This is a genomic window from Sphingorhabdus sp., assembly GCF_029865925.1.
In the GTDB taxonomy this organism is placed as follows: Bacteria; Pseudomonadota; Alphaproteobacteria; order Sphingomonadales; family Sphingomonadaceae; genus Sphingorhabdus_B.
Window position 1 is genome coordinate 1 of record NZ_JARXAI010000061.1, and the last position, 55,454, is coordinate 55,454.

The window sequence follows — 55,454 nt, forward strand, 5'->3', positions numbered from 1 at the left end:
GAGAAGCAATGGCACGGTCAGCAACCAATCGACATAACGATAGGCGTCGTTAAATGCATAGCCGCTTGCGGTCACGATGCCGCCTTCAACGGAATATGCACCTTCCCAGCTTTCGAAAATGCGGAAATAGTGATATGCGGCAATGGCTGTAACCAAGCCGGAAATGGTAAGCGCGGTCTTGTAGGCTGGACCTACTTGCGACCGGCCAAGCCACAAAAACAGCGTAGCCGCTGCCATGGTGGCAAATGTAAATGAAAATGCGTTATAGACCAATGAATATTGGCCAAATGTTAAATTTTCCATGTTTCTCTCCCTTTTTGCGACCCATTACAAATGTAAGAATCCGCAACGGTAAGCTAAGGATTCGAGGTGTCAACCCATCCTATATACCGTGTTTTCACTATACTTGAGCTTGGCCAAATGCCGACCGATATTTCGACGCGCATCATATGGATGCGCAAATATTTGCGTTCCAGGCTACAGTCGCGGCGTATCACTCAAAACAGTGCGCAATATGCCCGCCGCGAACTAACCGCGATTGAGGCCCAGAACCGCCAGTTCAACCGCGATGGTCGCTTTACGCAGCGTGAAGCGCAGATGATTGAAAAACGGCGGGACCGGTTGACAAAGCGGCTTGACAAAAACTGGTGCCAAGCCCTCAATTACTGAGCTGCCTAATAAAAGGTCCGCATAGCAGTTGTAAAAAGATAAGGCCCGGCAGTCCCCCAACTGCCGGGCCTTTAGCTAGCGATCCGATGCGTCGGGATCAGTAGCTATAGTACATGTCGAACTCGACGGGGCTTGGCGTCATTTCCCAACGGGCGACGTCTTCCATCTTCAATTCGATATAGCTTTCAATCTGGTCCTTAGAGAACACGTCACCCTTCAACAGGAAGTCGTGATCTGCGGCCAGACAATCCAATGCTTCACGAAGCGAACCAGCGACAGTTGGAACCTGCGCAAGCTCTGCAGGTGGCAGGTCATAAAGGTTTTTGTCCATCGCCTCGCCGGGGTGGATCTTGTTCTGGATGCCGTCAAGGCCGGCCATAAACAAAGCGGCATAGCATAGATACGGGTTTGCCATTGCGTCGGGGAAGCGCACTTCCACGCGCTTAGCCTTGGACCCTGCGCCATAGGGAATACGGCATGAGGCCGAACGGTTACGTGCCGAATAGGCAAGCAACACAGGCGCTTCATAGCCTGGAACCAAACGCTTGTAGCTGTTCGTAGTCGGGTTTGAAAAAGCGTTGATCGCCTTGGCATGCTTGATGATGCCGCCGATGAAATACAGGCACATGTCGGAGAGACCGGCGTAACCGTCGCCAGCAAAGAGAGGTGTTTTGCCTTCCCAGATCGACAAATGGGTGTGCATGCCCGAGCCATTATCTTCCTTGATTGGCTTCGGCATAAACGTTGCGGTCTTGCCATATGCATGCGCCACCTGATGCACGACATATTTGTAGATTTGCATGCGGTCAGCGGTCTCTGTCAGCGTGCCAAAGGTCAAACCAAGCTCATGCTGAGCTGCGGCAACCTCATGATGGTGCTTGTCGCAAGGCAGACCCATTTCCAACATGGTCGAAACCATCTCGCCACGGATATCCATCGCGCTATCAACAGGTGCTACCGGGAAATAGCCGCCCTTGGCACGTGGGCGATGCCCCATGTTGCCGCCTTCATATTTCGTGCCGCTGTTGGTGGGCAGTTCGATATCGTCAATCTTGTAATAGGATGTGCTGTAGCTATTTTCGAAACGCACATCGTCAAACATGAAGAATTCAGCCTCTGGGCCTACATAGACCGTGTCGCCAATGCCAGTTGTTTTCAGATAGGCTTCGGCGCGCTTGGCAGTCGAACGTGGGTCGCGGCTGTACAGTTCGCCAGTCGATGGTTCTACGATGTCGCAGAAAATGATCATCATCGGCGTGGCCGAGAACGGATCGATGTACACCGCTTCAAGATCTGGCTTAAGGATCATGTCGGATTCGTTGATTGCCTTCCAGCCCTCGATCGACGAACCGTCAAACATCAGGCCGTCTTCCAGCTCATCTTCACCAATGACGCCAGCGCACATCGTTAGATGCTGCCACTTGCCCTTGGGATCGGTGAAACGGACATCGACCCACTCGATTTCCTCGTCCTTAATACGCTTGACAATGTCCTTGGCTGAAGTGCCCATAGTGCGTTCCTTCTTTTGCTTGTCTTTTTTGACTGATTTGGATTTTTTAGACGGCATCGTTATCGCGTTCGCCCGTACGAATGCGCAACGCAGTCTCAACGGGGATAACGAAAATCTTGCCATCGCCGATGCGTCCGGTTTGCGCTGCGGCGGCGATTGCTTCGACCACACGGTCTGCAAGGCCGTCTTCGACAACAACCTCAAGCTTCACCTTAGGCAGGAAGTCGACCACATATTCTGCGCCGCGATACAATTCTGTATGGCCCTTCTGGCGGCCAAATCCCTTGGCTTCGGTCACTGTGATGCCCGATACGCCTACTTCATGCAGCGCCTCTTTTACCTCATCCAGTTTGAACGGCTTGATGATCGCTTCGATCTTTTTCATGACTTTCTCCTGTATGCCGCGTGAGACAGATACTCCGCGCGCGCGGGTTATGAATTGGCCTTATCAAGCATCGTGCCAGATCACGTTGCACACAAACACTGGATTTAAAGGCTATCCAAACGCTGGCATCTGCCTAAATTTTAGGCAGATGCCAGATTCATGGGCAGCAGTTTTACTTGGCCGCCTTTTTGCTGCCCCCGCCCAAAGCGGCGTCGTTTGCCTTGGCGTAATGCGCGCGGCTCACAACATAAGCGCGCATTTGCTCTGCCTCTTTCGGGGTAAGCACGGAGCTAAAGCTGACCATGCCGTTGCCCTTCAATATTCCGTCGATGACAACAGATTTCCAGACCGCGGCATCTGCAATGGTTCCAGATTTGCGCAGATCGGGCAGGACGCCGTTTCCAACCGCACCTGGGCCGTGGCAGACAAGGCAATAGCGCTGATAGTTTGATCCACCTGCTGCGATATCGGCTGGTGTGCCGAACTGCTTGGGCGGTGCCCAGACATAAGGCGGCGTTTCGGGCACGGCGGGTAGCGCAATCTTGCCACCCAGCTTAAGCACGATCAAACGGGGCAGATTGGGCACCGCGGCGCTGGTTGCACCAGCATAACCCGACACAAGCGGGAATGCGCCTCCCTTGCTGGTCAGGAACGCGACATATTGTTCGCCATCAACGGTATAGGTAGAGGCGCCTGATAGCACACCTGACTGCACATTAAGGTTTAGCAATTGCTTGCCTGTGTCTGCAGCATACGCGCGGAATTCACCCATCGCCGTGCCTTGAAATACCAAATTGCCCGCAGTGGTCATCGTGCCACCATTCCAGGATGCAGGATGATCAACAGTCCATTTCGCTTTGCCAGTTTTGGGATCGAACGCCACCAGCTTGCCCGTTGTTGCTGCTTTCACGGCCTTCACAAAATTGGTGTCATCGGGAAGGTCGGCCGTGGCCATTGCCCCGCCGACATTAAAACCAATCGGTTTGCGCTCCTGTTCATTCGGCGCAACCGGTGGGAGATACGCGCCGCCGATGTACATAGCAGGAATATAAACAAGTCCAGTGGCCGGGTTATAGCTCATCGGGTGCCAGTTATGTGCGCCCAGTGCCGACGGGTTGGCCAAAAAGAGCTTGCCGGTTTTTTCATAACGCGCTGCGGGATTTTCAATCGGCCGTCCGGTCTTCAGGTCGTAACCCGTTGCCCAGGTGATGCCGTCAATAAACGGGTTTGCCGACAACAACTTGCCATTCAAACGGTCGATCGTGAAGAAAAAGCCGTTTTTGGGCGCGTGATAGAGAACCTTCCGGTCCTTGCCGTCCCGCTTTTCGGTGGCCAATATGATGGGCTGGGTTGCCGTATAATCCCAACTTTCGGCTGGTGTTTCCTGATAATGCCAGACATATTTGCCCGTATCTGGCTTTAGCGCGACAATGGAGGACAGGAATAAATTGTCGCCTTCGCCATTTGAACGAATGCCGTGGTTCCATGGGTTGCCGTTGCCAACGCCAAGATAGAGTTGATCAAGTTCCGCATCATATACAATCGCGTCCCAAACCGTCCCGCCGCCGCCGCTTTCACGCCAGTCGCCCTTTTTGGGCTTGCTGCTCCAAGTACTGGTTGCTGCCGTTTTCAGGATGTCGTCGCTCGCGGCATTGTCGGGTTTGCCCGCAGGGTTTGGCGTCGTGTAGAAGCGCCAAGCTTGCGCGCCAGTGGCGGCATCGTACGCCGTGACATAGCCTCGTGCGCCAAATTCCGCGCCGCCGAATCCGATGACAACCTTGTCCTTCACCACGCGGGGAACGCCCGTAATCGTGCCATTGGATTTGAGATCAAGCGTCTGGACGCTCCAGTTCTGCTTTCCGGTGCTGGCATCAAGTGAAATCAGGCGGCCATCAATTGTGCCAACGAAAACACTGCCCTTCCAAAACGCAACTCCGCGATTGACCACGTCGCAGCAGGCTTTGACGCCGCGCGCTTTGTCGACTTTGGGGTCGAAGCTCCACAATGGCTTGCCGGTTTTGGCATCATAGGAAAAGACTTTCGACCATGCCGTTGATACAAACATCTTGCCGTCAACTACGACCGGTGTGGCCTCTTGCCCGCGCGCATCGGGCAGGTCGGCAAACCAAGCGATGCCCAAATCTTTTACGTTGCTGTCATTGATCTGCGTGAGCGGACTGTGCCGTTGTTCGTCATAATTGAAACCGGTCATTGCCCAGTTGGACCCGTCGCCGCCGGTTTTCAGATAACCACCATCAATCGCTGCAAACGCTGGATTATCAGACTCTAGCGTCGTTTTTTGGCAAGATCCCAATAACAATGCCGCGCCTGCAAATGCTGTTGCGACCAAAAGCTTCTTTATCATTTTTTCTCTCCCGAAGAGAGAAACTATGCCGATGCTTGGCCTGCGTCCAGTCGAAATCTAATCAACGGATTAAATTATGTTTTTAATCACGATTTCCATTTCTGCCGCAGCCTTGTCGTAGACGCTTGCGCGCAGATGACGAACAGTTTCATGGTTAGAGCGCGCGAGTGAACCACCACCAAAAGGCGGGGCGGGATCATATTCCAATGCAAGCTGAATAGTTCGGGCTAAGGCCTCGCCCGAGATCGCCGCAATAAGCTCAAGCGCGAAATCAATGCCTGAGGTCACGCCACCTGCCGTGATCACATTACCATCACGCACGACCCGCGCTGGCTGGTGCATGGCGCCGAATAGGGGAAGAAACTGCGTGTAAGCCCAATGGCACGTTGCCTTTTTGCCTTGAAGTAAGCCAGCGGCGCCAAGGATGAACGCGCCTGTACACACGCTGGTGATGTAATCGGCACCCTTGGCTTGCTGGCGCACAAAATCGACGAGGGCTGTATCTGCAATCGCGTCACGTACGCCATGGCCGCCGGGTACGCATAAAACATCCGCTTGCAGGCATTGCCCAAATCCAGATCGCGGCAGGATTGAAAAACCGCAATCAGTCTTAACCGCTGCGCCGTCTTTGCTAACAACATGTACCTTTGCGCCGGGCAGGCGCGACAGAAACTGCACTGGCCCGGTAAAATCGAGTTGGGTGACATTGTCGAACAAGACGAAAACGATATTCATATTGCCGGGCGTTGTAGACGTTTAGATAAGCTCAATTGCGAGCGCAGTCGCTTCGCCGCCACCAATACAGAGCGAGGCAAGCCCGCGTGTCTTGCCATGGCGTTGCATTGCGGCGACCAAGGTCGTGATGATCCGGGCACCCGATGCGCCAATGGGATGACCAAGCGCAGTGGCACCGCCATGGACGTTGATCTTGTCATGCGGAATGCCAAGGTCGTGCATCGCAAACATCGCGACGCAGGCAAAGGCCTCGTTCACTTCGAATAGATCAACATCGTCAATGGTCCAGCCTGCCTTTTCGAGGCATTTGTTTATCGCACCAATAGGGGCCGTAGTGAATGCCGAAGGCTCCTGCGCATGCGCGGCGTGCGCCACGATACGAGCAATAGGGGACTGTCCGTTGGCAGCCGCCACCGACTGACGGGTCAGGACAAGCGCAGCAGCACCGTCGGAGATCGACGAACTCGTTGCCGCAGTAATCGTGCCGTCTTTGGCAAAGGCAGGCTTCAGCGTTGGAATCTTGTCGGGCATGCCCTTGCCGGGTTGCTCGTCCGTGTCGACAATGACATCGCCTTTGCGGGTGGCGACGGTCACGGCGACGATTTCTTGCTTAAACGCGCCATCGGCAATCGCGCTTTGGGCGCGGCGCAGCGATTCAATCGCATATGCGTCTTGCGCCTCGCGGGTCAGTTTATAATCGTTGGCGGTGTCCTGCGCGAACGTGCCCATAGCGCGGCCGGCTTCATATGCATCTTCAAGGCCATCAAGGAACATGTGGTCATAAGCCGTATCATGACCAATGCGCGCGCCGCCGCGATGTTTTTTCAGCAAATAGGGGGCGTTTGTCATGCTTTCCATACCGCCGGCGATGACATAATCAACGGAACCAGCGGCCAACGCTTCGCTGCCCATGATGACGGTCTGCATGCCTGAACCGCATACCTTGTTTACCGTCGTTGCCTGCACGGACTTGGGTAAGCCAGCCTTAATCGCGGCCTGACGGGCAGGGGCTTGCCCCAAGCCTGCGGGTAAGACGCAGCCCATGTAGATCCGCTCAATCATTGCGCCATCAACGCCAGAGCGCTCAACCGCAGCCTTAACAGCAGTCGCGCCAAGGTCGGTCGCTGAAACGTCAGCCAATGCTCCTTGCATCGCACCCATTGGCGTTCGGGCGTAGGACAGGATTACGACGGGATCGGCATGGCTCATGGGAGATTTCCTTTAATTCTGATTTAGCGCCCTATAGTGCGCCGCAGCATCAAAAACAAATCGGAATACGCCAGTTGCGCCGCGTCAGAACAGTGCCTTTAATTCGCGTTTCAGGATTTTGCCGTTCGCGTTGCGTGGCAAAGTATCCTGCGTAAAAATGATTTTCACCGGAACCTTAAACTTGGCCAGCCGTTCGCTGACCCAGCTGCGAAGTTCGTCCTCTGTGGCGCTGGCGCCCGGTGCCAAATGCACGACAGCAGCTGGTTCTTCACCTAATGTCTGGTGCGGAATACCCACCAAGGCAGCGTCCGTGACCGCCGGATGTTCATAGAGAATATTCTCGACTTCCGACGAATAGATATTCTCGCCGCCGCGGATAATCATGTCTTTGGCGCGGTCAACGATGAAGCAAAAACCTTCGTCGTCTACCCGCGCAAGATCGCCCGTGCGAACCCAGCCATCTACAAAAGTCTCTGCGGTGGCATCTGGCCGGTTCCAATAACCTTTAACAATTTGTGGACCGCGCGCCCATAATTCGCCGACCTCGCCGATGGGTAGTTCGGTGGCACCGTCCTCCGACATGATTTTCAGGTCTGACACGGCGACAGCAGGGCCGCAGCTGTCGGGACGGTTTAGATAATCTTCGGCAACATGTGACGTAACTGTCGCCATGGTTTCCGTCATGCCCCAGCCATTTCCCGGGAATGCGCCAAAGATTTCGTAAATCTTGCTAACCAGTTCAGGCGCCGACGGCGCGCCGCCATAGCTTATCGCGTCTATGGAGCTGAGATCATATTTTGCGCGGTCGGGATGTTCGATCAACTGCCAGGCAATGAAAGGCACGCCGCCCGTGGCATTTATCTTCTCGCGCTCGATAATCTCAAACGCCTTCACGGCATCCCATTTGTGCAAGAGTACGATTTTGTGACCCGCTTGGATCGTAGGCATCATCGATGCGGAGCAAGCCGTGACGTGGAACATCGGGATAACAAGCAATGAAGCCCGAATGCTTGGCTCAGGCAAAGCATCACCTCGACGCAGCACTGTCGCGGCGCCTGAATAGGCGCTGGAAAGGCCATTGGTGAGCAAATTGCGATGCGACCCTAATGCGCCTTTGGGTTTGCCAGTTGTGCCGCTGGTGTAAAAAATAGTGACTGCATCGTCGGGCGCAATTGCGACGTCGGGCAACGCCAGGTCAGGCAAATCGGCATAGCTTTTTGGTCCGCCAATCACGCTTTCGAGAGTTATTGCGGGTGCGGCCATCGCAGTGTCGTTTGTGCGGGCCACCAACACATGTTGAAGCGCAGGCATCTCTGCTTTGTGAGGCGCGATGCGGTCCCAGCGTTCGGCATCGCAGATTAGAACCGCCGCGCCCGAATCGGCTAAGCCGAAGGCAAGCTCTTCGCCCGTCCACCACGCGTTTAATGGCACGACAATCGCGCCTATTACCGCGCCGGCAAAAAAGGCGACGGGCCATTCGGGTAAGTTGCGCATGGCAAGCGCAACGCGGTCGCCCTTTTTGACGCCGCGGTCTTGCAGCGCTTGTGCCAGCGTCGCAACCGCACGGTGCCACGCCGCATAGGTCACGCGTTCATCGTCATAGACCACGAATTCACGTTCACCGAAAGATGTCTTGGCATGTTCGGCAAGTACCGCGAGATTGGGCAAAGCGTTCTTCCAAACGCGCGTTGGCACGCCTTCGATCTCGGCAGTTTCCATCTCGAATGGCATACCCGGCGCGCACAAAGCGGCCTTGACCTGATCGCGCGTGATCACTGGCCAACCCGCAGGTGGCGTCCATTTTTTCCCTGCCTCGATCATGTTCTCTCCAATTAATTGTCACGCTTTTCGCGTGTTCGCGACTTCGATACGCCAAAATGGTTTCAATGTGCAACGCTTCGCGCTAGCAATTCACCAACTGATTAAACGGAGAGAGAAAATGACAGCAAAAATGCAGACTGTATTAGAAAAGCAGCGCGCTGCGTTCACCGCCGCGATGCCAGAATCAATGGCGATGCGCCGCGACCGAATCGACCGCGCCATTGCGATGTTGATTGACCATGCCGAGGATTTTGCAAAGGCCGTTTCCGCAGATTTCGGTCATCGCAGCCGTGAACAAACACTGCTGACGGACATCATGCCATCGGTCAGCGCGATGAAGCATGCCAAGAAGCATTTTGAGAGCTGGGCTAAGGGTGAAAAGCGCAAACCTACCTTTCCGCTTGGCCTGCTCGGGTCAAAAGCTGAGATTGTATATCAACCAAAGGGCGTTGTCGGCGTTGTTGCGCCTTGGAACTTCCCTGTTGGTATGGTGATGGTGCCTATGGCTGGTATTCTTGCCGCTGGTAACCGGGCCATGATTAAGCCGTCGGAATTTACTGAGCGCGTATCGGCCTTGTTTGAAGAGGTCGTCCCGAAATATTTTACTGAAGAGGAAATGGCGGTTTTTACCGGCGATGCTGAAGTGGGCATGGCGTTTTCGAAATTGGCCTTTGACCATATGATCTTTACCGGCGCGACGGGCGTTGGACGGCATATCATGCGCGCAGCCGCGGATAATCTGGTGCCTGTAACGCTCGAACTTGGCGGCAAGTCGCCGACTATCGTTGGTCGTAGCGCAGACAAGAAAAAGGCAGGCGAACGAATCGCGTTGGGCAAGATGATGAACGCCGGACAGATTTGCCTCGCGCCGGATTACCTGCTGGTTGCTAGCGATCAGGAGGATGATATCATTGAAGCCGTGAAGGCTGGCGTCACCGCGCAATATCCGACATTGCTGCATAACGACGATTACACGTCGGTTGTGAATGGCCGCAATTATGAGCGGCTTCAGAGCTATCTTGATGATGCGCGGGAAAAGGGCGCGGAGTTGATTGAGGTCAATCCCGCTGGCGAAGATTTTGAATCGTCTAATGGTAACAAGATGCCATTGACCATTGTCCGCAACGTCACCGATGATATGAAGGTGATGCAGGAGGAAATCTTCGGTCCAATCCTGCCAGTGATGACCTATTCATCGATGGACGAAGCGATTGATTATGTGAACGCCCATGACAGACCTCTAGGGCTATATTATTTCGGTTCCGACAAAGCCGAGGAAGAGCGCGTACTAACGCGCACGGTCTCCGGTGGCGTTACTATTAACGATGTTGTTTTCCATAATGCCATGGAAGACCTGCCCTTTGGCGGAGTCGGGCCATCCGGCATGGGCAATTATCATGGCGCCGACGGTTTCAAAACCTTTAGCCATATGCGCGCGGTATACCGCCAAACCGGGGTTGATGTCGCCGGCATTGGCGGGTTCAAGGCCCCTTATGGCAAAGCAACGCTCAAGACGTTGGCAAAAGAGCTGAAGAAATAGGGGGCTGAGGAAATAAGGATGCACTTGCATCACAGCGGAGGCTCGGTTAGAGGATCCTCCGCTTCGACGGGTTCACCTGTCAAAGATGTGCCCCAGTGGTGGAATGGTAGACGCGCTGGATTCAAAATCCTGTTCTGAAAGGAGTGCCCGTTCGAGTCGGGCCTGGGGCACCACCACAATTTTCTTACATTGATGGCTCTCGGCACTTGCGAGCAATAAGGCATTAGCGGTCACGCCGCTAATGCTGCTCAATGCGCACCTTTAAAATTTGATCATGATCCGCCGGGTCAGCGCTGGCGATATCGAATAAACCAGCCGAAGCAGCTTCACCATGCCGACATTGGCCTCCTTGGAATTGGCCGCAATGGCGTCAACGATCTCCGCCGCGCACCCTTGTGCAGACATCTTTTTACCGTTCACGCGGCCACGCGTCATTGCGGTGTCTACCACTGGTGGAAGCGCCTCAATCACATGGACATTCGTGTCCCGCAAATTGTGGCGGAGTGACTGCGTAAAGCTACGCAGGCCAGCTTTTGTGGCGCAATAGACCGGCCCACCGGAGCGCGGGGCGATGGCAAGGCCCGACGTGACGTTAACGACCACTGCTTCAGGGCGTTGCAACAAGCCCGGCAGGAAATGTCCGATCAGATGCAACGGCGCATTAAGATTAAGAAATATGGCCTGATCAGTCAGCGCCAGATCCAGCGGTTCACCGGGACCAAAGTTACCGCTCATCCCCGCATTGTTGATGAGCATATCGATCGGCCGGCCTGATAATGCAGCGGCGAGCGCAGAACAACCATCGGCGGTCGATAGGTCGGCTTGTATCGCCTCGAGGCCCTCCAGACGTGCAGACTCCAGCAGGTCTTCGCGGCGACTACAAACAATTACCTTAGCGCCTTTGGCCAGCAATTGGCGCGCGATTTCGAGACCAATGCCTTCTGTGCCGCCCGTGACCAATGCAGTCTTGCCGTTGATATCCATGAACTTCCCTTCTTATAAAGGCTAGATATCTAGCGGTTACGCAGGGACATACCAGACCGAATCGTCACTTTATACCGGATGGAATCAGCACCGATGAACCAATGGTCTTGCGTGCTTCCAAATCGCGGTGCGCCTGCGCAGCACCTTCGAGTGCATAACGTTGCCCGATGGTCATCTCAATGACTCCCTGCCGGAACATGTCGAACACATATTCGGCGCCTGCCGCGCGTTCGGCTGGGTTATGGTAATAATCAAATAAGGTGGGGCGCGAGACATAAAGCGATCCCTTTTGGGCAAGCGTGGCGAGATTAACACCGCTTACGGGACCGCTGGCATTGCCATAACTGACGATCAAGCCGCGCCGCGCTGTTGCGATAAGCGACGTTTCCCAAGTCTCCAGTCCAACACCGTCGAAGGAAACCTCAACGCCCTTGCCACCGGTCAATTCGCGCACCTGCCGTGCGACATCTTCCTTGCCGTAAAGGATCACATGGTCTGCGCCCGCCGCGCGCGCCAGTGCCGCTTTTTCGTCCGTGCTGACCGTACCAATTACGCGCGCGCCAACATGCTTAAGCCATTGGACAAGCAATAATCCGACGCCGCCAGCGGCGGCATGGACCAAGACGTCCCATTGCGGTTGCACTTTGGCACAGCGTTCGACCAAAAATTCTGTAGTGCATCCCTTCAGCAAACCCGCCGCTGCCACCTCGTGGCTGATATCGTCGGGTACCCCGAACAGGCTATTGGCCGCGATGTTTCGCGCCGTACAATAAGCGCCAATCGTCGGTCCAAAAGTAGCGACTCGGTCGCCTACTTGCCAGTCGCTGACCCCGTCACCAACAGCTTCTATAATACCCGCAGCCTCCATGCCCAATCCGCACGGCTTCGCCATCGGATAAAGCCCGCTGCGATGATAGGTATCGATAAAGTTGAGGCCTACCGCAAGATTGCGCATCCGGACCTCGCCAGGCGCAGGTTCGGTAAGCTGCACATCGGCCCACTCAATAACCTCTGGTCCGCCGGTGCGTTGAATTTGAGCAAATCTTTCCATCATCCGACAACTCCTGATTTAAACCACGCAACTTAACAGACACATAACCTAACCGCCACCTTCAGTCGGTTTGGGGCGCACGGCGCCGCAATGGAAGTCTTTGCAGAAAAGGGAAAAGCCTAACTGTTAATGCTCATCCTCGGGACTTTTTTGGGGCGCTCACGCGTTTTATTGCGTGACCTGAAGCTCAGCGATAACGCAGGCTTTGTGAAGGCGCCAAGCAATCCATGCAGACACCAAACAGGCCGCGGCGATCATGAACAAAGTATCGGCGATGCTGACGCCGGCGCTTACCAGTAGGCCGTAAACAATCGCGCCGATCACCATCGCGCCCGAATTCACGATGTTATTGGCGGCAATCGTGCGCGCGGTCTGCGACTTTGCTACCGTGGTGGTCAAAAATGCATAGAGTGGAACCACAAACATCCCGCCGGCGATAGAGATGCCCAAGAGGTCGACTATTAAACGTTCTCCAGCGCCGAGCTTCAGGAATGTCAGCCAATTCATGAGCTCGGCACCGACCGGTCCCCAATGGCTTACGGTCCACCATAGATCGAGGACAAACAACCCCATCACGATCACCGATGCCGGAGCATATTTTGCCGATACTGCACCCTTTAGAAGGCGGTTGACGGCGATTGAGCCAATCGCGATTCCGATAGAGAAAAACGCCGTGAACAAGGTTGCAACCGTGTTATCGCCACCAAGTGCGTTCTTGACCATGGGTGGAAAAATAGATCCGAATACTGCGCCGATACCCCAGAAAAAGCTGATCGCTATAATTGCCAGGAACAGATGTGGGACATGCATGGTGTCACGCACAAGCTGCCAGCTGCTGCGGACGATGTTCCAATCCATTTTGGCGGTCGGCGCGTCGTTTTCCGGTGGAGCGGCTGGAACGGATTGGGCCGTAACTCGCCCTATGACTGCGACAAGTACGATGCAGACGCCCGCAATCTTTCCCGGGATGATCCCGCCTGCAATCGAGCCAGCCAATATGGCAAGATAGGTTCCAGCCTCCACAAGACCCGTTCCGCCGAGCACTTCGTCTTTTTCCAGATGCTGCGGCAAGATTGCGTATTTGATAGGCCCGAAAAAGGTCGAGTGCACACCCATCGCAAACAAAGCGACAAGCATCAGCGGGATATTGTGCAGATAGATACCGGCGGCACCAAAAAGCATGATGAAAATCTCCGCCGTTTTCACCATGCGGATGACCTTTGTCTTTTCAATGGTGTCTGCCAATTGTCCGGCCAGCGCAGAAAAAAGGAAAAACGGCAGGATGAACAATGCCCCTGCAATCGCGTTAAAACTAGCCTCTTGCGTTGGATCTGAGTAGATCTCGTACGTGACCAATATCACCATGGCCATTTTGTAAAAATTATCGTTGAAGGCGTTTAGAAACTGGGTGACGAAAAGCGGCAAAAACCTGCGCTTATTCATCAAAGACATTACGGTGGCCATATCTGTATCAGATCCCTGTGCGAACGTTGCACGTGCCTTAGCCGCCCCACTGAAACATGGCAAAGCGCATTTAGGCAGATGGTTAAATAGCTGCGTGATTTTGCTATGATATGGCGCTATCACATAAATCATGTTTAGCCTGCCCAACATCTTGACGATGTCACGTATCTTCGCCGTGCCGATATTGGTTTTCCTGTTGTGGCCAGGAACAAAGCCATTCGGCGTGCAGCCAGTCCCCCTCGATTATGCGTTTGCCTTCATCTTATACTGCCTGATGGGCATTACCGATTATTTCGACGGCTACCTTGCCCGGGCGCAGGGAACGGTATCCAAGCTGGGGGTCTTTCTTGATCCAATTGCCGACAAAATCATGGTGGCCGCTGTTATATTGATGCTCGTTTTTACCCGCGATGTTGATGGCTGGCATGTGATTGCGGCGTTAGTCATATTGCTGCGTGAAATGATAGTATCGGGCCTACGCGAATTCCTTGCTGGATTGCAGATTTCAGTTCCCGTGTCGAAGCTCGCGAAATGGAAGACAACATTTCAACTCGTGTCGCTTGGGGGCATCATATTGGCCGGATCGCTGCCCGATTGGATATTGCTTAAGCAAGCGGCGCTGGCGTTGTTGTGGATTGCAGCGGTGCTGACGATGATTACCGGTTGGGATTATTTGCGCGTCGGCATCAAGCATATGGATTGACCGCGTGAAACTTGTTTACTTTGCCAGCGTACGCGAAGCTATCGGGCTATCTTCGGAAGACCGTGATATTCCTTATGGTGCGCGCACGGTGGGCGATTTTGTGGTTTGGTTGCGTGGGCAATCCCAAGGACACGCCGTTGCTTTGGATGACTTATCACGTCTGCGTTTTGCCTTGGACCAGAATATGGTCACAGCCGATGCGTTGCTGGTCGATGGGGAAGAGCTTGCGATTTTCCCACCGGTAACCGGCGGATGAAAAAGGTGCGCATCAGTAATACACCGATTACGACTGAGGCGGAGCTCTCGACGCTTGCAGGTATAGGTGGCGGTGCGCTGTCCAGTTTCACTGGCATTGTGCGGGATGATGGCGGGGTAACTGCCATTGAGTTGGAACATTATCCCAGTATGACCGAGGCGTGCCTCTCGCGGGTCATAGAGGCTGCTACAGCGCGATGGTCGCTGCTCGGCGCTGTCGTCACCCATCGCGTCGGTATTGTTCCTGTGGGGGATCCTGTGGTCGTCGTGGGGGCGGCGTCGTTGCACCGGGCAGAGGCACTTGAGGCCACGGCTTTTCTCATTGATCGCCTAAAGACTGACGCGCCATTTTGGAAGCGTGAACATTACGCCGATGGCACCGCCAAATGGGTGGAAGCCAAATTGAGTGATGACACACGTTCCGAACGCTGGGCCTAGCTTTCAGTTTCCGTGCAAGCCCCGAAGCGCATCTGCCAGCAACTCAAATTCTTCGCGGCGCGGGCTGTTGGTTCGCCACACCAAAGCAATTTCGCGTGACGCATGTTCGGCGTTTAATGGACGGGCTTGGACGTCAGTTCCATTGAGTAAGCCGGCTTTCACAGCCATTTCCGGGATGATCGTCAGGCCAAGGCCATTGTCGACCATCTGCACCAACGTGTGCAATGAAGTGCCCAGCATCGTCGCAAAGGCCCGCATTTCGGGCCTGTTACAGGCTGCAAGCGCATGGTCCTTAAGACAATGGCCATCAACCAACAGCAGCATCCGGCTTTCATCGATCAATTCGGGCGTAATGCTCTCGGGCGGATCGCGCGGGTCGTCCTTAGGAAATGCAACATAAAGACGGTCCTCAAAAAGCGTAGCCTTTTCAACATCGCCGGACGCAAAAGGAAGCGCTAAGAGGACGCAATCGACCTGCCCGTGATGGAGTGCCTCAATCGCGGCGGCGCTGGCTTCTTCGCGCAAGTATAGCTTGAGATCAGGATATTGCTTGCGGAGCGCGGGTAATAATTTGGGTAGCAGAAATGGTGCGATTGTTGGAATGACGCTCATGCGCAGGTCATCAGCCAAGGGCTTACCCACCGAGCGCGCCATTTCGGCTAGCTCTTCTGCTTCACGCAATATGCGGTGCGCCTTTGCGGCCATTTTGTTACCAAGCGGGGTAAAGCGCACAACGCGGCGTGTACGTTCGACCAGCATTAAACCAAGCAGAGATTCAAGCTCGCGGATCCCTGCCGAAAGCGTAGACTGGGTCACGAAACACGCCTCTGCGGCTTTGCCGAAATGGCCATGCTCTTGCAGCGAGACCAAATATTGCAGTTGCTTCAACGTCGGCAAGTAGGTGCTCATAAATCGACCTTGTTAATTAATATCAGTCATATAATCGCTTTTGCCGATTTTTACATAGTTATTTATAGCAAAGATACATCCTTCGCTGGAAAAGCTCCCACGAAAGTCTTAACTTGGAACCAATCATCAGGTCCTTCAAAGGACAGCAGGGTCATTTATGTTTATTTCTAATCTCATCGATTATCTGGACTCGATCAAAGAGCGAGACCCAGCGCCGCGTTCGCGGTGGGAAATATTGTTGTATCCTGGCGTCTGGGCGGTGGGCTATCATCGCCTGGCGCACTGGCTGTTTCTAGGCCAAATGTTTTTCCTGGCGCGACTGGTAAACCATTTCGCCCGTTTTATAACCGGAATTGATATTCACCCCGGCGCGAAAATCGGAAGCAATTTTTTCCTCGACCATGGTTTTAGCGTCATTGGCGAAACCGCGGAAATTGGTGACAACGTAACCATGTATCAAAATGTCACGCTTGGCGGCACGAACCCGACAACGGGGATGGGCGGCAAGCGGCACCCAACGATATTAGATAATGTCATCATTGGTTCGGGCGCGCAGATACTTGGACCAATCACAGTGGGCGAACGGGCGCGGATCGGGGCTGCTGCCGTTGTAACCGACGACGTGCCAGCTGGCGCAACAATGATTGGGCAAAAAGCACGTTCGACATTGGTGCAGGCAGAAACCTATGCGCGTGACTTTATGCCCTATGGCACGCCCTGCCGCGAGATGTTTGACCCCGCGACCCAAAGCCTTGAGATCATGCAATGCGAGATTGAGACTTTACGCAAAAAGGTTGCGGAGATGATGGAAGAACGCGATGCCACGGCCCTTGACGCGCCAGCCAAGCCGCGCCGATCCAAAGGAAGTACGGCCAGTTGAGCGCGGTCATCACGCCCTTTCCCGGGCTCAGCCGACATAATCAGGTCGGCTTCGAAAAGAGCGAACTGACACAGATCCTGAACCTTTATGGGCGGATGGTTGCGGCGGGCAACTGGCGGGATTACGCCATTGACCTGGGCCGAGACGCCGCTGTGTTCAGCATGTTCCGGCGCGCTACCGAACGGCCCGAATATCGCATCGAAAAACGACCCGCTTTGCGCAACCGTCAGGGCATGTGGGCTTTGGTTGGCGAGGGTGGCGCAATACTCAAGCGTGGCCATGATCTTGGACCAGTGCTGGCGCCTGTCGAACGCAAGCTCATGAAATTGGTCGACGCATAAAAAAGCCCGGCCAATGACCGGGCTTGTTCGATTTGCTATTGGCGGATCTTAACCGAGCGCTTGCAACGCCTTCATCACGGCGATCGATTGTTCGCCACCCGACTGGGGAACGGTCTCACCAGTGCGATCGATGATTTTGTCCCATGCTCGTGCGAAACCTTCTACATTACGGTCTTCTTGACGCAGTGCGACGCCGGGGGTCATGGTGACATAGGCTGCGTGGTATCCGCCGCCGCCAGCTCCAATGATCATGTTGGTCGGCGCGTCTTCGCTCACCAAGTAAAGCGCGGCTGGCACGACATTTTCAGGTGTAAACTGTTCGAAAAGACCTTCTGGGAAGATGTCTTCGGTCATCCGTGTGCCAGCAACCGGCGCGAGTGAATTGACGCGAACATTATACTTCGCACCTTCAAGATGCAGCGTCTTGGTAAAGCCAGCAAGGCCAAGCTTGGCAGCGCCATAATTGGCTTGTCCAAAGTTTCCGTAGAGCCCAGTCGACGACGTGGTCATCAAGATGCGGCCATAAGCCTGGTCACGCATGGTATCCCAAACCGCCTTTGTGCAGTTGGCGGAACCCATGACATGCACCTGAAGCACGAGGTTGAAGTCAGGCATATCCATCTTGGCAAAGCTCTTGTCACGCAAGATACCAGCGTTGTTAATCAGTATGTGCACGCCGCCAAAGGCCTCTTTCGCCTTGGCTACCATTTCGACCATCTGTTCATATTCGGTTACGCTGCCGCCATTGGCCATCGCTTCGCCACCAGCGGATTTGATCTGCTCAACGACTTGCGCCGCTGCATCAGATGTACCGGTACCATCGCGTGCGCCGCCCAGATCATTGACCACCACTTTGGCACCACGCTTGGCGAGTTCAAGGGCATAAGCCTTGCCCAAACCGCCGCCTGCACCCGTTACAATTGCAACCTTGTCTTTAAAACTGATGGTCATAGTCTATCTCCAATATGCACAACGGACAAAACCGCCATATTTGCCCGCGTCTTGGCATGGCCAGTCACTTGACGCAAGCGTAAAGCAGGGTCGGAAAGGCTGGTACGAAAAGAGAATTTAATCCTAAAGACACAATCACCAAATTGCCTTCCACGCGTCATCAATGGATGATCTATTTTGTAGGAAGTCGCAATGAATCCCCACTGTCTTGCCACCGCACCTGCAACGCTGATTGGGTTTGGCGTTGGCGTGTTCGACCAGATTTCCTATTAGACGGCGTCTTGGTCCAATGAATAGCCCGCCGAACGGACCGTCCGGATGATGTCGCTGTCAAAGCCTTCGTTCAAGGCCTTGCGCAGACGGCGGATATGTACATCAACGGTGCGGATTTCGATGTCGCTATCATGGCCCCAGACGCTATCGAGCAAGCGCTCACGCGAAAAGACATGGCCTGGATATTCGAGGAAATGCTTGAGCAACCGGTATTCGGTCGGACCCAAAGGCACATGCTTACCACCGCGTTTCACCCTATGCGCGACGGTGTCCATTTCGACATCACCGAAGCGCAAGGCTTCGCCAGCCAGGGCTGGGCGTACGCGGCGGAGGACGGCCTTGGCACGGGCAACGAGCTCGCGTGGTGAAAACGGCTTGGTGACATAATCATCAGCACCGATTTCAAGTCCACGTATCCGGTCATCCTCTTCACCACGCGCGGTTAGCATGATGATTGGTACATTGGCGGTGTTGTCCGACTTGCGCAATTGGCGGCATACTTCGATGCCGGATAAATTCTCCAGCATCCAATCGAGCAATACCAAATCAGGAGTGCGCTCCTTGGCCATCAACAGCGCCTCTTCACCGTCGCCGGTGTGTTGGACGTCGAATTCTTCGCGTTCAAAATGCCAGCGTACCAACTCGGCAAGCGCACTGTCGTCTTCAACCAATAGCAATTGCGCCTTGGGCATATATATCTCCGCTTTAAGCGTCAGGCAGGTTTTCACCCGTTTCGGTAAAATAAATCATTTGCGCCACATTAGTGGTGTGATCGCCAATCCGTTCAAGGTTTTTTGCGGTGAACAGCAAATGCGCAACTTCCGTCGCATTTTGGGGATTTTTGACGACATAAGCGACGAAGTCTACGAATAAATCCTTGTTAAGCTGATCCACCACATCGTCGCGAACGGTGACCGCGCAGGCCAGATCGACGTCACGCTTGGCATAAGCGTCCATCGCCATGCGGATCATTTCGACGACGATTTCGCCCATGCGGCCCAATTGCTCAAGCGCGGAGGACGGTATCTTGCCATTCATCTGCGGCACGCGCTTGGCGATATTTTTGGCATAATCGCCAATGCGTTCAATGACGGCCGACATTTTGAGCGCGGCGATTAGCTCACGCAAATCATCCGCCATTGGTGCGCGCAATGCGATGGTCCGGACCACCAATCGTTCGACTTCGGTTTCGAGTGTGTCGATGATTTTGTCATCAGCGCGGATGGTTGCGGCTGTGTCGGTATCATGCTCGCGCAACGCCTTCATCGCCGCAATGACCGCAGCTTCGGCCCGCGCACCCATTTCGGCAATGAGCCCACGGATTTCGTCCATGTCATCGTCAAATGCCGTGATTGTGTGCTTTGTGCCAGTGGTCATGTCGTAATCTTTCTAACCGTAACGGCCGGTAATATAATCTTTGGTGCGGTCTTCGCGTGGATTGGTAAATATGTCGGACGTTTGGCCAAATTCAATCAAATCGCCCAAATGGAAAAAGGCGGTGCGTTGCGATACGCGCGCGGCCTGTTGCATATTATGGGTCACGATGATGATAGCATATTTTCCGCGCAGGTCGTGAATTAACTCCTCAATCCGCGCAGTCGCGATTGGGTCAAGCGCGGAGCAAGGTTCATCCATCAATATCACTTCAGGGTCCACTGCAATGGCGCGGGCAATACACAGGCGTTGCTGCTGACCGCCGGAAAGCGCCGTTCCGCTCTCGCCCAGGCGATCCTTGACCTCAGTCCACAATCCAGCGCGGGTGAGTGACGTCTCGACGATTTGATCCAACTCGGCCTTGCCGCTGGCCAGACCGTGGATACGCGGACCATAAGCGACATTGTCGTAAATCGATTTCGGGAATGGATTTGGCTTTTGAAACACCATTCCAACGCGCGCGCGCAATTGCACGACATCCATGCCAGATGCATAAATGTCTTCGCCGTCGAGCAATATCTGGCCTTCGACACGGGCCCCGGCGACGGTGTCGTTCATTCGGTTCAAAGACCGCAGAAAAGTTGACTTTCCGCAACCGGATGGACCGATAAACGCAGTCACATTCTCCCGATCAACGTCAATCGAGACGTCGTGAATGGCTTGCTTCTCGCCATAATATACATTCACATTGCGAGTGGATATTTTGGATATTCCAGGGGTTACGCCCACATTACCGTCCTTTGTTTTCATAAGTCACCAACGCGTTTCGAAACGGTTGCGAAGATAGATGGCAAGGGCGTTCATGCCCAACAAGAATATCAGCAACACAATGATTGCGGCACTGGTTTTTTCGACAAAGCCCTGATTGACCTCGTCCGACCAAAGATAGATTTGCACAGGCAAAGCGGTTGTCGCCTCGGTGAAGCCTTCAGGCGCAGCCGGGATGAAGGCGCGCATGCCGATCATCAACAATGGTGCAGTTTCACCCAAAGCGCGCGCCATGCCGATAATCGTGCCGGTTAATATGCCCGGAAGGGCAAGCGGGAGCACATGGTGGAACACGACTTGCACAGGCGAGGCACCAATACCCAATGCCGCATCACGGATCGACGGCGGCACGGATTTGACAGCATTGCGGCCCGCAATGACGATGACCGGCATCGTCATCAGCGCAAGCGTCAAACCGCCGACCAATGCAGACGACCGTGGCATACCGAACATGGTCAGGAAAACCGCCAAACCCAGCAGACCAAAGATGATGGAGGGCACGGCCGCCAAATTGTTGATCGACACCTCAATAATATCAGTCAGCTTATTCTTGGCGGCATATTCCTCAAGATACAAAGCGGCCAATATGCCGACCGGGAAGGCAAGCATCAGGGTAATCACCATGGTCATCAGCGATCCCTTGAACGCTGCCCATATGCCTACCGCAGATGGGTCCGTGGCGTCTGCACCTGTCAAGAACGTCCAGTTAAAGCCAGTGCGCAACGCGTCTTTTTGCGCCAGCGCTGCAACTGTTTGTTCGGCTGCAGGCTCCCCATCGCGTTTGAACGCAACATCCAATCGCGAGTCCACTGGCAACCACAGTTGCTGCTTTGCTGTCACGAGGCTGGGATTATCCAGCAGCATCTGCCGCGCATTGCCCGCAGCACCCGTTGTCAAAAGGCCTTCACTTAGTTCGCCATATTGCTCACTGACCGCAAGTTCAACGATGCCGGGAATATCCATCGAATTGAGCGCAGCATCGGCGTTCGGGCCGCTGATCGAAGCTGCCGTTGCGCCAGACGTTAACGCCGGAAAGTCAAAATCAACCGCAATCTCTGTGCGCTGAAAACCGCGCAAGCCTTGGCCCATCATTGTGAACAGCAAAAAGGCGAGGAACAAAGTCGACAGCGCAACAGCCAGAAAGCCCATTGCCTTAAACCGACGCTCGGCCGCATAGCGGCCTGCGATGCGCTTTTGCATGATTTGCCCGTTCCAATCGGTGGGCGTTGGCTCCATGATGGCGTTACTCATATGCTTCCCGATATTTTTTTACGGCGCGTAAAGCGACATAATTGAGGAAGAATGTCGTCACGAACAGCGCAAGCCCGAGGGCAAATGCGGCAAGCGTATGCGGGCTTCCGAAATCTTGGTCACCCGTCAGAAGCGCGACAATCTGGACGGTAACAGTGGTGATGGTCGCAAAAGGGTTCGCGGTCAGGTTCGCGGTATAACCCGCCGCCATCACAACAATCATGGTTTCGCCAATCGCGCGGCTGACGGCCAGCAATACACCCCCGACAACGCCCGGTAATGCGGCGGGCAGCAAAACTTTCTTGATAGTTTCGCTCTTGGTTGCGCCCATGGCAAGGCTACCGTCGCGCATGGCATTGGGCACAGCGGCGATGCTGTCATCGGACATGGACGACACCAATGGAATAATCATGACGCCCATGACGATGCCAGCGGCCAAGGCATTGTCGGACGCGGCATTGCTGACGCCAAGCATGACGGCAAAGTCACGCACCGCAGGCGCCACCGTTAACGCTGCAAAATATCCATAAACCACCGTTGGCACACCAGCGAGAATTTCGAGGATCGGCTTCATCCATTTGCGCACCGTCGCGGACGCATATTGGGTCAAGAAGATTGCGCTCATCAAGCCGAGCGGAATGGCAACAACCATCGCGATAATGGCTCCAATGAAAATCGTACCCCAGAATAAAGGTATCGCGCCATAACCATTGTCCGCGCCCGGGGTCACAGTCGATTTGGGATTCCATTCCGTGCCAAACAGAAACTCAAATGGAGATACCATCGAGAAGAAACGCCATGATTCAAAGATCAACGAGGCAAAAATGCCGAGTGTCGTGAGGATTGCGATCAACGATGCAACCAGCAATCCGAACATGACAATGCGTTCGACCTTGCTGCGGGCGCGAAAGTCGGGCTTTATGCGGGTGAATGCAAACGCGCCGCCAGCGAAGAACAGCACTAACGTCGCGGCTACGCCAATCCATTGATAATAGGCCAATGCGCCTTGGTATAACGGGACGAGCTTTTCGCTCTCACCCTGAAACGCAGCGGTTTGAAAACCTTGTGCAATCGCCCGCGCTTCCGACAGGATCGCGGCGCGCGCAAAACCGTCTTGCGGCAAGTCGGCGGCCGCAGGGGCCGACAGCACCATGTTGGTGACCAATGACGGAGAAATCGACTGCCAGATGAACATGAACACAAGCGCCGGAGCAATGGAGCAAATCGCCACAAACCAGCCGTGATAATAAGGCAGGCTGTTTACGGTGCCCCGCGGGCCACCTTTTGCACTACGCACAAACGCGGCAGCACGCGCACGCCCAGCGATCCAAGCAATAAGGCCGAGACCAAGGACAAGGAAGAGCAATGCCGTTCCAGTCATAAACTTAACTCTGCCCCCTTGGACCCGATGATCCGAAACCCGTCATACCCAGCGCCCAGAAATAGCATAGGCCTGGATCAAACACCGAATCGATCCAGGCCCATAGACGCCATCATTGTTGCACTTTTATTTCAAATCCGCGCCCGTCATAACGGTCAGGCCGTTCGCAGAATCGCTGGCCACCTTGTAATCGGCATCGCTGGACGCAATCATGCCCAATTTTGTAAGATAACCACCAACGACACCGCCCTTCAGGAATTCGAGGACGAAATCTTTAATACCCGGAATTTTGTCGACATGCGCTTTCTTCACATAAATAAACATCTTGCGCGCGCCGGGGTAGCTGCCATCTGAAATCGTGCCGATTGTTGGGTTCACACCATTCATATTGATGCCATGCACCTTCGATGCATTTTCTTCCATATAGCTATAACCGAAGATGCCGACCATGTTCGGGTTGGAGCTCAGCTTCTGCACGATCAGATTGTCGTTTTCGCCCTGTTCCTTGAACGCACCATCATTGCGCACTTCGGTGCATATCGCCTTATACTTGTCTTCGTCGCTATCTTTCAGCGCCTTGGTCGCGGCGTCGGTCTGGCAGCCGACTTCCATGATCAGCTCATGGAAGGAATCGCGTGTGCCAGATGTCGTTGGCGGGCCGTAAACCGAAATCGGCAGTTTCGGCAGCGATGGATTTACATCGGACCAAAGCTTAGCGGTCTGTGGTTTGCCAAACGGGTTTGCGGCAAGCGCCTTGTACACGTCGGCGGTGGACAATGCGAATTTCGTGCCGGTGTTGGACTGCGCAAGCGCGAGCCCGTCAATACCAACCTGAACTTCGATTATGTCCTTCACGCCATTTTTCTGGCAGTTATCGAACTCGCTCTTTTTCATGCGACGCGAGGCATTAACGATATCCGGCTTATCTGCTCCGACACCCTTGCAGAACTGCTCAATACCACCGCCGGTACCAGTCGATTCAAGTACGGGCGATTTGCGCGTTGGGTCTACCTTGGCAAATGCCTCTGATGCGGCCTTGGCGAAAGGGAACACCGTCGAAGAACCCACAATCCGGATTTCCTGACGCGAACCACCGGCAGCACCGCCAGTGCTGGCTTGGTCATTACAGGCCGAAAGGGCGAGTGCACTTACGGCAATGAGCGATAATTTCTTCAACATATTGGCGGTTCCCATAAACGATTTGGCGCATTTCAAACAACACTTTGACAGGTCATTAGACGACCCCGATGGCCGATAAATGACTATTGTATTACATTATTATGACAGACCTGTTGGCGCAACCGGTAACAATATTGACACGGTCGTGCCTTTGCCGACTGTGCTGCGGATTTCCAGATGGCCGCGATGCCGATCAACGATATGTTTGACAAGGCTTAAGCCTAAGCCAGTTCCGCCAACCAAGCGGCTTCTTCCAGAATCCACACGATAAAACCGTTCGGTAAGGCGCGGTAAATGTTCAGGGGCAATGCCGTCCCCCACATCCGCTACCGTAAGTTTAATCATTGCGCCAGATCGCGAACGCACCAGCGAGACCGTTACCGGCGTTCCAGCGCGACCATATTTCAGCGCATTGTTCAAAATGTTGCTCGCCAACTGCCGCAATTGTCCGGAGTCTCCCAAGACAGGCGGCAGACCTGCCATCACATCAATCATGATATCCGCGCCACGTTCCTTTTGGCTGTTGCGTAACTGATCAACGGTTTCCATGACGACATCGGAAAAATCAACCGGCGTTTGCGGGGGATCATATTTCTCGGCCTCAATCCGGCTCAACGACATCAGGTCTCGAACCAGCGCCTGCATCCGATCGGTCTCCGTGGCCATGATGCCTAGAAAGCGGCTGCGCGTGGCGACGTCGTCACCCGCCGCTGGGTCATCCAGCGTTTCGATAAAGCCCTTGATAGCGGCCAGTGGTGTCAATAATTCGTGGCTCGCGTTGGCGACAAAATCGACCCGCATTTTTTCGGCGGCCTGCGTTCCGCTGCGATCTGCCATGTGCACGATTTTCTGTGATGGACCCATGGTTTGAATCCGCATGTCCCATAATTGGTTTTTCTGGCCAATGCCTACGAGCCGAATCGGGTGTCCGCTATGCTGCGCATCTGGGTCTGTCAGCCGCTCAATCGCGCCTGCGTGACGAAACGCCATGCGCACATTTTGGCTAACAACATTTGGTCCAAGCAAACGCAACGCAACTTGGTTAGCAGCGGTTACACGGGCATTTTCGACCATCAATATGGCATCGGTCGACGAATCGATAAACGCCTGCAACTGGGGATGTGAGCTAATCGCCAGGACTTCTGTTTCCGTTGCTGTTGGCTTATCGTTCTCCTGAGGTGCATCTTCGCGATCATGCGGATCAGCGGCGATGAACAATGCAATCAACATTGAGACAAGAATGACGAGAACGCGCTCGGCGGAGCCCGCCATTTGGTCCGCGAACATGGCACCGACAAGTGCCAAGGCAAATGCCACAATCATGCGGGGAGACAACCAACTGTTCACTTTGTACCCTGCTGCAATTCCTGTGAGATCGCCACACATATAGATACAGCGATTTGGCGCAAGCAACGGCGATCAAAAAATGTCAGGGGCTGTGTGTGCTCTCCGCCTCTGCGTGATCTAATGCGATGCCATCCGCTTTAGGCAATCAAGCAATTCGTCAAAATGATCAATGACAGCATCGGCGCACATATCCTCGACCGGCCCATGCAAAAACCCGAAACTGACGGCCACGCTTGGCACGCTGGCATTCTTCGCCGCCATGACATCATAGATTGAGTCACCGACATAAGCTGCGCGTCCGCCGCCACAGCGCTTAATCATTTCAAAGATTGGTGCGCCGGACGGCTTGGCATTTTCCTTACCCAAAGTATCCGCGCCCAAGATGCACCCCATACGGTCCGCTAGATTCAGGTCAGTCAGCAATTTGACCGCAAGGCTTTCAAATTTGTTGGTCACGACGGCGTAACGCACACCCATATTGTCGAGCGCATCCAACAACGCCAGCGCGCCGTCAAACGGACGGCTGTGTTCCGAGACGTTCGCTTCGTAGTAATTAAGCATCTGGCGATACAGTGGTTTGAAATCATTATCGGGGATGCCGCCGGTTGCCTCAAGCCCCTGTTGCAGCATCAACTTCGCCCCGCCGCCAATATGCTGCTTTACAGTATCGGCGGAAAGCAGCGGTCTGCCTGCGCTTCCCAGCACATGGTTGACTGCAGCCGTTAAATCGCCGCTGGTGTCGATCAAAGTGCCATCAAGATCAAAACCGATGATGTCGAAAGGAAAATCCAAACCCAAACTCCTTAACAATCCATTAGTGCCGAGCGAGAGCGGGACGCTAAAATTAAACATGTTTTCCATCCTGTCTCGACCGGGATCAACACGAACGGGAATAATTACAATGCTCTTGGCTGCAAGTTCTGGAAACCGCAACAATTTGCTGGCATGGAGATGCTCATGACCGAATTAGCCGCCATCATCCTCGCCGCGGGCAAAGGCACGCGAATGAAATCCGACCTGCACAAGGTGCTGCATCCCATCGCGTGCCGGCCAATGCTGATGCACCTGATGGCTTCGGTCGATGCCTTGATCCCGACCAAAAAGGTTGTGGTTGTCGGTAGCGGCAAAAGCCAACTGGAAACCGCTCTGGCGGGCTCAGCAGAGCTTGCAGTGCAAGAACCGCAATTTGGTACTGGGCATGCCGTACAGCAGGCACGGGGCTCTCTGGAGGGGTTTGAGGGCGATGTTCTCATTCTCTATGGCGACGTTCCGTTTGTGCCGACTGCAATGATGCAGGCGATGGTCGCGCGGCTTAACGCGCCTGATGCGCCCGCGGTGGTCGTGTTGGCGTTCGAGCCAGAAAATTCCTCGGGCTATGGCCGCGTAATCGTCGAAGATGGCCGCATCATCAAAATGGTCGAGCAAAAGGACGCAACCGAGGCGGAAAAAGCCGCGAAACTGTGCAATTCCGGCCTGATGGCAGTGAAAGCACGCGACCTGTTCTCGCTTCTGGATCGCGTCACCGACGACAATGCGCAGAAGGAATATTATCTCACCGATATCGTCAACATAGCCAGCGAAGATGGGCGGATTTGCGTGGCTATCATTACCGAGCCCTACAACGTCGCGGGCATCAATAGCCGGGCGCAATTGGCGGAGATGGAGCAGGCGTGGCAGCAGCGCCGCCGGGTGCAGGCCATGGATGATGGTGCAACCTTAATTGCGCCGGAAACGGTCTGGTTTGCGTGGGATACGCAGCTTGGCCGCGATGTCCTGATTGAACCTAATGTCTTTTTTGGCCCCGGCGTCAGCATATCCGACAATGCAAAAATCCGCGCAAACAGCCATATTGAAGGCGCGATAATCGCCAGCGGCTGTGAGGTAGGCCCCTTTGCGCGGCTGCGGCCCGGAACCGTGTTGGAAGAAAAGGCCAAGATCGGCAATTTCGTCGAAACCAAGAAAGCGCATCTGGGTAAAGGCGCGAAGGCGAACCATCTGACCTACTTGGGCGACGCGATAATTGGCGCGGGCGCGAACATCGGCGCTGGTACCATAACCTGCAATTATGACGGATATTTCAAATATCAGACGGTAATCGGCGAAGGTGCGTTCATCGGCAGCAATTCAGCTTTGATCGCACCTGTGAAGATTGGCCGCGATGCGATTGTGGCGGCAGGCAGCGCGGTATCCCGCGACGTCGCCGACGGCGAACTCCGCATGGTCCGCGCCGAGCAGCTTGTGAAGCCCGGCTGGGCAGACCGCTTTCATGACGCGATGCGGAAGAAGAAGGCCGACAAAAAGGCCCTTGATCAAAATTGACATGATATCATGATATGAAATCACTATATCGTTATGGCTAGATTTCTTGTAGATGTTCCGGCGGACGATGTTCGCAAGCTGGATGAAATCGCGAAGCGCGAGGGAAAGTCGCGCGCGGCTGTGTTGCGCGAGGCAGTGTCCAATTATCTCGAAGAAAGTCGCAAAGAAGGTTTCGAAAAATATTTTGGCCTTTGGGAGCGATATGGTTCAACTGTAGATGGTCTCGAATATGAACGCGAGTTACGCGCCGAGTGGCCCGACGTTGGCGAAATTGCGTCTCTCAAAAAGAAACGCAGCGCGGCGTGAGTGAGCGCTTTTTCGATACCAATATCGTGATCGACATGCTGCACAATCGGCCAGCGGCATGGGCGGAGGTGCGCAATGTCACCCGCGCATGGATTAGCCGGATGACGTGGATCGAAGTTATGTCCGGCGCTCCCGATGATGCGGCGACCGAAACGGAACAATTTTTGCGCTTCTTTGCAATGAGTGAAATCGACGAGGAAATTGCTAGGCGCGCCGCTGTGTTGCGGCAGCAGCGCACGTCATTAAAATCCCCGTACGCCGTGATCCTCGCCTCGGCGCAGGTGTCGGGGCGCATACTCGTTACACGAAATACGAAGGATTTCCCGCCAGAGATGCCGGGTATTAGGGTCCCCTACAAAGCAGATTGGGAAACAAAATAAATGTGCGGAATTATCGGAATTGTTGGCAAATCACCCGTCTCGGACCGGCTGGTCGATGGGCTGAAGCGGATGGAGTATCGAGGCTATGACAGTGCCGGTGTCTGCACTGTGTTTGATGGCCAACTGGTGCGTCGTCGCGCGGAGGGCAAGTTGGCCAATCTCGTCAACGTCCTAAAAACCGATGACGCTGCGGGTAACATAGGCATCGCGCACACCCGCTGGGCGACGCATGGCGCGCCTACGACGAGCAACGCGCATCCGCATGCCTCCGGCGAAGTGGCTTTGGTCCACAATGGTATCATCGAAAATTTCAAGCAGTTACGTGACGAACTGACCGCGCGGGGCCGGACGTTTGAAAGCGAAACCGATACCGAGGTTGTTGCGCATCTTGTCTCCGAACAGGTTGAGGCTGGCCATGCACCCGCCGATGCGGTGAAGGTTGTGCTCCCCCGCTTGCGCGGCGCCTTTGCGCTGGCGATTGCGTTTCGGCAATTCCCGGATTTCCTGATCGGCGCACGGCTGGGCAGCCCGTTGGTTGTGGGTTATGGCGATGGCGAAACCTATCTGGGTTCCGACGCTCTCGCTCTTGCGCCACTGACGCAGAGGATTGCCTATCTGGAGGAAGGCGATTGGGTAATCGTCACGCGCGGTGGCGCGCAGATTTTCGATAAAGACAACACTTCGGTGGAACGCGAAGTGACCATATCGGGTGTATGCGCCGCGCAGATCGAAAAGGGCAATTACCGCCATTATATGCAGAAAGAGATTTTTGAGCAGCCCATTGTGGTCGCGCAAACACTCTCAAGCTACATTCGTCCACTGGAACAGACCGTTGCCTTGCCGCAGATGGATTTCGACTTGGCGGGCGTAAAGCGCATTACCATAGTTGCCTGCGGAACCAGCTATTATGCCGGCATGGTCGCAAAATACTGGTTCGAAACCTTCGCCCGCGTGCCCGTCGATATCGATGTTGCGTCGGAATTCCGTTATCGCGCCCCCGTGTTGGAGGAAGGCGGCCTTGCGCTATTCATATCCCAATCGGGCGAGACCGCAGATACGCTGGCGGCGTTGCGCCATTGCAAGGAAAACGGCCAGACTATCGCGGTTGTCGTCAACGTGCCGACATCGAGCATGGCGCGCGAGGCGGACCTTTTGTTGCCCACGCATGCGGGCCCCGAAATCGGTGTTGCGTCGACCAAGGCGTTTACCTGCCAACTTGCGGTTCTCGCTGCGCTGGCAGCACATCTGGCGCTCGTTAAAGGCAAGTTGAGCGCTGAGGAAGAACGTGCAATTGTCCGGCATCTTATTGAGGCGCCAGCAGCGCTCAACGCCGCGCTGGCGCATGATGATGACATTGCCGCTATGGCACACTTGATCGCGCCCGCGCGCGACGTGCTCTATCTTGGTCGTGGCCCGGACTATCCGTTGGCGATGGAAGGCGCGTTAAAGCTGAAGGAAATCAGCTACATTCATGCGGAAGGTTATGCCTCAGGCGAAATGAAGCATGGGCCAATCGCGTTAATCGATGAGGCGGTGCCCGTCATCGTTCTTGCTCCAAGTGGACCGTTGTTCGAAAAAACCGTTAGTAACATGCAAGAAGTCATGGCGCGGGGCGGCAAGGTTGTTTTGATCTCCGATGCCGAAGGGATTGCCAAAGCAGGCGAGGACTGCCTCGCCACCATCGAAATGCCGACCGTCCATCCGCTCATTGCGCCATTGGTCTATGCCGTGCCCGTCCAGTTGCTTGCTTATCATGTGGCGTGCGCCAAGGGCACGGATGTGGACCAACCACGCAATCTTGCAAAGTCTGTTACAGTGGAGTGACTTTGCGCGAAAGGCTATAAACTATCCAGTCGATGTCCCGCTAGATCGTCAACCTTACAATTGGGCCGTGATGCCGATAATAAGGCCATTATGGCATGCAAACCCCATGTGTCGCTTGATACCGGATTACTGTAACAATTCGGGGTTGTTCGCGGTAGGGTCGGCGTTATGGAGGCGGGTATGAGCCCTGCTGCCAAAATGATTATCATATTCATCCTGCTGTGGGTGGGGTTTCATCTGCTTTTATACGGATATGTGCGGCGCAGCATCGCCGCCGCCAAGCCCGACAAGGACGCTGAGGCATAACTTGATTTGCCATTTTCGCATGCCTATAGCGATAGGGCAGAAACAAGCGGTCCCATGTGGCCGCTTTTTGGCTTTTGGAATATGCCAACTATTCGGTCGGAAGGAAGAAAACCATGTCGATTACGCCCCTGATGCCAGTCTATCCGCGCTGCGGTTTTCGGCCGGTCCGTGGTGAAGGCGCTTGGTTGATTTCCGAAGACGGCAGCCGAGCGCTGGACTTTGCAGCGGGCATCGCTGTGAACCTGCTCGGTCACGGTCATCCGCATTTGACCAAAGCGATTCAAGACCAAGCGGCAACGCTTATCCATGTGTCGAACCTTTATGGCAGCCCGCAGGGGGAAGCCTTTGCCCAGCGGCTTGTGGATACCACCTTTGCTGATACGGTATTCTTTAACAATTCCGGCGCTGAGGCGGTGGAGTGCGCGATTAAAACCGCCCGTGCCTATCACCAAAGCCAAGGCAGTGACCGCTTTGAGATCATCACCTTTAAGAACGCCTTTCACGGCCGGACGATGGCGACGATTTCGGCCAGCAATCAGGAGAAGATGCACAAGAGCTTCCTGCCTTTGCTGGAAGGCTTCAAATATGTTGATTTTGACGATCTTGAAGGCGCCAAGGCGGCCGTGGGGCCAAAGACCGCTGCGTTTTTGGTTGAGCCTATTCAGGGGGAGGGTGGAGTGCGCCCCGCATCAGACGCCTTTATGCAAGGCCTTCGGGCCCTGGCCGATGAACACGGCATCATGCTGATCTTGGATGAGGTTCAGTGCGGTGTAGCACGTTCTGGCACGCTATATGCCTATGAACAATATGGCATTATTCCGGACATCATGGCGACCGCAAAGGGCCTTGGTGGCGGATTTCCGGTGGGTGCCTGCCTTGCCACTGAAGAGGCGGCACGCGGCATGGTCGTTGGTACGCATGGATCGACCTATGGCGGCAATCCGTTCGCCATGGCGGCCTGTCAGGCGGTTTGGGATGTCGTGGCGAATGAGGAATTTTTGGCGCAAGTGCGTTCGACAGGCGAAAAATTACGTTCAACGCTTGAACAATTCATCGGCAATTATCCCGACCTGTTTACCGGCGTTCGGGGCAAAGGGCTTATGCTCGGCGTGATGATGACGCATGAAACGCGGGCCTTTGTGGCGCATTTGCGCGACAATCACGGTTTGTTGCTGGTAGCGGCGGGAGACAACACGTTCCGCGTGCTGCCGCCGTTGAATATTGGCGACGCCGAAATCCAGACATTTATGGAAAAGCTGTCCGCCGGTGCCGCTAGCTATCAAATGCCGCAAGCTGCATGACGCGCCATTTCCTCAATTTGAGCGACGCGGGCGGCGATGCAATTGCAGCTATGCTGAACAACGCCATAGACAGGAAAAATGCGCGGCAAGGGTGCCCCAAGGGTCAGGCAGATGCCGACGCGCCGCTTGCGGGGCACACGCTGGCGATGGTGTTTGAGAAAAACTCGACCCGCACCCGCACGTCTTTTGAAATGGCGATGAAGCAATTGGGTGGCGACAGCATATTCATGGCGTCTGGACAGATGCAGCTTGGTCGCGGTGAGACTATTGCCGACACAGCCCGCGTGCTGTCACGCTATGTCGATGCCATCATGATCCGCACCGATGACCATGACAAGGTTTCAGAACTGGCACATTACGCCAGCGTGCCCGTCATCAACGGCCTGACTGATCTGTCGCATCCCTGCCAGATCGTTGCCGATCTTCTGACCGTAATGGAGCATCGAAAAACTTTGCCCGGTCTTGAGCTTGCATGGCTTGGTGATGGTAATAATGTGCTGAATTCGGTAGTTGAGGCAGCAGGGTTGTTTAAGTTCAACCTTCGCATAGCCGTCCCAGAAGGCTATGAAAGTGACAGCAACTTTATCGAGATTGCAAAGGCCGCTGGCGCGAACATAACCCTGACCCGCGATGCACGCGAAGCAGTGGCGGGCGCAGACGTTGTTGTGACCGACACCTGGGTGTCGATGGGGCAGGATCATGCCCATAACAAGATGGCGGCAATGATGCCCTATCAGGTGAACGAACGCCTTATGGCCACGGCAAAAGCAGATGCAGTGTTCCTGCACTGTTTGCCTGCGCATCGTGGTGAAGAAGTGACCGACGCGGTGATTGACGGGCCGCAGTCGCTTATCTGGGACGAAGCAGAAAACCGTCTTCATGCGCAAAAATCGATTTTATTATGGTGCCTTGGGAAGTTGTAATGGCGGAACAATCCGAAACATTGTCCAATCAGCCATTGCGCTTTTCCATACCCACGCGCGATGCGCGCGGGCGTCTGGTTCGGCTTGACGATGTCCTTGCCGAAATTTTGGCGGCCCACGCCTACCCCCCCGTGATTGAACGCATCTTGGCAGAGGCATTGGTTTTGACCGCCTTGTTGGGATCTTCGTTGAAGGAAAAGGGCAGCCAGCTTACGCTGCAAACACAAACTGAAAAGGGTGCGATCCGCCTTCTGGCGTGCGACTATAAAGACGGTGCGTTGCGCGGCTATGCGCAGTTTGATGCAGCGACTGCTGCGGCCTTGCCGCGGGATGCAACGCTGTTTGGTGTATTCGGGCAAGGTTATCTTGCGATTACCTTTGACCGTATGAAGCCGGCCAGCGAAGGCGGTGGCCGCTATCAGGGCATTGTCCCGCTTGAGGGCGAAGCGCTGGCCGATGCGGCGCAAAATTATTTCATGCAGTCCGAACAAATCCCAACCTTTATTCGCGTGGCGGTGGACCGTGTTGATGGCCGCTGCGTTGCTGGTGGTCTGTTGGTGCAGCATTTGCCAGAGGGCGAAGAAGGCCGTGAACGGCTCCACGTGCGGCTCGACCATCCGGAGTGGGCGCATATTGAGGTAATGTCCTCAACCATCGCTGCTGCTGAGTTAGCTAACCCTGCGCTTTCGCTTGAGGAAATCGTCTGGCGGCTTTTTCACGAAGAACAAGAAGTGCGCATTGAACAAGGCGATCGGTTGTCGAAGGGGTGCCGGTGCGACCCGGTGCACATCCGCGATGTAATTGCGAAGTTTCCCGCAGAAGGCCGTGCCGAAATGGCCGATGACGACGGCGATATTGTCGTTGATTGCCAATTTTGCTCGCGCCGGTTTCCGATCAGCCTTGCCAGTTTCAACAATTAACTGGCGCACCGCAGAACAGTGAGCGCCAACTGTCGTTCGAAGAGCATAATCTGCCGTGCAAAATGCAAAAATTTATGGTAACGAAACCGCAAACTATAGATTTTTTCGCTGAAACGGACTGGTTTACGGACGTAAGATTATGCAACTTCGATATTATCCTATTAGCCTGTTTTTACCGTTGGCGGCAGGTGCCGCTTTTGCCGTCTCTCCAAATGATGATTTGGCGCTGCTTGATACATTAGAGCGCGGAAACTGGCAATTGCGCGCAACTGGCGGCGATCAGCCACTTACCAAAATTTGTCTTGGAAATCCCGGCGCCTTAATTCAAATCCAGCATAGCGGTGTCGCCTGCGAGCAATATATTGTCCGCACAAGCGCGAACTCGGTTACCGTTAGTTACACCTGCAAGGGACAAGGACAGGGTCTGACGACCATCCGCAAGGAATCGAACCGGATTGTCCATATTCAATCGCAGGGTATCCGGGATAACGCACCTTTTTCGTTTGCCGTGGAAGGCCGAAGAACTGGACCTTGCTGAGCAGGAAAAGCAACTCGCAGGCCTTAACCAGATATTGACCATCACTAGGTGATAAAGATGACGTGTCTTTTACGAGACACAATTTCCTCCCTGGTAAGCTGAAAAGCCGGGCGGCCCATTTTTTGTTAGAATGCCGCAATGCCGGTAATCGCGCGACCCAATATGAGTGCATGGACATCATGCGCGCCTTCATAGGTGTGCTGGTAGGCCTTATATACGATGGCGAGGGCAGGGCGATGGTCCTTACCCATACGCAGAAAGGCAATCGCCGCTTCCATTATTATGCGAACCGCTATGAAACTTTGGGCGACAATACAGCGTCACGGGTCAGCGCTCGGGATATCGAGAACATAGTCGTTGACCAGCTCTCCCAGACGCTGGCGTCCGGCAGCCAGATGCAGAGCATGTTGCTTCACGGCTCCTACACAAGTGAACAACTGCACAATGTGATCTCGCGATGCGGCAAAGTGGCGACTGAACTGGGCGTTGCGAAATATGCATGGAAACAGGAATTGCTGCGGAATGTGATGAACCGTGTCGACCTGCATGACGACCGTGTGATTATCCGGATAGATAACCGCGGTCTGCTCAACGTCATTAAGGCAGACATCTCAGTCCAACCCTCGAGCACAAATCTAACGATCGAACGTCAGGCCTTAAGGCTGCGTCGAGGGAAAGCCCTAAGACTAGTCATTCCGGCAACGCTATCAGGTGACCGTGTCCAGATGCGAGACGAGAAACTTATCGCTCTCATCGCGGAGTCCCGGGCAATCATGCAACAGATTACCGCTAATCTCGGTAAATCGATTCCGGCTCTAGCAGCCGAACGAGGCCGTTGCCGTGTTCGAATGATGAAGGTAGCCAAGCTGGCATGCCTAGATCCAGATATTGTCACTGCAATTGTGGAAGGGCGACAGCCATTAAAGCTTAGCCCAAGCAAACTTCTGGCCGCTGATTTACCGCTGGCGTGGGCAGATCAGAGGCGAGTCCTCGGGTTCGGCTAAGACCCAGCGTACATTAAAAGAAGTCTGTTTTTTGGGCCCGTGAGACGGTCCCTATTTTTTGGCTAATCGGTCTCACAACAGAGACAAGTTTGGCTTCTGCACGAATTTAGGCGCCGCCAAGGCCCGCAGAACTCCGCCGTCTTCGGCGCTCGGCGACAGAAGTCTCTGGAAAGGTGTGATGTCGCGGACTGCGTGGCGCGCCCTACAGGAGTCGAACCTGTGGCCTCAAGATTAGAAGTCTCGCGCTCTATCCAGCTGAGCTAAGGGCGCGCGCTGCGAGGTGCAATAACGGCTTTGCGCTCGAACGCAAAGCTGCTTATGTCGATTTATGCACGATGCCCCTATTCTCTCCGAAAGCGGAAGTGCGGTTACTGGCCGTCAGTTTCGGTATTATGATTTCGTTATGGCGGCCTTTGTCGCCATATTGTTGCTGTCCAACATCATCGGTGCCGCGAAACCCGCGGCGCTGACGCTGAACGGCGAGCAATGGATATTTGGCGCCGGAATATTATTTTTTCCCTTGGGCTATGTCATTGGTGACGTCTTAACTGAAGTATATGGCTACGCTCGTGCGCGCAGGGTTATTTGGGCTGGCTTTGCCGCATTGCTGTTCATGGCATTCATGAGCTGGGTTGTGGTTGCCCTCCCGCCCGCACCCGGTTGGCCGGGGCAGGCCGCTTATGAAAGCGTGTTTGGTCAAGTCTGGCGGATCGTCTTTGCGTCGATCACCGCGTTTTGGGCAGGCGAGTTCATCAACAGCTATGTCATGGCGCGTATGAAGATATGGACCGCCGGAAAGCATTTGTGGTCGCGCACCATTGGGTCGACTGTCGTAGGGCAAGGCACTGATAGCATCATTTTTTACCCACTCGCCTTTGGGGGTATATGGAGCAACGAGCAGGTCATCAGCGTTATGTTCACAAACTGGTTGTTGAAAGTGGGCTGGGAAGTGGTGCTGACGCCTGTTACTTATGGTGTTGTTGGCTGGCTTAAGCGAAAAGAAGGCGTCGACATATTCGACGAGGGAACCAACTTCTCGCCTTTTAAAACTAAAGTTTAGGATCGCATGCAAGACATATTGTTGCAGCTGGTCGAACGATGGATCGGCTATAAAACATGGCTTATTGCAGCAGTCGGCCTGACGAATGACGCGATGCATGTACATGGTTCGCTGTTGATATTGTTCCTATCTGCAGTCGTGCTTCGGCGGCGTCCAGACAGTGTCTGGTGCTGGTTGATTGTTTTGATGGCCGAACTGTCTAACGAATATGCGGACTTGCGCGGCCAAGCACCAGGCGAAGCGACATTAAACGCGTCATTACATGACCTGTACAACACGATGTTCTGGCCCACGATTATTCTATTAATGGGTCGCTTTTTATTCCCGCGCAAAAAACCGGAAAAAGTGCTGGATTCGGCACAATCAAGCGATCTGGCGGACCAGCCCCTCGAACAAGCGGCGACCGCCTGACCCGCCGTGTACGGCTTCGGTCATGCGTTCGGGATGGGGCATCATACCCAAGACATTGCCTGCTGCGTTAAGCACGCCAGCGATGTTCCGCGCGGAGCCATTGACGTTTTCGGCATAGCGGAAGGCGACGCGACCATCCCCTTCAAGTCTGTCGAGCGTATCGCTATCCGCGAAATAATTGCCATCATGATGTGCTACGGGAATGCGGACCTGTTCACCATCGGTGTAGCCTCGGGTAAAGGCAGATTGGCTATTTTCGACCGTCAAGGCGACGGTGCGGCAGACGAACCGTATGCCGGCATTGCGCATTAACGCGCCGGGCAGCAGTCCTGCCTCAGTCAATATTTGGAACCCATTGCAAACACCCAGAACAGGCACGCCGCGTCCAGCTGCTGCTATGACCGCTTGCATTACAGGTGATCTGGCCGCCATCGCACCGGAGCGTAGATAATCGCCATAGGAAAAACCCCCCGGAATGGCGATGAGGTCAAGTCCGTCAGGCAATTCGGCAGTACGATGCCATACAAGTTTCGTTTCCGTACCTGTGATGTCGCGAATCGCCACCACCATGTCGCGGTCGCAATTGGAACCGGGGAACTGAATAACTGCGGCCCGCATCAAGCCTGCTCGATTTCAAAATTTTCGATCACCATATTGGCGAGCAACTTGGTGCACATCGCCTCAAGGTCTGACGTCGAAAGACCCTGCTCATGTTGGATTTCGATAAGTCGACCGGCGCGCACGTCTTGCACGGCCGAAAAACCTAGGCCTTCAATGGCATGATGGATGGCTTTGCCTTGTGGATCGAGCACACCGTTTTTTAGTGTTACAAAAATGCGCGTTTTCATTTTGGATCCATCCGCTTGATTGTTTCAATTGCCTATAGAAGCCAGGTCGAGCGATTCAAGCCTAAGCTGACTGCAGCGAAATTTTAACTATCTTTGGAAAGCCCGTTTTTAGTGTACTGATTATATCGTAAATTTTTGGATTTTGTAATATTGTCTTGTGTAAACTATTGATTTACTTACCTTTCCGAAGCCGGTGACTGACCATATCAAGCACTGCGCCTTCGCTTTCATCGGGCATCAGGCCGAGGCGACGGGCGACTTCTTGATAGGCTTCTGCTTCGCCGCCAAGGTCACGGCGGAACCGATCCTTGTCAAGCTTCTCTCCTGTTTCAATATCCCACAGGCGGCAGCCATCCGGGCTGATTTCGTCGGCAAGAATGATCCTCGAGAAATCGCCATCGAACAGGCGTCCAAACTCCAGTTTAAAGTCGACGAGCCGAATGCCGATGGCCGCAAACATGCCGCACAGAAAATCGTTGATGCGAATTGCCATGGACGAAATGTCCTGCATTTCCTCCTGCGTTGCCCAACCAAAGCAAGCGATATGTTCTTCGGCTACCAGCGGGTCACCTAGGCTGTCGTCCTTATAGCAATATTCGAGCAATGTATGCGGAAGCGGTGTGCCCTCTTCAATGCCCAGACGCTTGGACAAGGTTCCTGCGGCTACATTGCGCACAATGACTTCAATCGGCACAATCTCCACCTGACGTATCAATTGTTCGCGCATGTTGAGGCGGCGGATGAAGTGCGTCGGAATGCCAATATGGCTCAGCCGGGTGAATACATGCTCTGACACACGATTGTTGATGACGCCCTTACCGGAAATCGTACCCTTTTTCTGGGCATTAAAGGCGGTGGCATCATCCTTGAAATATTGGATCAACGTGCCGGGTTCAGGGCCTTCGTAAAGAATCTTGGCCTTGCCTTCGTATATTTTGCGGCGGCGGGTCATATGCGGTCCCTGACTTTGCTTGAAATGACGCGCCCCGGCGGGGTTGGCTCTCACTGAGCCTAACTCTGCTGGGGCAATTGTGACTACTATAATCCATTGCATGCGTCGGCGCAATTCGAGATAGGCAATTACCTCGGACGCGAAAGGACATGTTTTGCCCATCGATCTGGATTTGCTGCTTCAGGCGTATGCCAATGGCATATTTCCGATGTCCGATGCGCGGGATGACCCCGACACCTTTTGGATTGAACCGGAATTTCGCGCTGTTATGCCGCTTGATGGCTTTCGCTTGTCAAAGTCTCTTGCCAAAACAATTCGGCAAGACCGGTTTGTTGTAACTTCCGATACTGCCTTTGCGCAGGTCATTGGCACATGTGCTGAGCCGCAGGCCGATCGGCAGGACACCTGGATTAACTCGGACATCCAAGAGGCCTTTTGCCGGCTGCACAGCCTTGGCTGGACGCACAGCGTTGAATGTTGGTCGGAAGGCCGCCTTGTGGGTGGGCTTTATGGACTTGTATTGGGACGCGCGTTCTTCGGCGAAAGCATGTTTTCGAGGGTGACCAATGCTTCCAAGGTTGCTCTGGCATGGCTGGTTGCGCGGCTTAACATTGGCGGTTTTGAATTGTTGGATTGCCAGTTTATGACTGACCATTTGGAGGGTTTAGGGGCGATTGAGATGACTCAAGGCGCGTATCTAAAGCTACTCGAAGCCGCGCTTACAAAGTCAGTTCAGATCGCTGCCGGGGTTGCTTCGTCAGGTGCCCTAGTCCCCGGTTCGGTCGGCAATTGGGGCGCACTTGATGGCGCTTTGGGCTCTGGGGTCCCCGTATCCGATGATTTCTCCTCGACAGGCGCTTCTTCGCCGGGGAAATTCATTTTGCAAGCCTTAACCCAGACATCGTAAATCGGATGTTCGACAACATTAGCAGCGGGATTTTCTTTAAATAACCAGCCGGAGAAAACATTACGCCATCTCTCTGCCTCGGTAGTGCCAGGAGGGCGTTCGTTGACGAGGAGTTGAACAAATGCACCTTCGTCGGGATAGGTTTCCCATGGTGCTGTTTTTTCGCAAGCGCGAAGTCTGACAACAACCTTGTCAAACCGAATAGCTTCACCGGGCTTTAGCTCGATATCGCGGGTCTGACCGTTCCGCTTGTTCAAAAGGCCGAGAACTGCAACGCGTTCAGCCATCGGCGTCCCAATGGATCCGCCAGTTGCGGTAGCAATTTTATCATTTGTAGCCTGTGCCTTTCCCGACTGTGCCGGCGCCTCCAGCGCATCCGTAGAAGATCCACACGCGACCAGCGTCGCCAGCAACGGCAGAACAAATAGACCGCGCATGCGGATCATAATGCGTCGGGACTCCACGCCTCATAATCGCCAGTTGCGCGCGCGCGGTGGCCGCCGCGCTCAATCGATCCTGCGGGGCGATATGCCCCTTCAGTCCCTGTCAGATTGGGAACAGCCGCAGTTTCATAACCGCGATGCGGCGGGAGGTAACTCTCCGGATCACCATCATGCGTGCCATGGAGCCAACCATGCCAATCAGGTGAAACGCGGCTGGCGTCATTGGGACCATTATAAATTACCCAGCGGCGATTGCCGTCGGATGATTGATAATATTTGTTGCCTTCGGTGTCGGTGCCCACAGCCTTGCCTTTACGCCAGCTATAGATTGCCGTGCCGATCGTAGCGCCGTCCCACCACGTGAAGATTTTACCGAGTATTCCCATGGCTTCGCGATTAGGGGCAAGCACGCTGCCGCGCAATCCTTATTTGTCCCTATTTGGCGGCCCATTTCACGGTGTCGCCCGCGGCTATGCCCAATTCAGCCGCAAGACCGCCACGCAATTCCAGCACGGCAACTACCGGTTCACCCGCTTCTACAGGTATAGTTGAATATGGGATGGTGTTATCCGCGATACTCTCAATCGTGCCGTTTGCGCGGATGAAGATGATGTCCAAGGGGATGACGGTGTTTTTCATCCAGAAACTGGCGATGCGCGGCTCGGGGAAAGGAAAGATCATCCCTGCATTGTCGGCAAGCTCGGTTCGGAACATCAACCCTTTGGCTTGCTGCGCCGAGGTTTCGGCGACCTCAACATTGAAGGCGCGAGTCGTTTTGGCGCTGGAAATGCACAAAGTTACCTGTTCTATCCCGGCGGCTGACTGACCGGCAGCTGCGCCTGGGGTGCAGCCAGCAACCTCACTTCCACCATTGGCGGGCATTGTGCATGCGGTAAGCGATAATGCAATTGCGCAGACACTGCGGCGGCTGAATTGGCTGAACTTCATTTACGTGATCCTTTTTCAATTCGGGTACAATTAATTGCGGCGCTTCCTGCTTGCTTAATAAAACAGCTTCCACTTCCGCCAACCGTAATGTTGCCTGAACCGCGATTAAATATATCCGCTTCTTCCATGGCTTGGACGTTGGATGTGGCATTTCCGTTATGCTCAAGACGAAGAGTACGCATTTTGACGTTCGGCGCATCAAACCGACCCGCGCCATCAAGCAACACTTTTCCATCCCGAACATTGCCGCTTTTAATGTCTATGTGCCCATTGCCGGCAATATTCGCCGAAAATTTATCGGTAATCAGTTTTTCAACAGCGATTGAGCCGTTGCCTGCAACAAGCATGCGAACCGCATCTGATTGAGCGACATTTGATATCTTCAATGTGCCATTGCCGGCTATGGATATGCTTTTCATGCTTTGGGTTGTTAGCTGCACGGTAATGGGTCCGGTCATCGGGGCTCCCTTGGCGTCGTTTAAGGCGCCTTGAAGGCGCACCCGCAGCGTCATGCCGACCCGCTCCAGTTTTAACCCATCAAGCAAGCGCTTTTCACCTATCGCCTGAGCGGTGGGTTACTTCCCCGTTAAAATCTCGACGTTAATGTCACCAAATACCTGAATATCTTCAAAGCTGCCAACGAGCATTTTGCGTTCTTCAGCAGACGCGGGGCCTGCTGCGGCCAAAGCCGCGGCCAGACATAAAGCACCGCTTAGTCCGCCAACCTTGCCTCGCCCCATTCCACCCAGCCGAGCCATTTCGGTGTCCTTTTCATATAATGTCCCTGCGGTGCATTACACACAAAACCAGCGTCAGATATGGCCTGCGTTACGGGCCGGGTCAAATGACAACCGCCGGCAATCCGCTTCCAAACGGGCTCAAGCCGTCTCTGCCAAGTAGCGGCATCAGTATCGGGTGCACGACCATGTTCAACGAACAGCAATCGACCACCCGGCTTAAGCACACGCTTCGCCTCCGACAGCGCGGCGTGAGGGTCCTGCACCGAACACAGCGTGAAGGTTGTGACCACGCAGTCGAAGCTGTTGTTTGCGAAAGGAAGCGCTTCTGCGATGCCGGGAATGAAGTTTGCTGTCATCCCTTTGCTTTCCAAAGCCAGTTTTGCGCGGGTAAGCAATTCAGCAGATGGGTCTACGCCGGACAGCGAACGCACATTGTTACGGTTATAAAAATCGAGATTAGGCGCGCCGCAGCCCAGCTCCAGAACATCGCCGGAAGCGAACGGCACCACCTTGGCTCGGTCATGCATCACCGCAGGTTGCGTACATGCGCAACCGATTAAGCGCGGAACTACGTTCCGGTCCCACCAATTGCTCATGCTTTAGGGTTGCCTTGGTTTAGAAGGAATTGACATTGTCCGAACAATACGCCCGCGCGTTTTTCACGCAACAGATATCTGCAGCCTATCGCGAAAGGCCCATGTCTTTAAGAATTTTGGGAATATGTTCTTTGAAAGGGAAGAAGCCTTTCGTTGCATGTGGCCAGAAGTTTTCGTCCCAAGCGCGTCGGATTTGAACCAACGGAACGCCTTCGGCGGCCAATATTGGAGCGATACGGGTCAGCGCATCGGCCACTGGGCCGATTGGGGCGTAAGGTGTGATTATTTGCTCTGCCCCTGCCGCGCGTGCTTGTGCAATCAGGGCCGCCGTATCGAAGTTACAGAGCACCGTTGTTGGGCATTTGAACGCTTTGCCAACGCGTTCAACAGCGTCTTCGGTCGCGGCCTCGACAAAGGCTCTGGCATTATTGCCCCACAGGGTTTCAGGGTCGTGTAAAACGCCGGTGCTGTTGATTTTGGTAGATACGCCAAAGACAGACTCAGGGTGCAAATCCTCCGGCGTCACTAGCAGATATGCAGGCTTATGTGCGTCGAAAAATGTGGCTTGCGGCAAGGGCCGAAGCTCCGGTGAAGCCATGTCAGCAGGCATCGTTGCTGTGATTGCCAAGCCCTTTGGTGCAAATCGGCCATTCGTAAAGCGGGCGATGTTTTCCGAAGTCGCAAGGTACGTCTTGCCAGCCGTTTGCAAGCCAGCCACCCAGCGCCATGATAAGGTGTTGCTTGCCGCATCTGCATCCACCAAATGCCGCAGGAAGAAGTCCGCGCCCAAGGCCCATGGCAGGCGCAGGGTGAAGATCCAGATTGATGCAAACCACATTCTTGCGTGGTTATGTAAATAGCCGGTCTCGACCAATTCGCGCGCCCAATCGTCAAAGCCTTCGATACCTGTTTCGCCAGCTTCTGCGCTGCGGACAGCGCGGGCGTTGGGAAAGCTGTCGCGTTGGTGGCCGCGCTCTTGTTGGAATTGCGTCCACACCGACGGGCGCATCTCAAGCCAGCCCTTCCAATATGTGCGCCACAATACTTCCTGCACATATTTCTCGGCAGCCGGAAGGCTGTTTCGTCCCAATGTCGCGCCAATGACGTCTTGCTCAGTTATCAGGCGATAGCGCAAATACGGCGACAGCTTCGAAACGGCGCCCGCTTGGTCTGGCCCGGGGTCCGTATTGCGGCCGGACGCATAAGCCTGACCTGCGCGCGGCGCGAAGTGCGTGAGGCGAGCCAGCGCAGCAGTGCGCGTCGCGGGGAAGCTTTCGGGGATCATGTTCAATCCAGTAATTTTTGCAGGCGCGGCCTGATCATGAGGAAGCGGTTATAGAGCCGTTCGAGAAGTCCAAGAACGAAGGCATTGCGTGCAATTAAGCCAAGTGGTTTCAGCAATGGTATGGCTCGCCACATTGCTGCGAAGGCGGCTGCACCGGATAGGATGACTCCATCTTCGCTGGCATGAAAACGGGCAAGCATCAATTGACGGTCAAGCGGACAAATCGCATCGGTGGGTGCTATATCCAGAAAGTCGATGGCACAGCGCTGATCAAGCCGACGCATCAATGCAATCTCGCGAATGCACAGGGGGCATGCCCCGTCATACCAGATGATTACTTTGGCCATAAATTTCCTTACCACCGACGATAGCTGTATGTCAGGCTGGGCGTTTCGCGGCATGGCTGTGCCGAAAAAAGGGCGCCGTTGCCAGCGCCCTTCAGATTTTTTTAAGGAAGCCTTATTCCGCTTTTTCGTAATATTGCGGTGCCGCCTCATTCAAGATGACGAGAATTTTCTGGAGTGCCGCTTTTTCATCGGTCTTTTCCATGGCGGCGAGCTCGCGAGCCAAACGGCTTGATGCGGCTTCGAAAATTTGCCGCTCGGAATAGCTTTGCTCTGGCTGATCGTCAGGACGGAATAGATCGCGCGTTACTTCGGCAATAGATACCAAATCGCCAGAGTTTATCTTTGCTTCATATTCCTGCGCACGGCGGGACCACATGGTGCGCTTAACCTTGGGTTTGCCCGTCAATGTGTGCATAGCTTCCTTGAGCGTCTTATCGCTCGACAGTTTACGCATGCCAACGCCTTCGGCTTTGTTAAACGGCACGCGAAGCGTCATTTTTTCTTTTTCAAAACGCAGGACATAAAGCTGAAGCTGCATCCCTGCGATTTCGGAATCCTGAAGTTCGATTACGCGTCCGACCCCGTGCTTGGGATACACCACATAATCGCCTACATCAAACATCGCCGCGTTGGACGTCATATTACGACCTTTCTGAATATTCGGGAGAAGAGCTTTTTGGACAACAAAATGTTGTCCCTAAGACTTTCCTGTTCGCCCCTTGCGTCATGAACCTGTATCAACCCGGTTTAGGTACACAGTCATCGGCCTTTCTTGGCCTGTAGATGCGGAGTGTAACAGATTCGCAACAAAAATTCAACGGCTGCTTTACTATGTGTCAGTAGCGCACATTAAATTGCGCTCAGTTTCCTGACGCGGTCGCCCATATCGTCGTTTGCATCCGCTCTGATAGGCGCGATGTCCACTGAGTTCATCCAGCTTAGATCCATATAACCAAGCACCCTTTCATCATGGCTGCGGATGGTAACTGGCAATATTGGCTGGCGGTCACGGTCGTCGACCAAAACGGGATTGGACAAAACGCCCGTACCCCATTTTTCGCCCCATTGGCGCAAAGCAATCATGGTGGGCAGCAGGTCCAGCCCCTTATCCGTTAGGCGATACTCAACCTTACGCCGGTCATCGGGGCAGGGGGTACGGTGCAATATACCGCTTTCCGTCAGGCGGGTGAGACGATTGGCCAATATATTGCGCGCGATACTGATTTCGGAGAGGAACTCCTCAAAATGGCGCACACCGTTAAAGGCCGCGCGCAGGATCATGAACGACCAACGTTCCCCCATCGCCTCCAGCGCAGTCGGAAGACCGCATTCTGCGAGCTGCTGTAACGGTTCGCGCAATTCAACCATGTCATATCCTCTTTGCCGCAGATTGGGACCGTCATCAGAAATAATCAACCGAATACGTATTTTAAGTTGCAAATAGAAACTTAAAATACTAAGTAGTGTTTCGCAACTGAATTTCAGAAGCGCAAATCGCAGGCGAAGGATCAAAAATTCCCGTCTGCCTTTTGGAATGTTAGCAAAGCTAAAGGAAAACATGATGACCCTCTCCCATTTCTCCGCTCGTTTGGGCGCCCTTGCTGCTGCCTCTGCCTTGAGCGCAGCGCTTGTTTTCGTCGCGCCGCAGGCACATGCCGCGACCAACGGTAGCTACTATAAAATTGAACTGGCCCAGCCTACCGCTGCAAAGCCTGAATTACTGCGTAGCGTTTTTGTAACGTGCGAAGGCACCAACTGCCGTGCGCCGATGGCGTCGACCGCGCCCAAGAATATGTGCGTCAGCATTGCTCGCAAGTTCGGCGCGGTTGTAGCTTTCACAGCTGGTGAACGCGTGTTCACAGCCGATGAAGTTGCGGCATGCAACGGAGACAACGTAAAGAAATAAAGCGTTAACCGATCTTTTCGGCTCCACTCTCTCTGTTATCCCAAGGCGGCATGTTTTGTGCAGGTTCTGGGGCCGAACCAGACTGCGCCGGAGGGAACACCCTTCCGGCGCATTTTTGTTAAGCCTCTGTTTCTCATTGGTCCAGCGGTGCCTGCCTTTGTCACATCCATTACCGCTTTTACCGGTTCTTTTTCTGGGCCTAACTGAGTACGAATGCGTGTGGATTAACTTTACGGTTGCATCGCAGCGTAAAAGACCCAACTTGGGCTGATGATGCGGCAATATGAACTGGTTGAACGGGTGCGGGCTTATACGCCTGACGTCGATGAAGATCGGCTGAACCGGGCGTATGTCTTCACGGTTCAGATGCATGGGGCGCAAAAACGTGCGTCGGGTGATCCCTATTTCAGCCATCCCGTAGAGGTCGCTGGCCTGATGACTGACCTCAAAATGGATGAGGACACGATAATCACGGCGTTGCTGCATGACACGGTGGAAGATACGCTGACCTCGATCGAAGACATCGAAAGCCGCTTTGGCCCTGAAGTGGCGCGCTTGGTTGATGGCGTCACTAAGCTGTCGAGAATTGAAGCCCAGACCGAGGACGAGCGTGCAGCAGAAAATCTGCGCAAGTTTTTGCTCGCGATTTCCGATGATATCCGCGTGCTTTTGGTCAAGCTTGCTGACCGCCTGCATAATATGCGGACGCTGCACTTCATCAAAAGCCCCGAAAAGCGCAGTCGTATCGCCAAAGAAACCATGGATATCTATGCGCCGCTGGCCGAGCGGATTGGCATGTATGAATATATGCGCGAGATGCAGTTGCTCGCGTTTGAACAGTTGGAGCCCGAGGCGTATCAGACGATCACAGGGCGCCTAAAGCAAATTCGCGATAAGGCCGATGTCGAAATTGACCAGATCAACCAGACCATCGCTTGGGAAATGGAGCAAGCTGGGCTGAAAATCAAAATTTCGGGGCGTGAGAAACATCCCTATTCCATCTGGAAAAAGATGCAGGAACGCCATGTCGCGTTTGAACAACTGACCGATATCAACGCATTTCGGGTAATAACAGAAACGACCGAAGATTGTTACCGTGCTTTGGGTGTGCTTCATCGCCGGTGGCAAATGGTGCCCGGGCGTTTCAAAGACTTCATCTCTACACCCAAGCGCAATGGCTATAAATCGGTTCATACCACCATCATGTTCGCCAAAAACATGCGCGTTGAGGTGCAGATCAGAAGCGCTGAGATGCACCGCGCCTCCGAGCATGGCTTTGCCGCGCATTGGGCATATAAACAGGTGGATAAGCCCGATGGGCAAGCGGGGTGGTTGCGCGACCTGATTGAGATTCTGGATACCAGTCAAGACGCAGAGGATATGCTCGAAAACACGCGTATGGCGATGTATCAGGACCGCATTTTTGCGTTCACACCCAAAGGCGCTCTACATCAGCTGCCGAAGGGATCAACCGTCGTTGATTTCGCTTATGCTGTGCACACTGACCTAGGCGACAAGGCCGTTGGCGGGAAAGTGAACGGCCGGCATGTTCCGTTGCGTACGCAATTGCACAATGGCGACATGGTCGAAATACTAAAATCAAAGGCGCAAGAACCACAACAAGCCTGGATGAATTTTGTGACCACGGGCAAGGCGCGCGCCGCCATCCGCCGCCATGTCCGGCATCGCGAACGGCACGAGTTGGTCGCGATTGGCCGCAAATTATATGAAGAAGTGGCCGCGCGCATGCCAGGCAAAATTGGTAAAAAGGCGCTGACGGCGGCAGTCACCCGGTTGAAGTTGGAGGACGAGGATGAGTTGATGCGTCGCATTGGCTTAGGCAAAATCAACGACCGCGCGTTGATGGAGGCACTGGTGCCCGGGTTTGACGTAAATGGCATTGCCTTAGATTTTCCGGGGCAGGAGCATGCGATTTCGATCCGTGGACTGACCCCTGGAGTGGGTTATCATCTGGGCGAATGCTGCCACCCTATCCCGGGCGATCGGATTGTTGGATTACGTTTGCTGGACCAGCCAGTTGAGGTCCACACGATCGAATGCGAACGGCTGGCAAGCGGAATGGATGCCGACTGGGTCGATTTAAGTTGGGGGCAGGGTAGCGATGGCGCGTCCGCCCGACTCCGTGTTATTATCCACAACAGGCCCGGTACATTGGGCGAAATTGCAGGGATATTTGGTTATCACAAGGCCAATATCATCAACTTGCGGATGATCGCGCGGGATGAGGAATTCCATACGTTCGAGGTAGATCTTGAGGTGCATGATCTCCAGCACCTGATGCGTATAATTTCCGCGTTGCGCGCTTCCGAGGCAGTGGCGACAGCGGACCGTGTTTATGACTAAGCTTAATCTTCCCTGATGTCATCGCCGGGTTCTGCGTAGACAAACCGTTTCGCCAAATCGAAACCATGTCCAGCGCGCAAGAAGGCGTTTAGCTGCTTTTGCCGCTTTTCAGGCGGTGCCGCGTCTTGCGCAAAAGGCCCAAGCCGCTTGCGCCGCGCAAAGTTTTCGGCAGCGCTGAAAATGCTTTCTTCCATATGCGCTTTGGCCGCAATGGCATCTGCGTTGCCGATGCCGCTGGCACGCAAATCCTCGTTAAGGCGTCGTTCGCCAAAGCCCCTGCGGACGAAGGACCGACTGCGCGCCTCCGCAAATTGGGCGTCGTTTATATAACCAAGTGCAGCGAATTGTTCGGTCAAAGCTGCGATATCCGCTGGGCGTTCATCATCCCACCCCCGCTCGCGGGTCTTACGCGCCAGATAGCCGGATAATTTCGCCTGCGTGGTCGCATATTTTCCAACATAAAACAGCGCCAACTGGCGCATCCGTTCCTCATTTAACGGTGGAGCGGGCTTTTTTGCAGGGCGCGGACGGTTCACGCCCTATTCTTGCCACAGTCGGGTCGAAATTTGAACTGCTATCCTTAGCTATTAAGACACGCTAATAGAGACATCTCGGGTGGTCACCCGAACATGCTATGGGAAAATTTATGAGCGAACTCGCACCCACGCCAACGCAGGACAGCTTGCCGCGCCGGTTTTCCGACTTTGCCACCTTGGGTGCGGCGCTTGATTACGCCGCTTTAGGTAAGCGCGGGCTGAACTTCCACGACATGCGTGGTCAGCTATCGCAGCCTTATGCCTACAGCGAAATGCGTGAAGACGCCCTCAAAATGGCCTATCGCCTTATCAGCCATGGCATTCGCAAGGATGACCGTGTCGCCTTGGTTGCCGAAACCGGCCCAAATTTCGCTGCGCTGTTCTTTGGCTGCGTTTATGCTGGCGCATGGCCAGTGCCGCTTCCGCTGCCGACTTCCTTTGGCGGCAAGGAAAGCTATGTCGACCAATTGTCGGTGCAGTTGAAAAGCTGCGATCCCAAGATCCTCTTCTTCCCTGCGGAACTTGCCGACATGGCAAATGACGCAGCGCGCGCTTGCGATGTGGAGGGCATTGATTGGGAAAGTTTCGGCGACTTGATTGCCCTGAAAAGCGCATTGCCCGAGGCGAACACCGACGAAGTTTGCTACTTGCAATATTCCAGCGGGTCGACCCGGTTCCCGCACGGCGTTGCGGTGACGCACAAGGCGTTGTTGAATAATTTGTCGGCACACTCGCACGGTATGGAAGTGACCGATAATGATCGCTGCGTGTCGTGGCTGCCATGGTATCATGACATGGGTCTCGTCGGTTGTTTCCTATCACCGGTGGCAAATCAGGTTTCGACCGATTATATGAAGACTGAGGATTTTGCGCGGCGTCCACTGGCCTGGCTTGACGTGATTAGCGCGGCCGACGGGACGGTCATCAGCTACTCGCCGACATTCGGCTACGACATTTGTGCGCGGCGGATTTCAAGCCAGAGCAATGTGAGCGACCGCTTTGACCTGTCAAAATGGAGGCTTGCGGGCAATGGCGCGGATATGATCCGCCCAGACGTAATGCAGGCATTTGTAGATGCCTTCGGCGATGCCGGCTTCAAGGCGTCATCGTTCTTGCCCAGCTATGGCCTTGCCGAAACGACGCTGGCGGTATCGATTATGCCGCCGGGCGAAGGTATTCAGGTTGAGCTGGTCGAAGAGACCGAACTGACTGGCCATCCGGGCTCGCCTGACCGCCCGATCCGGTACCGCGCAATCGTCAATTGTGGACGTGCCGTGAAAGACATGACCATCGAAATCCGCGACGAGAACCACAAGCCACTTGCCGATAAGACCATTGGCAAAGTGTGGTGCACTGGTCCGTCGTTGATGAAAGAATATTTTCGCGACAAGGAATCGACCGATGCGTGTTTGGTCGATGGCTGGCTGGATACCGGCGACATGGGATATTTGTCGAACGGCTATATTTACATCGTTGGCCGCGCCAAGGATATGATCATCATCAACGGCAAAAACCATTGGCCGCAGGACATTGAATGGGCGGTGGAGCAATTGCCGGGCTTCAAGGCTGGCGACATTGCGGCCTTCTCGGTCACAACACCTGGCGGTGAAGAAACGCCAGCGGTGTTGGTGCAGTGCCGCACCACCGACGAAGTCGAGCGCGCAAAGCTGCGCGAACAGATCCGTGACAAGGTGCGATCTGTCACGGGTATGAACTGCGTTGTGGAACTGGTGCCGCCACGCACCTTGCCCCGCACAAGCTCAGGCAAGATGAGCCGTGCCAAGGCGCGCAACCAGTATCTTTCGGGTGAGATACAACCTTATGCAATCGCGGCCTGATTTATTCAGGGTGGAAACCGAAGCTGAACTTGCCATGGCCCAGCAATTGGGCTGCAAGAACATCCAGGGCTATTATTTTGGGCGGCCAATAGGTTTTGCTGACAGCCTTGGGCTATTCCCAATCCCGCGGCCCGCCGTCGTGAGACCACTTTATAATATTTCGCGCACTTTGTCCTGAGGTCGGCAGAGGCGAACACCTTTATCGGTTCTTACAAAGGGGCGCTCGACCAAAATGGGATGCTCTACCATCGCGTCGAGAATATGGTCTGCCGACGCGCCATCAATAATACCCAGTTCCTCCGCGGGTGAACCGCGCGTCCGAAGTGCTTCACGCGGCGTTAGTCCCGCGTCTTCGCACAACTTGACCAGCGTTGCGCGGTCAAATGACTGTTTGCGGTATTCAATGACGTTAACTGTGACGCCGTCTGTTTCCTGAAGGATGGCAAGCGTCTTACGCGATGTTCCGCAATCGGGATTGTGCCAGATTGTTGCATGCATTTTTCGAGTTCTTCCTAAGAGGCCGCAATCGTTACCGCATCTACGTTTGCCTGTAGCAAAAACAAACCAAAATACGTAAATTTTTAGTTGTAAATGATAACGATTCTCAATAGGTGCCAGTAATCAATTTTGCGAACTATTATCAATAAAAAGGTTTTTTATGTTCCGGCTGTCTTCGTCGCTTATCGCTGTGTTGTCAGCATCCTTATGTGCGCAACCAGTCTTTGCCGAAGAAGCTGCTTATGATGTCGATGCAACCGATGATAGCCGAACAATCATCGTTACCGGCATGGGTGATGGCTATCTTGCATCAAACTCGGTCACGGCAACGAAGACTGATACGCCGCTGATCGACATTCCCCAGACAATCAATGTCGTCACGCGTGAACAATTGGATGATCAGGCGCACCATTCTTTGGCCGACATATTGCGTTATGTCCCCGGTACCACCGTCGGCCAGGGTGAGGGCAATCGCGACCAGATTACCTTGCGTGGTCAAAACACCACCGCAGATTTCTTCCTCGATGGCGTACGTGACGATGTGCAATATTATCGCGGCCTATATAATATTGAGCGCGTCGAGATACTCAAAGGGCCCTATGCGTTGATCTTTGGTCGCGGCGGCGGCGGCGGTATCATCAACCGTGTTCAGAAATCTCCGGTGATCGATGATTTCATTTATGCCGGGCCAGCCAGCATCAACAGTTTTGGGGCATATGATGCGTCAGTAGATTTGAACACGCCTTTAAGTGGGGCCGCAGCAGTGCGGATCAATGCGGTCTACGAAAGTCTCGACAGCCACCGCGATTATTTTGGCGGAGAACGCTATGCATGGAATCCCTATATCGCTTTTAACCTCAACGATGCTTGGAAGCTCGGGTTCTCCTTTGAATATGTGAATGACGACCGCACAACAGACCGAGGCATCCCGTCCATCGCGACTGCGGCAGGTCAGCCGAACCGCCCCATTTCTGGCTATCGTGACCAGTTTTTTGGAACGCCCGGCGTTAACCGTACCCGATTTGAGGCGCAAATTGCGAAGCTTCGGCTTGATGGCCAATTGGCGGCTAACCTTACCTTCAGCGGTACGATGTTGTATGGCGACTATGACAAGACTTATATGAACGTCTATGCAAATGGTGCTGCCAGTGCCCAGAATGGCACCGTCGCCTTGGCCGCGTACAGCGACCCGACACAACGGGAAAATTTCATCGCGCAGGCTAATCTTGTCTGGGATGTTGAAACCGGTCCATTGGCACATAAAATCCTCATCGGCGCCGAATATGGTGACCAGCAATCCGCGAACCGCCGTTTCAATGGGGTACTTTCCAGCAGCACGCTGAACCTTGCCAATCCGGTATTCCCGACCGTTGCTTTCAACATGCTGACTCGTGACACTGTGTCAGATGTCACCTTCTCCTCAGTCTATGTTCAGGACCAGATCAGCCTTGGCGACCATATCGATTTTGTCGCTGGCCTTCGCTATGATAGTTTCGACATCAACGGTTCGGATTTGCTTCCCGCAATCGACCGGCCCTTTGCGCGAAAGGATGAAAAGGTAAGCCCACGGCTTGGTGTCATCTTTAAGCCACAGGAAAATATCTCGCTTTACAGCAGCTTCAGCCAGTCTTTCCTGCCACGTTCAGGCGACCAGTTTTTGGCGCTGACGGTTTCGCAGGAAAACCTCGCGCCGGAGAAATTCACGAACTATGAAGTGGGCGCAAAATGGGATGCGCAGCCGAATTTGAACCTTACGCTTGCGGTCTTTCAGCTGGAACGCAGCAACGCCACTACGCCTGACCCACTCAATCCGTTGGCGAGCATCAATATCGGCAAAACCCGGACGCAAGGCGTTGAACTGGCAGCGACGGGTAAGATTACGTCCCATTGGCAAGTACATGGCGGCTACAGCTATCAAGATGCGCAATTGGTGGGCAATGACAGCGTGCGTTTGGGGCAAGTACCCAAACAACAGGCGAGCCTATGGAACCGCTATGACCTCCATTCCAACTTTGCGGTCGGTCTTGGGATCATCCATCAATCGAGCCAGTTTGCCGCCATAAGGACGACCGCGAACACGACTAAGCTACCTGCATTCACGCGGATTGATGCCGCATTATTTTATGACGTAAGCGACACGGTGCAGTTGCAGATGAACATCGAAAACCTGTTTGACGCCAATTATTATTCGGACGCGCACAACAATAACAATATCTCAACGGGCGCGCCGATCAACGGCCGCTTGACAATTCGCGCGCAGTTTTAAGCTTCGGAGATGGCAGCGGCGTGGGCCCTGGCGTTGAGGACATAATGCGCAACGCCAACCCGCATCCCCATGATGGCGGCGTCGTCAAGTTCGCGGACAAAGCGCGCAGGCGACCCTGCCCATAATTGCCGCGTTTCGATCCTCTTGCCTTGTGTTAGCATCGCGCCAGCGGCCAGCATTGCATCGCCTTCAATCACTGCGCCGTTCATCACGGTCGCGGATAGGCCGACAAAGGCACGGTCATGCAAAATACAACCGTGCAGCATAACATTATGCCCAACCAGCACATCATCGCCGATGATGGTTGGAAAGCCGTCCTCAACCCCCGGCATGGGGCCGTCGCAGTGGATGCTGCTGCCGTCCTGAATATTTGTTCGCGCGCCAATAACCACACGGTTTACCTCCGCACGGATGACGCAATTGTACCAAATGCTGGCCTCTGCGCCGATGGTAACATCACCGATAATTCGGCAACCCGGCGCGATGAAGGCACTATCGTGAATTTGGGGACTTTTGCCATTCAACGTGATGATGCTGACATCTGCGCGGGGATTGGTCATTTGTTTTTCCATAGCTTAAAGTGCGGAGGACGGTTGCGTTTACGCGTTACCCTTTAAGCAAACGCGCCGCCAATGCCGCGTGATAGGTTAGAATTCCTGAACACCCAGCACGCTTGAAAGCCATGAGCGTTTCGAGCACAAGTGCATCGCGGTCGCCAGCACCCACTGCGGCAGCGGCCTCGACCATCGCATATTCGCCGGACACTTGATACGCGAACACAGGCACATCGAAGCGTTCACGCACGCGGCGAACGATATCTAGATATGGCAGGCCGGGTTTCACCATGACACTGTCTGCGCCTTCGGCAATGTCCATTGCCACCTCACGCATGGCTTCATCGGTGTTTGCCGGATCCATTTGGTAACATTTCTTGTTACCCTTTAGCAGGCCGCGTGATCCCACCGCATCGCGGAACGGGCCGTAAAAGGCGCTGGCATATTTGGCAGCGTAGGACATGATCTGGACATTATGGTGCCCGTTCATTTCAAGCGCCCTGCGAATGGCGCCCACACGTCCATCCATCATGTCGCTTGGCGCAATGATGTCAGCGCCTGCATTGGCCTGATTGATCGCTTGGTCGACGAGCACCGCGACGGTTTCATCGTTCACAACATAGCCGTCATCATCGATCAAACCGTCTTGTCCATGGGTGGTATACGGGTCAAGCGCGACATCGGTAAGGACGCCAATCTGGTCGCCATGCGCTTCCTTGATCGCACGAATGGCGCGGCACATGAGGTTATCGGGATTAGACGCCTCGGCACCATCCCCGCTGCGCCGCTCAGCCTGGGTATTTGGGAACAATGCGATGCAGGGTATGCCCAATTCAATGGCTTCGGCAGCACGCATTACAATCTGGTCAACTGACCAACGCGAAACACCCGGAAGCGTCGCAATCGGATCTTCAACGGCCTGCCCCTCGGTCACAAATAATGGCCAGATGAGATCGGCAGGAGAAAGCATGGTCTCGCGGACCATCGATCGGCTCCAGCCAGTTTTGCGGGTGCGGCGCAGGCGGCTGTTTGGAAAAGAAGATATATCGCTCATCCACTCCACTTAGCGTCGATGGTAAATATCCTCAACGCCTTATCCGCCGGTCGGCAAGCGGCCATCCCGAAGCGTTAGCCGATCGATTTCCCGCTTGGGCGCTTCGTCTTTCTTTGGCGCAGTCTGCAACGGTGTCAGTGCTGCGCCTGCCTTCACCGATTTCAAACGCTGCAAGTTACCCTTAAACCGCGCGAGGTCGCTGCCCGAAAGCTGCGCACGTTGTGTGAATTTGACTGA

General features: G+C 54.3%; 61 protein-coding genes, 2 tRNA genes and 1 pseudogene (1 of these 64 running past the window's edge). 25 read left to right on the forward strand and 39 right to left on the reverse strand.

Annotated features, from left to right (window positions below):
* Positions 1-303, reverse strand: a 303-nt coding sequence (locus QE270_RS05830) for a bacteriorhodopsin (protein WP_300036562.1), incomplete at its 3' end; no start/stop codon positions are given.
* Positions 304-369: 66 nt separating this feature from the next.
* On the opposite strand from QE270_RS05830, the gene QE270_RS05835 reads away from it, so the two are divergent.
* Positions 370-669, forward strand: a complete 300-nt coding sequence (locus tag QE270_RS05835; RefSeq protein WP_300036565.1) for a hypothetical protein — start codon at positions 370-372, stop codon at positions 667-669.
* 97 nt (positions 670-766) lie between these two features.
* Here QE270_RS05835 and glnA read toward each other — a convergent pair whose 3' ends face one another.
* The 6 genes from glnA to QE270_RS05865 all read right to left on the reverse strand — a co-directional run bounded on the left by glnA (position 767) and on the right by QE270_RS05865 (position 8,694).
* Positions 767-2,179: a type I glutamate--ammonia ligase gene (gene glnA / locus QE270_RS05840; RefSeq protein ID WP_300036568.1), complete on the reverse strand. Its 1,413-nt coding sequence runs from the start codon at positions 2,177-2,179 to the stop codon at positions 767-769.
* Positions 2,180-2,225: 46 nt separating this feature from the next.
* Positions 2,226-2,564: a P-II family nitrogen regulator gene (locus tag QE270_RS05845; RefSeq protein WP_125231011.1), complete on the reverse strand. Its 339-nt coding sequence runs from the start codon at positions 2,562-2,564 to the stop codon at positions 2,226-2,228.
* A gap of 172 nt (positions 2,565-2,736) precedes the next feature.
* Positions 2,737-4,929, reverse strand: coding sequence for a PQQ-dependent dehydrogenase, methanol/ethanol family (locus QE270_RS05850; RefSeq protein WP_300036572.1), 2,193 nt, complete (start codon positions 4,927-4,929; stop codon positions 2,737-2,739).
* Between the two features lie 69 nt (positions 4,930-4,998).
* Positions 4,999-5,664 (reverse strand): DJ-1/PfpI family protein, encoded by a 666-nt coding sequence (locus tag QE270_RS05855; protein ID WP_300036575.1) that lies wholly within the window; start codon positions 5,662-5,664, stop codon positions 4,999-5,001.
* Positions 5,665-5,685: 21 nt separating this feature from the next.
* Positions 5,686-6,873 (reverse strand): acetyl-CoA C-acyltransferase, encoded by a 1,188-nt coding sequence (locus tag QE270_RS05860; protein ID WP_300036578.1) that lies wholly within the window; start codon positions 6,871-6,873, stop codon positions 5,686-5,688.
* An 84-nt stretch (positions 6,874-6,957) separates the two neighbouring features.
* Positions 6,958-8,694 (reverse strand): class I adenylate-forming enzyme family protein, encoded by a 1,737-nt coding sequence (locus tag QE270_RS05865; protein WP_300036581.1) that lies wholly within the window; start codon positions 8,692-8,694, stop codon positions 6,958-6,960.
* A 118-nt stretch (positions 8,695-8,812) separates the two neighbouring features.
* On the opposite strand from QE270_RS05865, the gene QE270_RS05870 reads away from it, so the two are divergent.
* Together QE270_RS05870 and QE270_RS05875 are read left to right on the forward strand one after the other, a co-directional pair.
* Entirely contained in the window at positions 8,813-10,234 is a 1,422-nt protein-coding gene (locus QE270_RS05870; RefSeq protein WP_300036584.1) for a coniferyl aldehyde dehydrogenase, read from the forward strand.
* A gap of 89 nt (positions 10,235-10,323) precedes the next feature.
* Positions 10,324-10,407, forward strand: a tRNA-Leu gene (locus QE270_RS05875).
* 88 nt (positions 10,408-10,495) lie between these two features.
* Here QE270_RS05875 and QE270_RS05880 read toward each other — a convergent pair.
* The 3 genes from QE270_RS05880 to QE270_RS05890 all read right to left on the reverse strand — a co-directional run bounded on the left by QE270_RS05880 (position 10,496) and on the right by QE270_RS05890 (position 13,733).
* Positions 10,496-11,218: an SDR family NAD(P)-dependent oxidoreductase gene (locus QE270_RS05880; protein ID WP_300036587.1), complete on the reverse strand. Its 723-nt coding sequence runs from the start codon at positions 11,216-11,218 to the stop codon at positions 10,496-10,498.
* A gap of 64 nt (positions 11,219-11,282) precedes the next feature.
* The gene (locus QE270_RS05885) at positions 11,283-12,269 is read right to left on the reverse strand and encodes a quinone oxidoreductase (protein WP_300036740.1); all 987 of its coding nucleotides are present in this window, start codon (positions 12,267-12,269) and stop codon (positions 11,283-11,285) included.
* Positions 12,270-12,437: 168 nt separating this feature from the next.
* Positions 12,438-13,733, reverse strand: a complete 1,296-nt coding sequence (locus QE270_RS05890) for an MFS transporter (protein WP_300036590.1) — start codon at positions 13,731-13,733, stop codon at positions 12,438-12,440.
* Positions 13,734-13,863: 130 nt separating this feature from the next.
* Here QE270_RS05890 and pgsA point away from each other — a divergent pair, with 130 nt between their 5' ends.
* The 3 genes from pgsA to QE270_RS05905 are packed head-to-tail and all read left to right on the forward strand — an operon-like array spanning position 13,864 to position 15,129.
* On the forward strand, positions 13,864-14,436 hold the full coding sequence (gene pgsA, locus QE270_RS05895) for a CDP-diacylglycerol--glycerol-3-phosphate 3-phosphatidyltransferase (RefSeq protein ID WP_300036593.1): 573 nt from the start codon (positions 13,864-13,866) through the stop codon (positions 14,434-14,436).
* A 4-nt stretch (positions 14,437-14,440) separates the two neighbouring features.
* Complete coding sequence (gene moaD, locus QE270_RS05900; RefSeq protein ID WP_300036596.1) at positions 14,441-14,692, forward strand: molybdopterin converting factor subunit 1; 252 nt, start codon at positions 14,441-14,443, stop codon at positions 14,690-14,692.
* The gene (locus QE270_RS05905) at positions 14,689-15,129 is read left to right on the forward strand and encodes a molybdenum cofactor biosynthesis protein MoaE (RefSeq protein ID WP_300036599.1); all 441 of its coding nucleotides are present in this window, start codon (positions 14,689-14,691) and stop codon (positions 15,127-15,129) included. Before moaD ends, QE270_RS05905 begins: the two co-directional genes overlap by 4 nt.
* A gap of 3 nt (positions 15,130-15,132) precedes the next feature.
* Here the strand turns inward: QE270_RS05905 and QE270_RS05910 are convergent, their stop codons facing one another.
* Positions 15,133-16,038: a hydrogen peroxide-inducible genes activator gene (locus QE270_RS05910; RefSeq protein WP_300036602.1), complete on the reverse strand. Its 906-nt coding sequence runs from the start codon at positions 16,036-16,038 to the stop codon at positions 15,133-15,135.
* Positions 16,039-16,195: 157 nt separating this feature from the next.
* Here QE270_RS05910 and epsC point away from each other — a divergent pair, with 157 nt between their 5' ends.
* Positions 16,196-16,918 carry a serine O-acetyltransferase EpsC gene (gene epsC, locus QE270_RS05915; RefSeq protein ID WP_300036605.1) on the forward strand — a complete coding sequence of 241 codons (723 nt, stop codon included), beginning with the start codon at positions 16,196-16,198 and terminating at the stop codon, positions 16,916-16,918.
* Positions 16,915-17,259 carry a DUF2794 domain-containing protein gene (locus tag QE270_RS05920; RefSeq protein ID WP_300036608.1) on the forward strand — a complete coding sequence of 115 codons (345 nt, stop codon included), beginning with the start codon at positions 16,915-16,917 and terminating at the stop codon, positions 17,257-17,259. Before epsC ends, QE270_RS05920 begins: the two co-directional genes overlap by 4 nt.
* A gap of 48 nt (positions 17,260-17,307) precedes the next feature.
* Here the strand turns inward: QE270_RS05920 and QE270_RS05925 are convergent, their stop codons facing one another.
* The 9 genes from QE270_RS05925 to QE270_RS05965 all read right to left on the reverse strand — a co-directional run bounded on the left by QE270_RS05925 (position 17,308) and on the right by QE270_RS05965 (position 26,635).
* Entirely contained in the window at positions 17,308-18,210 is a 903-nt protein-coding gene (locus QE270_RS05925; protein ID WP_300036611.1) for an SDR family NAD(P)-dependent oxidoreductase, read from the reverse strand.
* Between the two features lie 269 nt (positions 18,211-18,479).
* Entirely contained in the window at positions 18,480-19,175 is a 696-nt protein-coding gene (phoB, locus tag QE270_RS05930) for a phosphate regulon transcriptional regulator PhoB (protein ID WP_300036614.1), read from the reverse strand.
* Positions 19,176-19,188: 13 nt separating this feature from the next.
* Positions 19,189-19,860: a phosphate signaling complex protein PhoU gene (gene phoU, locus QE270_RS05935; RefSeq protein WP_300036618.1), complete on the reverse strand. Its 672-nt coding sequence runs from the start codon at positions 19,858-19,860 to the stop codon at positions 19,189-19,191.
* 12 nt (positions 19,861-19,872) lie between these two features.
* Positions 19,873-20,667 carry a phosphate ABC transporter ATP-binding protein PstB gene (gene pstB / locus QE270_RS05940; protein ID WP_300036621.1) on the reverse strand — a complete coding sequence of 265 codons (795 nt, stop codon included), beginning with the start codon at positions 20,665-20,667 and terminating at the stop codon, positions 19,873-19,875.
* 3 nt (positions 20,668-20,670) lie between these two features.
* Entirely contained in the window at positions 20,671-21,936 is a 1,266-nt protein-coding gene (gene pstA / locus QE270_RS05945) for a phosphate ABC transporter permease PstA (RefSeq protein ID WP_300036624.1), read from the reverse strand.
* On the reverse strand, positions 21,929-23,317 hold the full coding sequence (pstC, locus tag QE270_RS05950; RefSeq protein ID WP_300036626.1) for a phosphate ABC transporter permease subunit PstC: 1,389 nt from the start codon (positions 23,315-23,317) through the stop codon (positions 21,929-21,931). Before pstC ends, pstA begins: the two co-directional genes overlap by 8 nt.
* Before the next feature lie 126 nt (positions 23,318-23,443).
* The gene (locus QE270_RS05955) at positions 23,444-24,496 is read right to left on the reverse strand and encodes a substrate-binding domain-containing protein (RefSeq protein WP_300036629.1); all 1,053 of its coding nucleotides are present in this window, start codon (positions 24,494-24,496) and stop codon (positions 23,444-23,446) included.
* Positions 24,497-24,595: 99 nt separating this feature from the next.
* On the reverse strand, positions 24,596-25,882 hold the full coding sequence (locus QE270_RS05960) for an ATP-binding protein (protein WP_300036632.1): 1,287 nt from the start codon (positions 25,880-25,882) through the stop codon (positions 24,596-24,598).
* A 78-nt stretch (positions 25,883-25,960) separates the two neighbouring features.
* Complete coding sequence (locus QE270_RS05965) at positions 25,961-26,635, reverse strand: HAD hydrolase-like protein (RefSeq protein ID WP_300036635.1); 675 nt, start codon at positions 26,633-26,635, stop codon at positions 25,961-25,963.
* Between the two features lie 165 nt (positions 26,636-26,800).
* Between QE270_RS05965 and glmU the strand changes: the two genes are divergently transcribed.
* The 10 genes from glmU to QE270_RS06015 all read left to right on the forward strand — a co-directional run bounded on the left by glmU (position 26,801) and on the right by QE270_RS06015 (position 35,664).
* The gene (gene glmU / locus QE270_RS05970; protein WP_300036638.1) at positions 26,801-28,162 is read left to right on the forward strand and encodes a bifunctional UDP-N-acetylglucosamine diphosphorylase/glucosamine-1-phosphate N-acetyltransferase GlmU; all 1,362 of its coding nucleotides are present in this window, start codon (positions 26,801-26,803) and stop codon (positions 28,160-28,162) included.
* Between the two features lie 33 nt (positions 28,163-28,195).
* The gene (locus tag QE270_RS05975; protein WP_300036641.1) at positions 28,196-28,468 is read left to right on the forward strand and encodes a ribbon-helix-helix protein, CopG family; all 273 of its coding nucleotides are present in this window, start codon (positions 28,196-28,198) and stop codon (positions 28,466-28,468) included.
* Complete coding sequence (locus QE270_RS05980) at positions 28,465-28,848, forward strand: type II toxin-antitoxin system VapC family toxin (protein ID WP_300036646.1); 384 nt, start codon at positions 28,465-28,467, stop codon at positions 28,846-28,848. The genes QE270_RS05975 and QE270_RS05980 overlap by 4 nt, the downstream gene beginning before the upstream one ends.
* Positions 28,849-30,672, forward strand: coding sequence for a glutamine--fructose-6-phosphate transaminase (isomerizing) (glmS, locus tag QE270_RS05985; RefSeq protein ID WP_300036649.1), 1,824 nt, complete (start codon positions 28,849-28,851; stop codon positions 30,670-30,672).
* Between the two features lie 180 nt (positions 30,673-30,852).
* The gene (locus tag QE270_RS05990; protein WP_300036652.1) at positions 30,853-30,978 is read left to right on the forward strand and encodes a hypothetical protein; all 126 of its coding nucleotides are present in this window, start codon (positions 30,853-30,855) and stop codon (positions 30,976-30,978) included.
* A 113-nt stretch (positions 30,979-31,091) separates the two neighbouring features.
* Positions 31,092-32,279 (forward strand): aspartate aminotransferase family protein, encoded by a 1,188-nt coding sequence (locus tag QE270_RS05995; protein ID WP_300036655.1) that lies wholly within the window; start codon positions 31,092-31,094, stop codon positions 32,277-32,279.
* A complete protein-coding gene (gene argF / locus QE270_RS06000; protein WP_300036658.1) occupies positions 32,276-33,202 on the forward strand; it encodes an ornithine carbamoyltransferase in 927 nt (308 codons plus the stop codon). The genes QE270_RS05995 and argF overlap by 4 nt, the downstream gene beginning before the upstream one ends.
* Positions 33,202-34,122, forward strand: coding sequence for an Hsp33 family molecular chaperone HslO (locus tag QE270_RS06005; RefSeq protein ID WP_300036661.1), 921 nt, complete (start codon positions 33,202-33,204; stop codon positions 34,120-34,122). Before argF ends, QE270_RS06005 begins: the two co-directional genes overlap by 1 nt.
* A 139-nt stretch (positions 34,123-34,261) precedes the next feature.
* Entirely contained in the window at positions 34,262-34,660 is a 399-nt protein-coding gene (locus tag QE270_RS06010) for a DUF3617 family protein (protein ID WP_300036665.1), read from the forward strand.
* 170 nt (positions 34,661-34,830) lie between these two features.
* Positions 34,831-35,664: a hypothetical protein gene (locus QE270_RS06015; RefSeq protein ID WP_300036749.1), complete on the forward strand. Its 834-nt coding sequence runs from the start codon at positions 34,831-34,833 to the stop codon at positions 35,662-35,664.
* Between the two features lie 193 nt (positions 35,665-35,857).
* Here QE270_RS06015 and QE270_RS06020 read toward each other — a convergent pair.
* Positions 35,858-35,934 (reverse strand) — tRNA-Arg (locus tag QE270_RS06020).
* A 58-nt stretch (positions 35,935-35,992) separates the two neighbouring features.
* Here QE270_RS06020 and QE270_RS06025 point away from each other — a divergent pair.
* Together QE270_RS06025 and QE270_RS06030 are read left to right on the forward strand one after the other, a co-directional pair.
* Entirely contained in the window at positions 35,993-36,724 is a 732-nt protein-coding gene (locus tag QE270_RS06025) for a queuosine precursor transporter (RefSeq protein WP_300036668.1), read from the forward strand.
* 6 nt (positions 36,725-36,730) lie between these two features.
* Entirely contained in the window at positions 36,731-37,135 is a 405-nt protein-coding gene (locus tag QE270_RS06030; protein ID WP_300036670.1) for a hypothetical protein, read from the forward strand.
* Here QE270_RS06030 and purQ read toward each other — a convergent pair.
* The 3 genes from purQ to purC form a co-directional block, all read right to left on the reverse strand.
* A complete protein-coding gene (gene purQ, locus QE270_RS06035) occupies positions 37,088-37,753 on the reverse strand; it encodes a phosphoribosylformylglycinamidine synthase subunit PurQ (protein WP_300036673.1) in 666 nt (221 codons plus the stop codon). The genes QE270_RS06030 and purQ overlap by 48 nt on opposite strands.
* Positions 37,753-37,983, reverse strand: coding sequence for a phosphoribosylformylglycinamidine synthase subunit PurS (purS, locus tag QE270_RS06040; RefSeq protein WP_300036676.1), 231 nt, complete (start codon positions 37,981-37,983; stop codon positions 37,753-37,755). The genes purQ and purS overlap by 1 nt, the downstream gene beginning before the upstream one ends.
* 172 nt (positions 37,984-38,155) lie before the next feature.
* Positions 38,156-38,935, reverse strand: coding sequence for a phosphoribosylaminoimidazolesuccinocarboxamide synthase (gene purC / locus QE270_RS06045; protein ID WP_300036679.1), 780 nt, complete (start codon positions 38,933-38,935; stop codon positions 38,156-38,158).
* A 154-nt stretch (positions 38,936-39,089) separates the two neighbouring features.
* Between purC and aat the strand changes: the two genes are divergently transcribed.
* A complete protein-coding gene (gene aat / locus QE270_RS06050) occupies positions 39,090-39,842 on the forward strand; it encodes a leucyl/phenylalanyl-tRNA--protein transferase (RefSeq protein ID WP_300036682.1) in 753 nt (250 codons plus the stop codon).
* A gap of 35 nt (positions 39,843-39,877) precedes the next feature.
* Here the strand turns inward: aat and QE270_RS10755 are convergent.
* From QE270_RS10755 to QE270_RS06100, 10 genes and pseudogenes are all read right to left on the reverse strand, one after another.
* A pseudogene (locus tag QE270_RS10755) lies at positions 39,878-40,288 on the reverse strand (DUF2155 domain-containing protein); the annotation flags it as partial.
* The gene (locus tag QE270_RS06060; RefSeq protein ID WP_300036743.1) at positions 40,285-40,671 is read right to left on the reverse strand and encodes an NADH:ubiquinone oxidoreductase subunit NDUFA12; all 387 of its coding nucleotides are present in this window, start codon (positions 40,669-40,671) and stop codon (positions 40,285-40,287) included. The gene QE270_RS06060 and the pseudogene QE270_RS10755, both read right to left, overlap by 4 nt.
* A gap of 49 nt (positions 40,672-40,720) precedes the next feature.
* Positions 40,721-41,233, reverse strand: coding sequence for a DUF192 domain-containing protein (locus tag QE270_RS06065; protein ID WP_300036685.1), 513 nt, complete (start codon positions 41,231-41,233; stop codon positions 40,721-40,723).
* Positions 41,230-41,793: a DUF2807 domain-containing protein gene (locus QE270_RS06070; protein ID WP_300036746.1), complete on the reverse strand. Its 564-nt coding sequence runs from the start codon at positions 41,791-41,793 to the stop codon at positions 41,230-41,232. The genes QE270_RS06065 and QE270_RS06070 overlap by 4 nt, the downstream gene beginning before the upstream one ends.
* A gap of 15 nt (positions 41,794-41,808) precedes the next feature.
* Positions 41,809-41,973 carry a hypothetical protein gene (locus QE270_RS06075; protein WP_300036688.1) on the reverse strand — a complete coding sequence of 55 codons (165 nt, stop codon included), beginning with the start codon at positions 41,971-41,973 and terminating at the stop codon, positions 41,809-41,811.
* Complete coding sequence (locus QE270_RS06080; RefSeq protein WP_300036691.1) at positions 41,946-42,569, reverse strand: class I SAM-dependent methyltransferase; 624 nt, start codon at positions 42,567-42,569, stop codon at positions 41,946-41,948. Before QE270_RS06080 ends, QE270_RS06075 begins: the two co-directional genes overlap by 28 nt.
* A gap of 85 nt (positions 42,570-42,654) precedes the next feature.
* Positions 42,655-43,854 (reverse strand): FAD-binding domain-containing protein, encoded by a 1,200-nt coding sequence (locus QE270_RS06085; protein WP_300036694.1) that lies wholly within the window; start codon positions 43,852-43,854, stop codon positions 42,655-42,657.
* Between the two features lie 2 nt (positions 43,855-43,856).
* Positions 43,857-44,201 (reverse strand): DUF393 domain-containing protein, encoded by a 345-nt coding sequence (locus QE270_RS06090; RefSeq protein ID WP_300036697.1) that lies wholly within the window; start codon positions 44,199-44,201, stop codon positions 43,857-43,859.
* Between the two features lie 112 nt (positions 44,202-44,313).
* Complete coding sequence (locus tag QE270_RS06095; protein WP_295489585.1) at positions 44,314-44,841, reverse strand: CarD family transcriptional regulator; 528 nt, start codon at positions 44,839-44,841, stop codon at positions 44,314-44,316.
* A 209-nt stretch (positions 44,842-45,050) separates the two neighbouring features.
* The gene (locus QE270_RS06100) at positions 45,051-45,569 is read right to left on the reverse strand and encodes a helix-turn-helix domain-containing protein (RefSeq protein ID WP_300036700.1); all 519 of its coding nucleotides are present in this window, start codon (positions 45,567-45,569) and stop codon (positions 45,051-45,053) included.
* 190 nt (positions 45,570-45,759) lie between these two features.
* Here QE270_RS06100 and QE270_RS06105 point away from each other — a divergent pair, with 190 nt between their 5' ends.
* Positions 45,760-46,107: a hypothetical protein gene (locus tag QE270_RS06105; protein ID WP_300036702.1), complete on the forward strand. Its 348-nt coding sequence runs from the start codon at positions 45,760-45,762 to the stop codon at positions 46,105-46,107.
* A gap of 270 nt (positions 46,108-46,377) precedes the next feature.
* Positions 46,378-48,471 (forward strand): bifunctional (p)ppGpp synthetase/guanosine-3',5'-bis(diphosphate) 3'-pyrophosphohydrolase, encoded by a 2,094-nt coding sequence (locus QE270_RS06110; RefSeq protein WP_300036704.1) that lies wholly within the window; start codon positions 46,378-46,380, stop codon positions 48,469-48,471.
* Positions 48,472-48,473: 2 nt separating this feature from the next.
* Here QE270_RS06110 and QE270_RS06115 read toward each other — a convergent pair whose 3' ends face one another.
* Positions 48,474-49,007, reverse strand: coding sequence for a RecX family transcriptional regulator (locus QE270_RS06115; RefSeq protein ID WP_300036707.1), 534 nt, complete (start codon positions 49,005-49,007; stop codon positions 48,474-48,476).
* A gap of 110 nt (positions 49,008-49,117) precedes the next feature.
* On the opposite strand from QE270_RS06115, the gene QE270_RS06120 reads away from it, so the two are divergent.
* Entirely contained in the window at positions 49,118-50,845 is a 1,728-nt protein-coding gene (locus QE270_RS06120) for a fatty acyl-AMP ligase (protein WP_300036710.1), read from the forward strand.
* A 150-nt stretch (positions 50,846-50,995) separates the two neighbouring features.
* On the opposite strand, the gene arsC is transcribed toward QE270_RS06120, so the two are convergent.
* Positions 50,996-51,343, reverse strand: a complete 348-nt coding sequence (gene arsC, locus QE270_RS06125) for an arsenate reductase (glutaredoxin) (RefSeq protein ID WP_300036713.1) — start codon at positions 51,341-51,343, stop codon at positions 50,996-50,998.
* Positions 51,344-51,503: 160 nt separating this feature from the next.
* Between arsC and QE270_RS06130 the strand changes: the two genes are divergently transcribed.
* Positions 51,504-53,609: a TonB-dependent siderophore receptor gene (locus tag QE270_RS06130; RefSeq protein WP_300036716.1), complete on the forward strand. Its 2,106-nt coding sequence runs from the start codon at positions 51,504-51,506 to the stop codon at positions 53,607-53,609.
* On the opposite strand, the gene QE270_RS06135 is transcribed toward QE270_RS06130, so the two are convergent.
* The 3 genes in view from QE270_RS06135 to QE270_RS06145 are tightly spaced (at most 46 nt apart) and all read right to left on the reverse strand, a layout consistent with a single transcriptional unit that may run on beyond the window.
* Positions 53,606-54,169, reverse strand: coding sequence for a gamma carbonic anhydrase family protein (locus QE270_RS06135; protein ID WP_300036719.1), 564 nt, complete (start codon positions 54,167-54,169; stop codon positions 53,606-53,608). The two genes, QE270_RS06130 and QE270_RS06135, sit on opposite strands and share 4 nt — an antisense overlap.
* A 46-nt stretch (positions 54,170-54,215) precedes the next feature.
* Positions 54,216-55,217 (reverse strand): porphobilinogen synthase, encoded by a 1,002-nt coding sequence (gene hemB / locus QE270_RS06140; protein ID WP_300036722.1) that lies wholly within the window; start codon positions 55,215-55,217, stop codon positions 54,216-54,218.
* Positions 55,218-55,256: 39 nt separating this feature from the next.
* Positions 55,257-55,454: the final stretch of a M23 family metallopeptidase gene (locus tag QE270_RS06145; protein WP_300036725.1), read on the reverse strand. It continues 1,434 nt past the right edge of the window; the window shows 198 of its 1,632 coding nt (coding positions 1,435-1,632); its start codon lies off the right edge, out of view; it ends in the stop codon at positions 55,257-55,259.

What these genes read in the sequence shown, in the direction of transcription:
- purS (WP_300036676.1), bottom strand. Translation starts at nt 37,983, where the DNA reads ATGAAAACGCGCATTTTTGTAACACTAAAAAACGGTGTGCTCGATCCA.
- QE270_RS06030 (WP_300036670.1), top strand. Translation starts at nt 36,731, where the DNA reads ATGCAAGACATATTGTTGCAGCTGGTCGAACGATGGATCGGCTATAAA.
- QE270_RS06005 (WP_300036661.1), top strand. Translation starts at nt 33,202, where the DNA reads ATGGCGGAACAATCCGAAACATTGTCCAATCAGCCATTGCGCTTTTCC.
- arsC (WP_300036713.1), bottom strand. Translation starts at nt 51,343, where the DNA reads ATGCATGCAACAATCTGGCACAATCCCGATTGCGGAACATCGCGTAAG.
- QE270_RS06105 (WP_300036702.1), top strand. Translation starts at nt 45,760, where the DNA reads ATGATGACCCTCTCCCATTTCTCCGCTCGTTTGGGCGCCCTTGCTGCT.
- glnA (WP_300036568.1), bottom strand. Translation starts at nt 2,179, where the DNA reads ATGGGCACTTCAGCCAAGGACATTGTCAAGCGTATTAAGGACGAGGAA.
- pgsA (WP_300036593.1), top strand. Translation starts at nt 13,864, where the DNA reads ATGTTTAGCCTGCCCAACATCTTGACGATGTCACGTATCTTCGCCGTG.
- QE270_RS05845 (WP_125231011.1), bottom strand. Translation starts at nt 2,564, where the DNA reads ATGAAAAAGATCGAAGCGATCATCAAGCCGTTCAAACTGGATGAGGTA.
- QE270_RS06110 (WP_300036704.1), top strand. Translation starts at nt 46,378, where the DNA reads ATGATGCGGCAATATGAACTGGTTGAACGGGTGCGGGCTTATACGCCT.
- QE270_RS06010 (WP_300036665.1), top strand. Translation starts at nt 34,262, where the DNA reads ATGCAACTTCGATATTATCCTATTAGCCTGTTTTTACCGTTGGCGGCA.
- QE270_RS06085 (WP_300036694.1), bottom strand. Translation starts at nt 43,854, where the DNA reads ATGATCCCCGAAAGCTTCCCCGCGACGCGCACTGCTGCGCTGGCTCGC.
- phoU (WP_300036618.1), bottom strand. Translation starts at nt 19,860, where the DNA reads ATGACCACTGGCACAAAGCACACAATCACGGCATTTGACGATGACATG.
- pstB (WP_300036621.1), bottom strand. Translation starts at nt 20,667, where the DNA reads ATGAAAACAAAGGACGGTAATGTGGGCGTAACCCCTGGAATATCCAAA.
- QE270_RS06025 (WP_300036668.1), top strand. Translation starts at nt 35,993, where the DNA reads ATGCACGATGCCCCTATTCTCTCCGAAAGCGGAAGTGCGGTTACTGGC.
- purC (WP_300036679.1), bottom strand. Translation starts at nt 38,935, where the DNA reads ATGACCCGCCGCCGCAAAATATACGAAGGCAAGGCCAAGATTCTTTAC.
- QE270_RS06090 (WP_300036697.1), bottom strand. Translation starts at nt 44,201, where the DNA reads ATGGCCAAAGTAATCATCTGGTATGACGGGGCATGCCCCCTGTGCATT.
- glmU (WP_300036638.1), top strand. Translation starts at nt 26,801, where the DNA reads ATGACCGAATTAGCCGCCATCATCCTCGCCGCGGGCAAAGGCACGCGA.
- QE270_RS05995 (WP_300036655.1), top strand. Translation starts at nt 31,092, where the DNA reads ATGTCGATTACGCCCCTGATGCCAGTCTATCCGCGCTGCGGTTTTCGG.
- QE270_RS05955 (WP_300036629.1), bottom strand. Translation starts at nt 24,496, where the DNA reads ATGTTGAAGAAATTATCGCTCATTGCCGTAAGTGCACTCGCCCTTTCG.
- QE270_RS05960 (WP_300036632.1), bottom strand. Translation starts at nt 25,882, where the DNA reads ATGTGTGGCGATCTCACAGGAATTGCAGCAGGGTACAAAGTGAACAGT.
- QE270_RS06015 (WP_300036749.1), top strand. Translation starts at nt 34,831, where the DNA reads ATGGACATCATGCGCGCCTTCATAGGTGTGCTGGTAGGCCTTATATAC.
- QE270_RS05905 (WP_300036599.1), top strand. Translation starts at nt 14,689, where the DNA reads ATGAAAAAGGTGCGCATCAGTAATACACCGATTACGACTGAGGCGGAG.
- QE270_RS05990 (WP_300036652.1), top strand. Translation starts at nt 30,853, where the DNA reads ATGAGCCCTGCTGCCAAAATGATTATCATATTCATCCTGCTGTGGGTG.
- QE270_RS05885 (WP_300036740.1), bottom strand. Translation starts at nt 12,269, where the DNA reads ATGGAAAGATTTGCTCAAATTCAACGCACCGGCGGACCAGAGGTTATT.
- QE270_RS05975 (WP_300036641.1), top strand. Translation starts at nt 28,196, where the DNA reads ATGGCTAGATTTCTTGTAGATGTTCCGGCGGACGATGTTCGCAAGCTG.
- argF (WP_300036658.1), top strand. Translation starts at nt 32,276, where the DNA reads ATGACGCGCCATTTCCTCAATTTGAGCGACGCGGGCGGCGATGCAATT.
- QE270_RS06120 (WP_300036710.1), top strand. Translation starts at nt 49,118, where the DNA reads ATGAGCGAACTCGCACCCACGCCAACGCAGGACAGCTTGCCGCGCCGG.
- QE270_RS05925 (WP_300036611.1), bottom strand. Translation starts at nt 18,210, where the DNA reads ATGACCATCAGTTTTAAAGACAAGGTTGCAATTGTAACGGGTGCAGGC.
- hemB (WP_300036722.1), bottom strand. Translation starts at nt 55,217, where the DNA reads ATGAGCGATATATCTTCTTTTCCAAACAGCCGCCTGCGCCGCACCCGC.
- QE270_RS05910 (WP_300036602.1), bottom strand. Translation starts at nt 16,038, where the DNA reads ATGAGCACCTACTTGCCGACGTTGAAGCAACTGCAATATTTGGTCTCG.
- QE270_RS05870 (WP_300036584.1), top strand. Translation starts at nt 8,813, where the DNA reads ATGACAGCAAAAATGCAGACTGTATTAGAAAAGCAGCGCGCTGCGTTC.
- pstA (WP_300036624.1), bottom strand. Translation starts at nt 21,936, where the DNA reads ATGAGTAACGCCATCATGGAGCCAACGCCCACCGATTGGAACGGGCAA.
- QE270_RS06065 (WP_300036685.1), bottom strand. Translation starts at nt 41,233, where the DNA reads ATGAAGTTCAGCCAATTCAGCCGCCGCAGTGTCTGCGCAATTGCATTA.
- QE270_RS05890 (WP_300036590.1), bottom strand. Translation starts at nt 13,733, where the DNA reads ATGGCCACCGTAATGTCTTTGATGAATAAGCGCAGGTTTTTGCCGCTT.
- QE270_RS06060 (WP_300036743.1), bottom strand. Translation starts at nt 40,671, where the DNA reads ATGGGAATACTCGGTAAAATCTTCACGTGGTGGGACGGCGCTACGATC.
- glmS (WP_300036649.1), top strand. Translation starts at nt 28,849, where the DNA reads ATGTGCGGAATTATCGGAATTGTTGGCAAATCACCCGTCTCGGACCGG.
- purQ (WP_300036673.1), bottom strand. Translation starts at nt 37,753, where the DNA reads ATGCGGGCCGCAGTTATTCAGTTCCCCGGTTCCAATTGCGACCGCGAC.
- epsC (WP_300036605.1), top strand. Translation starts at nt 16,196, where the DNA reads ATGTTTATTTCTAATCTCATCGATTATCTGGACTCGATCAAAGAGCGA.
- QE270_RS06095 (WP_295489585.1), bottom strand. Translation starts at nt 44,841, where the DNA reads ATGACGTCCAACGCGGCGATGTTTGATGTAGGCGATTATGTGGTGTAT.
- phoB (WP_300036614.1), bottom strand. Translation starts at nt 19,175, where the DNA reads ATGCCCAAGGCGCAATTGCTATTGGTTGAAGACGACAGTGCGCTTGCC.
- QE270_RS05865 (WP_300036581.1), bottom strand. Translation starts at nt 8,694, where the DNA reads ATGATCGAGGCAGGGAAAAAATGGACGCCACCTGCGGGTTGGCCAGTG.
- QE270_RS05850 (WP_300036572.1), bottom strand. Translation starts at nt 4,929, where the DNA reads ATGATAAAGAAGCTTTTGGTCGCAACAGCATTTGCAGGCGCGGCATTG.
- QE270_RS06100 (WP_300036700.1), bottom strand. Translation starts at nt 45,569, where the DNA reads ATGGTTGAATTGCGCGAACCGTTACAGCAGCTCGCAGAATGCGGTCTT.
- QE270_RS06075 (WP_300036688.1), bottom strand. Translation starts at nt 41,973, where the DNA reads ATGGGGCGAGGCAAGGTTGGCGGACTAAGCGGTGCTTTATGTCTGGCC.
- QE270_RS06135 (WP_300036719.1), bottom strand. Translation starts at nt 54,169, where the DNA reads ATGACCAATCCCCGCGCAGATGTCAGCATCATCACGTTGAATGGCAAA.
- QE270_RS05860 (WP_300036578.1), bottom strand. Translation starts at nt 6,873, where the DNA reads ATGAGCCATGCCGATCCCGTCGTAATCCTGTCCTACGCCCGAACGCCA.
- QE270_RS06130 (WP_300036716.1), top strand. Translation starts at nt 51,504, where the DNA reads ATGTTCCGGCTGTCTTCGTCGCTTATCGCTGTGTTGTCAGCATCCTTA.
- QE270_RS05855 (WP_300036575.1), bottom strand. Translation starts at nt 5,664, where the DNA reads ATGAATATCGTTTTCGTCTTGTTCGACAATGTCACCCAACTCGATTTT.
- pstC (WP_300036626.1), bottom strand. Translation starts at nt 23,317, where the DNA reads ATGACTGGAACGGCATTGCTCTTCCTTGTCCTTGGTCTCGGCCTTATT.
- QE270_RS05880 (WP_300036587.1), bottom strand. Translation starts at nt 11,218, where the DNA reads ATGGATATCAACGGCAAGACTGCATTGGTCACGGGCGGCACAGAAGGC.
- QE270_RS06080 (WP_300036691.1), bottom strand. Translation starts at nt 42,569, where the DNA reads ATGAGCAATTGGTGGGACCGGAACGTAGTTCCGCGCTTAATCGGTTGC.